This window comes from Exiguobacterium sp. s89 (assembly GCF_018617735.1).
In the GTDB taxonomy this organism is placed as follows: domain Bacteria; phylum Bacillota; class Bacilli; order Exiguobacteriales; family Exiguobacteriaceae; genus Exiguobacterium; species Exiguobacterium marinum.
The window spans coordinates 230,687-288,357 of sequence record NZ_JACSKS010000001.1; the positions used below are offsets into that span (position 1 = coordinate 230,687).

The following is a 57,671-nucleotide window of genomic DNA, read 5'->3' on the forward strand; positions in this document are numbered from 1 at the left end:
CATCACGGATCAAGGACGAGAAGAGTTGATCAATTGGCTGCGTCAACCGACGTCTTTCCAGCCGAAAATGAAGGATGAGAATTTGTTACGAGTCAGTTTGCTTCAATTGTTGCCAGTCGAGGAAGCGGTCCGGTATATCGAAGAAACGAAAGCTCATCACGAACAAGTCGCGCAACAGATCCGGATGTTTCAGGAGGAACATCAATCAGACGAAGATACGCTCGGCTACTTATTGACGAGTGAATATGCCATTCGAATGATGGAAAACTATGCCGGATGGGCAGACTGGGCAATCGAACAGATAAAAGCACGCAGTGAAAAACACGTGACCTGAATGAATCAGGTCACGTGTTTTGTATAAGGATGAATCGGTAAACGGGCGAGTAATCGGCCAAGTACGTCCTCATCAATTTCAGTCTCGAATGCACGGATCGTCTGTTGCAACTGTTCGACTGAAGATGCGCCAGGTAAGACGACGTCGCAAAACCGCTTTGCGGCTCCGAGTGCATATGCCTGAATCGGTTTAGGCATCATGGCAAGCTCGCTTGCAAGGTCCTCTTTTCGCCATGCCTCGAAACCTTTGTCACCAAGGCGTGCCTCCCATTCATCTGTCAAAAGTCCTTTGGCGAGCACGCCACGACCGACAATCGATATGGAGTAGTCAAGCGTTTCCGGACGCCGATCGAGAAGCGAGTATGGGGTCATGAGCATATCTAGAGCATTTGACTCGACCCATCGTTTGATGACGTTCGGCCGAATCGAGGAGAGGCCGATTTGGCGGATCACACCGTCTCGCTTTTGTTTTTGTGCCCATTCAATCGTGGCGTCGAGGTCATCCTCGAGCGTACCACCGTGAATATAGTACAAATCGAGATAATCTGTACGCAATCGCTCAAGCGACCCGTGGAGTGCTACGTCTAAGTAGGATGGATTTGGATTCCAGCGCATCCCCTCCTCAGTCAGCTCATTCCCCCCTTTACTCGTCAAAAAGAGGTGCTTTCGTTCGTGACCTAACGTTTCGCCAATAACGCGTTCGACATCTTGTCGTGCATAGACATCTGCTGTGTCGATATGGCGAATCCCTGATTGAATGGCCGTCTCGAGGATTCGCTTCGCCTCGTTCTCACCATGTTTTAAAATCGTCATCGTCCCGAGCCCGAGTTCGCTCATCTAGATTCCTCCTTGTTCGAAATGTAGGTTTGACTCATAATCAGAGTATATCGAAAAGTGAGGAGTAATCATATGGAAGAAACAACGATTGAGCGGGAAGTCATCTATCAAGGCAAAATCTTCGACGTAGAAAAACATGTCGTCTCCCTTCCGAATGGAAACACATCTGTGCGAGAACTCGTCTATCATAACGGGGCGGTCGCCGTCCTCGTCGTCGATGAATCAGAAAAAATCGTCATGGTGGAACAATATCGAAAGGCGTTCGAATCGATGTCACTCGAAATTCCTGCCGGTAAATTGGAAAAAGGAGAGGAACCTCTAGCGAGTGCCAAGCGAGAATTAGAAGAAGAGACGGGTTATACCGCCGAGTCGCTTGAAAAAATCTTTTCGTTCTACGGGGCACCGGGATTTTGTAGTGAACGAGTTGACGTGTTTGTCGCAAAAGGACTATCTGCGGGTGAGATGAACTTGGACGAAGATGAATTTTTAAATGTGAAACGATACACCTTTGACGAAGCTGTCGATTTGCTTGACCGAGGCATCATTACCGACGCGAAGACAATCATGGCGATTCAATGGTGGCAATTGTCCAGATTGAAATAATTCTAATCTGTAATTTTATATGGTAAACTTACATAGTAATGATTTTAAATTGAAAATTGCCTAAAACTTCGGTATGCTTTGAGTAGTGAACTATGTAAAGAGGGGGCGCCTTATGGAAACGCGAATTGAACGAATTAAACAGCAATTGAGCGCCAAAGGATATAAACTGACACCACAGCGTGAATCGACGGTACGCATCTTACTCGAGAATGAGAGCGACCATTTGAGTGCGGAGAACGTGTTCATGCTCGTCAAGAGCATCGCGCCAGAGATCGGACTTGCTACTGTGTATCGGACACTTGAGTTGTTAACTGAGCTTGGTGTCGTCGATAAAGTCAACTTCGGTGACGGGGTCGCGCGTTTTGACCTGAGACCGGAAGGGGCGAACCATTCGCACCATCATCTCGTCTGTGTCGAATGCGGCTCGGTTGAAGAAATCATGGAAGACTTGCTTGTCGACGTTGAGAAGAAAGTCGAGAGCAAATATGAATTTTTGATTAAAGACCATCGCTTGACGTTTCATGGCATTTGTAAAGTATGCCAAGCAAAAGGCGTCACGCTTGAAGGTCATAAAGCAGTCATCAACGGTTAACCTTACATGCAAACCATCCTTGAATGAGGATGGTTTTTTATTGTCATCATAAGAAAAAATAGTCACTGTTATTTTGTCACAAAAAAGTGATAAAAAAATGAGGTCAGACATCTTCACAACGGTTTACATAAGTGATATGCTGTAAGCGTATTCAGGTGAAACGAGGAAGGAGGAGGGTATGATGCGTTCGCATATCGAGTCATTTCTTCAATATATGACTGTTGAAAAGCGGATGTCCGCAAACACGAGACAGGCGTATGCGAGCGATTTAACGCAATACGCATCGACTTTGACCCAACTCGGGGTGGAAGATTGGAATGAAGTGACGCGTTCGCATATCGTCAAACATATCGAAGAATTGTCTCAAGCCGGACGTGCTTCCTCGTCTTTGAGACGGGCTGTCAGTTCAATCCGCATGTTCCATCATCATTTAAAGATGACCGGGATCACGACGACCGATCCGTCCCTCTATCTAGAGACGCCAAAAGCAGAGAAACAACTTCCGGATACTTGGTCACAAGCGGAAGTCGAACGTCTATTGGATAGTGTCCCGACATCCGACCCGCTCTCGTTACGAGACCGGGCGATGCTTGAACTCTTGTATGGGACCGGGATGCGGGTCAGTGAACTTTTAGGTCTTGATTTGGATGATTTACAGTTCGAATTGGGGTATCTACAATGTGAAGGGAAAGGCGAGCGCGCACGAATCATTCCGGTTTCTTCGGTCGCCCAAGGGTTTGTCGAGCGCTATATTCAACAAGCTCGTAACGGACTCGGCGGCAGAGAGACAGAGGCGCTCTTTTTAAATGGCAGAGGAGGCCGGCTCAGTCGTCAAGGATTTTGGAAGATAATCAAACGACGTGCCAAACTTGCTGGAATTGACAAAGAGATCACACCTCATGTACTCCGTCATTCCTTTGCGACACACCTGCTCGAGAATGGAGCGGACTTACGTGCCATTCAACAGATGCTCGGTCATGCGGACCTGGCGACGACACAAGTGTATACACACGTCAACAAGTCGCGCTTGCATGATGTGTATCGCAAGCATCACCCTCGTGCCTAGACATCGAAAAGGAGGAATTTTTTGTGAAGAAGTTTAAACGTATTTTCTTAGTAGTCATGGACTCGGTCGGCATCGGTGAAGCACCGGATGCTGAACAGTTCGGTGACAAAGGAGCCGACACGCTCGGACATATTGCACGTGAGCATAACGGATTGAATATGCCGAATATGGGTAAACTCGGACTCTCAAACATCAAACCGATTCAAGGGATCGATGTATCTGATGCACCAAGTGCATATGGTCGTATGGAAGAAATTTCAGCTGGTAAAGATACGATGACGGGTCACTGGGAGATCATGGGCCTTCATATCGAGACACCGTTCCGTGTCTTTGAAAAGTTCCCGGACGATTTGATTCATCGCCTAGAAGAGTTCAGTGGCCGTAAAGTAATCGGGAATAAACCGGCATCAGGTACAGAGATTCTTGACGAGCTCGGTGAAGAGCACGTCAATACGGGAGCTCTGATCGTTTATACATCTGCAGACTCGGTCCTTCAAATCGCTGCACATGAAGACATCGTGCCAATTGATGAGTTGTATCGAATCTGTGAATACGCGCGTGAAATCACGCGTGAAGACCCGTACATGCTCGGCCGCATCATCGCCCGTCCGTTCATCGGGACGCCTGGAGCGTGGGTCCGTACGGCAAATCGTCATGACTATGCACTCAAACCTTTCGGGAAGACGGTCATGAACACACTTGAAGAGGATGGTAAAGACGTCATCGCCCTCGGGAAGATCAGTGACATTTATGATGGGGAAGGCGTAACGAAGGCCATTCGTACGAAATCGAACATGGACGGAATGGACAAATTGGTCGATTCGCTCGAAGAAGACTTCGAAGGACTTTGCTTCTTGAACTTGGTCGACTTTGACGCCTTGTTCGGTCATCGTCGTGACCCAGAAGGCTATGCGGTCGCACTTGAAGAATATGATGCTCGACTTCCTGAAGTGATGGAGCGTCTTCGGGAAGATGACTTACTCATCATCACAGCGGACCACGGGAATGACCCGGTTCATGCTGGGACAGACCACACGCGTGAATACGTGCCGCTCATCGTTCACCATAACGGGGCGAAATCAGCGGACTTAGGCATTCGTGGTACGTTCGCAGACATCGGCGCGACCGTTGCTGAAAACTTTGACGTCGCGGCACCATCAAACGGAAAGAGTTTCTTAAACGAAATTTGAGGAGGCAATATTCATGGTAAATTGGAATGAAACAAAAGCGTATTTGCAAGAGCGTATGGGCGATACACCAGAAATCGGACTCATTCTCGGGTCGGGGCTTGGAGTCCTCGCGGACGAAATCGAGAACCCGGTCGCAATTCCATATGAGGAAATCCCGCACTTCCCAGTATCGACTGTCGAAGGACATGCAGGACAACTCGTGTTCGGAGAGCTTGAAGGAAAGCGCGTCGTCGCGATGCAAGGACGATTCCACTTCTATGAAGGATACTCGATGGAACAGGTGACGTTCCCGGTCCGTGTCCTCAAATTGATCGGAGTCGAAACACTCATCGTCACGAACGCAGCAGGTGCATGTAACGAAACGTTCAACCCAGGAGACTTGATGATTATCACAGATCACATCAACTTCTTTGGGACTAGCCCGCTCATCGGGAAGAACGCGAGCGAATTCGGGACACGCTTCCCGGATATGTCAGAAGCGTATGATAAGGAACTTGTGAAATTGACGGAACGCGTGGCATCAGACCTTGGGCTCTCTGTACAAAAAGGTGTTTACTTCGGTAATACGGGTCCAACATACGAAACGCCAGCGGAAGTCAAAATGGCACGTCATCTCGGTGGAGACGTCGTCGGAATGTCGACGGTCCCGGAAGTGATCGTCGCGCGTCACTCGGATATGCGTGTCCTCGGGATTTCATGTGTTTCGAACATGGCTGCGGGAATTTTAGATCAACCACTCAATCATGAAGAAGTCATCGAGACAACAGAACGTGTTCGTCAAGACTTCCTGTCACTCGTTCGTGGCACGATTAAAAACATGTAAGTAACTTTATTTTAGGAGGACGACAGTTATGCGTATGGTCGATTTGATTTTGAAAAAACGTAACGGTGGAGAATTAAACGAAGAGGAGATTCGCTTTGTGGTCGAAGGATTCACGAACGAGTCGATTCCTGACTATCAAATGTCTGCATTGTCAATGGCCATCTACTTCAATGGGATGACTGAAAATGAGACGGCAGCTTTGACGATGGAAATGGTCAAGTCAGGGGACACGATTGACCTTTCGAATATCGAAGGGAAGAAAGTCGACAAACACTCAACAGGCGGAGTCGGGGATAAAATCAGCTTGATTGTGGCACCACTCGTCGCATCAATCGGTATCCCGGTCGCGAAGATGAGCGGTCGTGGACTCGGCCACACTGGCGGAACGATTGATAAGCTCGAATCATTCCCGGGGTTTGACGTTGAATTGACAGAAAAACAATTCACGAAACAAGTGAACGATATCAAGATGTCAATCATCGGTCAGACTGGAAACTTGACGCCAGCGGACAAGCGTCTCTATGCGCTTCGTGATGTAACGGCTACAGTCGAGTCGATTCCACTCATTGCAAGCTCAATTATGTCGAAGAAAATCGCAGCGGGTGCAGACAGTATCGTCCTTGATGTCAAGACAGGTTCTGGTGCATTCATGAAGTCGTTTGATGATGCGAAAGCACTCGCAGAAGAGATGGTCGCGATTGGGAAGAACGTAGGCCGTAAGACGGTCGCTGTCATCACGGATATGGACCAACCACTCGGGTTTGAAATCGGCAATGCGAACGAAGTGAAAGAAGCGATTGAAGTTCTGTCTGGTAAAGAAGTTGAAGACTTGAAAACAATCGCTCTCACAATCGCAGGACATATGGCAGTACTGGGTGATTTCTATCCAACTTTTGAAGAAGCGTATGCGGACCTCGAGAAACGGATTGCGGACGGTCATGCCCTCGAGGTGTTCCGCAAATTTATCGAAGCCCAAGGTGGAGACGCGTCACTCGTCGATGACGTGACCAAATTGCCACAAGCTTCGTACGAGGCGACATTCGTTGCGAAAGAGGCTGGATACGTCGAGTCGATCATCGCAGACGAAGTGGGTGTCGCGGCGATGCTCCTCGGTGCAGGACGCGCGACGAAAGAAGATAAAATCGACTTTGCGGCAGGCATCACGCTTGAGAAGAAAGTCGGTGACCGTGTCGAGGCGGGAGACGTAATTGCAGTACTTCGCTCGAACATCGAAGACATGTCTTCAGCTGTCGAACGTTTAGACCATGCGTATACGATTGGTGCGACGAAACCAGAAGCCCGTCCACTCGTTCACGCTGTCATCCAATAAGACAGAACGTCTGTTTCCACAAAAAAAGTGGAGACAGACGTGTTTTTTTGATAAGATGGGTAATGTGAATGAAGAACAGCAGGATACATATACGAAAAAGGGGTTGCTTGACACATGAAAAAAGGCTCAATGAAACTTGAAAATGGCGAAATGATTGAATTTGATTTATTCCACAATGAAGCACCGATCACGGTTGAAAACTTCGAAAAACTTGCGAACAGCGGCTTTTATAACGGATTGACGTTCCACCGTGTCATCCCTGGGTTCGTCAGCCAAGGCGGTTGCCCACAAGGGACAGGAATGGGCGGCGCTGGCTACACGATTCCATGCGAGACATCGACATCGTTCCCTCACAAACACGAAGCAGGGTCACTGTCGATGGCACACGCAGGACGTGACACAGGATCTTCACAATTCTTCATCGTCCATGAGCCACAGCCACACTTGGATGGGGTTCACACCGTATTCGGTAAAGTGACATCTGGACTTGAGCACGCAGTCAAGCTTCGTCAAGGAACGAAGATGGCTGAAGTGAAAGTTTGGGACGAGAATTGATTTTTGCCTGAAGGTTATGGCACAATGAACCATGTCTCTCACGTGTTCACGTCGTGAAACTTGAATGACTAAAGGTGGTGAACCCAGCGATGCTGGTAAAATATAAACGTTCTCATGAAAAGACGGCGATGGGTCTACTCGCATTCTCATGTAGTGACAAATCTCCGCTCAGCTTGCTTGAACTCGTCCGATTGTACGACGAGGAGGAGTCGAAGTTCCTCTACTTGTGGAAAGTCGGTGAAGACTTCGTTGGCATCATTGGTATGGAGCAAAAAGGCACGACGATGGTCATCGACCATATCGCCTTGTCGCCATCATTCCGTGGCGAGAAACGTTCTTACGAGCTTCTAGACGAGGTAAGAAACGTCCTTCCACTTGATTTGACGTTAACCGGTACAGGCAAGACGGGCGATTTATTGGACAAATGGAATCAATTGGTCGTCTGATGACAAAAAGCCCCCGCAATCACATCCGTGACTGCGGGGGTTTTACACGTCGTTATAAGTTAATCGAAGCAATCTGGAGAGCTGGTTGATTGAGTTCGAGCTTTTGAAAAAACACAACGTATGATTTGTCAAAGGCTCAGGATCATCCTCTCGCGCGTTGCCGTTCTAAAAGCGCTAACTCCCGTTCCGTGATGACGTCACTGCGGTCACGATGAAGATGCTTGTGCACGAGCTCCTCGAACGACAGCTCCGTTGTCGGGAACGACGGTTTCAGTGATTCGACCGTCTTACGAACTTCTTGTTGCAAGGGAAGTGTCGTTATTAACGGCCATTCATCAAGCTGTGAGATAAATGCTTCGACATCTAGACCGAGCTCATTCAAATAGGGAGAAGCGACGTCCACTTTTTGACGTAAGAGACGCAAGCTCTTTTTCGCACCGATGAGATTATCGCGCCGAAGATGATAGTGAATGACGGCGTATTGAATGAGTGCCGCATAGCCGTGATGTTGTCGTCCACCTTCCTGCCATGCCTCTTCTAATACCTCATGACATTCGAAATAATCGGCATGACATTCAAAAAGCAACGTATAATGAATAAAAGGGGTCATGAATCAATTTTCTCCTTTCGTGTCCACGGTGTTATAAAACATGTTATACTAAAGCGCAAAAATGTAAAATGGCAGGTGTCTCTATGGAAGCCTATAACGTTAAAATTGATACGTTCGAAGGTCCACTCGACCTGTTGCTCCATTTGATCGGAAAAATGGAGATTGATATCGTCGACATTTCCGTGGCAGAAGTCACTGACCAGTATGTCGGCTATATTCGCACGATGCAAAAATTTGAACTCGACGTGGCCAGTGAATACTTGGTCATGGCGGCAACGTTGCTCCAATTGAAGAGTAAGCAGTTGCTACCGCCCGTTCCGGTCGAGGATGACGAGGATGTTCCAGATTTCAGTGATGAACCGACGCGTGAAGGACTCATTCGTCAATTGATCGAATACAAAGCTTATAAAGAAGCAGTCGTTTTTATGCGCGAACAAGAAGAAAACCGTCTTGAACTGTATACGCGACCAGGTGAAGATTTGACGACGTACATGTCAGACGAGGTGTCGAAGTATGACGGCCCCCTCAACTTTTCGGATCTTCTCCACGCCTATTCAAAGATGATTGAACGTAAACGTTGGAAAGAGCGACGCAAAAAGACGATCAAACGTGAAGAGCGAACTCTTGAAGAACAGATGATACGACTTCATGACCACGTGTCCTCGACGCGACAAACATCGTTTTTCGCCTTCTTTGTAGAACGACCGAACATCTCGGATCTCGTGGTGACGTTTATGGCGCTCCTTGAGTTGATTAAGCTCAGGGTCGTCGAGACGAAACAACTCGACCAAGACATTCAAATTTCGTTCATCGAATCATCAAAGAAAGGGGATGAAGCGGTTGTTGTCTTATGAAACGATTATCGAAGGATTGCTATTCGTCGTCGGTGATGAGGGAATGGAAGTGCGTGCTCTCGCCGAGACACTCGATATCTCAGAAGCCGCGGCACGCGAACAGCTCAGTAAGCTAGAGATCTCATTCAACAAATCGAATCGACCGTTTCAACTAATGGAGTCGGCAGGAGTCTACAAGCTCGTGACCATTCCTGACGTTGCTCCCTACATTCAAAAGTATGTCGGGACGATGGCTGAGCAGGCGCTCTCGCGTGCGGCGATGGAGACTTTGGTCATCATCGCTTACAAACAGCCGGTCACACGGGCAGATATCGAAGAAATTCGTGGTGTCAAAGTGGAGCGTGTCATTCATACGCTACTGTCGAAAGGGTTAATTGAATCGGCAGGACGTGCAAAAACGATCGGCCGTGCCAAGTTATATCGCACGACTGAGCACTTCCTCGATCACTTCGGATTTAATTCACTCGAGGAATTACCACCATTAACATTTGAAGATGAACTGACGGACGAAGGAGATTTGTTCTTCGGTCAGGAATCATCGAAGCAAGAAGAGAGATTGGAGAAGGATTAATGATATGGAACGTTTACAAAAAGTAATCGCACAAGCGGGGATCGCCTCACGCCGGAAAGCAGAAGAAATGATTTTAGATGGTCGCGTCCGCGTCAATGGGAAAGTTGTCCGGGAACTCGGGACAAAAGTTGGGCCGAAAACGGAGATTGAGGTCGATGGTGTCAAAATCGAACAAGAAGAACATGTCTATTACTTACTATACAAACCGAGCGGCTATGTATCGACGGTAGAAGATGACAAAGGGCGCAAAGTCATCACAGACCTCGTACCACCAGGGGCACGTGTTTTCCCTGTCGGACGTCTTGACTACAATACGACAGGTCTCATCATCTTGACGAACGATGGAGAGTTCTCAAACATGATGACGCACCCGAAATATAAAATCCAAAAGCGCTATGTGGCGAAAGTGAAGAATGTCCCGTCATACTTGGCCATTAAACAACTTGAGTCAGGCGTGGAGCTCGATGATGGCTTTAAGACAGGAAGCGCGAAAGTGAAGATGAAGTCTGTGGACCACAAGAAGAACACGGCGATTCTTGAAATCGTCATCTCAGAAGGGCATAATCGTCAAATTCGTCGCATGGTCGAGGCAGTCGGTTCCGAGGTCATTAAACTCAAACGTGAACAGTTCGGTTTCTTGACACTGGACGGTCTCAACACAGGTGACTGGCGTGAGCTCTCACACAAAGAAATCAGTAAGCTTCGTGAACTCGCGAACCCGACTGTTCCGCCGAATCCACGAGGCAAAAAGAAGAAAAAATAACAATAAAAAATCGTCCTGAAATGGGATGATTTTTTTGATTGTGTAAATTGTGTGACAAAAAAATGAAAAAAGTCTGTTAATGTGCGTTTTTAATGTTTTTTCAGTACAATAGCAACTGAAGGATGGTGTGAAAACGATGACAAAAGATCAAAACAAAGACGACCGGATGGAACAAGCGGTCGCAAAAAAGAAAAAGAGGTCATTTTGGCGATTAATGATCATGACGGTCGTTCTCTTTGCGGGAGCCATTACCGTCATGCAACTGTTCGACCAGGCCGGTAACGACGGACGCATCGAGGCGGGAGACGAGGCACCGAACTTCAAACTCGTCACACTCGACGGCTCGACCCTTTACGAACGAAATAACTACGAAGGAAAGGGTATGTTGTTGAATTTCTGGGGCACATTCTGTGAACCATGCAAGAAAGAGATGCCTGTCGTTCAAGAGAATTATGCGACACTTCAGGATATGGGCGTCGATTTTTGGGCTGTGAACGTGGGCGAAACGCCACTTCGCGTCGACAACTTCATCAACGACCTCGGTGTAGGTCTCGATTATCCGATTTTGATGGATACGAAGAGTGAAGTCGAGGGAGCCTATGGCATTTATAATTTACCCGTCACATTCGTCATCGATGGTGAAGGGATTGTAATTGAAAAGTATGAAGGTGAACTCTCGAAAGAAAAATTGATGGAGCTAGCCGAGAAGTCATTGTAAGCGAACGGGGGACGCACTGATGCTAGATATGAAATATGAAGGCGCCGATTTACGATCGAAACGTCGTCCGAAATCGATCATTGACCGCGTGTGGAATTTTTTTGCATCGGTCAAAGTGGGGTTGTGGTTGATTGGTTTGATTATTGTCGGTTCGGCAATCGGAACAATCTTTCCTCAAGAAATGTATATTCCGCAACAGTTACCTGCTGAACAATACTATGCGCAGGAATACGGGACACCGGGATCCATTTATCATGCGCTCGGATTCCATAATTTATATACGTCATGGTGGTATATCAGCTTAATCGTCATGCTGACACTCTCGCTCATCGTTGTGTCGATTGACCGTGGTATCCCACTTTATAAGGCGCTCAAGAAACAACCGGTCAGACGGACAGAACGCTTCATGAAAGGTCAACGTCTCTTCGGTCAAGGTAAAGGGACAGAAGCTCAAATTGACGAAGTCACAACTTTACTCAAAAAGAAACGATATACCGTCAAACGTGACGGCGATGCCCTGTTAGCGGAGAAACACCGCTTCGGTCGTTGGGGTCCGTATGTCAACCACGTCGGACTTGTCATCTTCTTCCTCGGGGCGATGCTCCGAGTATTCCCTGCTTTTCATACAGACACACTCGAGTGGGTGCGTGAAGGAGATACGGTCTCACTAGAAGCGACTGATGGGGAGTATTATTTACGGAACGATCAGTTCATTCTTGAGATGTACGACCCGGAGAACAATGAGGAGGATGCGAAGTTCGCAGCCGCCATTGAAAAAGCGGGGGCCGTTCCGAAAAACTATGAGACAGAACTGACGTTATTCAAAAAAACGGGAACGAACGAGGACGGATCGCCGCAACTAGAACAAGTCGATGTCGGTTCGACGAAAGTCAACCACCCGTTTAAATTTGATCAATTTGAAGTGTATCAGGAACAATATTCGAGCCGTCCGGAATTCTTATCGATGTCGTTCATGTTGGCAGATAAAGAAACCGGCGACGAATATGGTCCGTTCAAAGTCGATTTGGAGAATCCAGAGAAATCCTATGAGGTTGATGGGGTCACTGTCACCTTGAAAGATTTGTATCCGGACTTTGAAGTGAAAGATGGGCAACCGAACACGAAATCACCTCGTGCTCTGAACCCTGCCTTCTTCTTCAATATCGAATCACCTGAAGGAGAGACGGAATCAAACTTGGTCGGTATTCGTCTCAACGTCGCCGATGAAGAGAACCGTTATGATGTCCAGTTTGCAGGTACAGAAATGGCGAGCACGAGCGGACTCCGTGTGAAGAGTGATTCCACGTATCCAATCTTAATTGTCGGTGCCACCATCTTCATGATTGGGATTGTGATGGGCATGTACTGGCCGCATCGACGCGTATGGGTTCGCCGTCACGAAGACAGCGTGCTCGTTGCAGGCTTTACGAACAAAAACCCGTCTTCGCTCCGCCGGGAAGTTTCGCCGTTATTAGAACAGACAGGCTTACCGATGTGGGAGGACCAGGCGAGATTCACATCGGAATCGGAGAATGAGTCAACAGATGAAAGAGGGGAATCTTGATGGAATGGATTGAATGGAGCAGCCGGATGCTGTTTATCGCGTTCTTCCTTTATGCAATCTCAACGGTGCTCTTTACGATCGCCGTGAGTGGAATGCGTAAAGATCGGAACGTCAACCGAGTCGCCTATGGGAAATATGCATTCAGTTTGGCGGTGATCGGCTTTGTTGCTCAATTGACGTATTTCTTTATGCGTTGGGCAGGTGTCGGTTATGCGCCTGTATCAAACCTGTATGAATATACGACATTCTTTGGAATGATGATGGTGCTAGGGTTTCTTGTCGTATACGGTATTTATAGAAATGATGTACTTGGATTGTTCGCGATGCCGGTGGCGTTACTCGTCATCGCCTTCGCCTCGATGTTCTCGAGCGAGGTCGCACCGCTAATCCCTGCACTCAACAGTGTTTGGCTGAAAATCCACGTTACGACGGCCGCACTCGGTCAAGGCATTTTGGCGATCAGCTTTGCATCGGGTCTTATTTTCTTGTTAAATGAGACGTCGATGAAAGAACAGTCAAAATCGCGGACGTGGCTTGAAGTGACAATGTTCGTCCTCATGTGTACGCTTGGCTTCATCATCGTATCGATGCTCTTTAAGGGAATTGGTGCCGGTGGGGTCGTCGAATTTACGAATGACCGTGGTCAAGTAGAAACGTATGAATATTTCATGCCAATCTTGTTCGCCCCAGAAGGAGCACAACTGTTGTCTGGCGCAAGCGGATTGTCGCTTGAACTTCCAAACTGGATCAACACACTCAAGTTGAACACACTTCTTTGGTCGGTCATCGGCGGTGTCGTGATTTATGCGTTGCTTCGCTTCGTCATTTTGCGGAAACGTGTCGCAGAAGCGCTTCAACCGCTTGCGAAAAAAGTCGACCTCGACCTTGCTGATGAAATCAGTTATCGCTCGGTTGCGATTGGATTACCTGTCTTCATTCTCGGCGGCCTCATCTTCGCGATGATTTGGGCACAGATCGCCTGGAACCGTTTTTGGGGCTGGGACCCTAAAGAAGTGTGGGCCCTCATTACGATGCTCATTTATATATATTACTTGCATATGCGTATTCAGCGCGGCTGGACAGGAACGAAAGCAGCATGGTTATGTGTCGGTGGATTTGCCATCATCATGTTCAACCTCGTCTTCGTCAACTTGGTCATTGCGGGCCTACATTCGTATGCTTGACTTAAAAGAAGTCACGATTGTGACTTCTTTTTCATTTGGTCCATCAAATCATCGTTGTGAAGCGAAATAATAGAGTGGTATAGTTATGGCAGAGAGTAGAATGTTCACAAATGTGCAACATTCTCTACAACTCGTAATGGGTCTTAGGAGGGTTTCAGGAATGGCTGAGAAAACGAAAATTTTAGTAGTCGACGACGAAGAAAGAATTCGCCGACTTTTGAAGATGTACTTAGAACGCGAACAATATGTGATTGAAGAGGCAGTCAATGGCGAAGAGGCACTCGCAATCGCCCTTGAAAACGAATACGATGTCATCTTGCTCGATTTGATGATGCCGAAGATGGATGGTGTTGAAGTGTGTACAGAGCTTCGAAAAACAAAAGCGACACCCGTCATTATGCTCACGGCGAAAGGTGAAGAAATCGATCGTGTTCAAGGATTTGAGGTCGGAGCGGACGATTACATCGTCAAACCGTTTAGCCCACGTGAAGTTGTGCTTCGCGTCAAGGCGCTCCTTCGTCGTTCAGGCTCAACAAAATTCATGCAGACGAGCGAAAAGTCAAAAGATTTGATCGTCTTTCCACACCTGACAATCGATAACGATGCTCACCGCGTCACGGTAGATGGGGAAGAGATCGCACTCACACCGAAAGAGTACGAATTATTATTCTTCCTCGCAAAACAGGTGGACAAAGTCTTTTCGCGTGAACAGTTATTGAAAGAAGTATGGAACTACGAATTTTTCGGAGACCTTCGGACCGTCGATACACATGTGAAACGTCTTCGTGAGAAATTGAATCGGGTCTCTCCAGACGCCGCTCATATGATCACGACTGTATGGGGTGTCGGGTACAAGTTCGAAGCTGCCAGTGAATGATGATTCGTCGAAATAGTATCGTCACGAAACTGTGGCTGACGATTCTCGTTTTGGTCAGCGTAATCTTATTCATTGTCTCGGTATTGATGCTTGAATTTTTTAATTCCTTTCACATCGACCAAGAACGAGGGCATCTCGCCAAACTCGGAGGTCAGGTTCAATCGGTATTGTTGAATGAAGGGGATACGTCACAGACGATTGATCAAATCATCGAAGTTTATGGTGCGAATTATATTCTCGAAAACGGTTCGGTTCGATCCAACTTTGGCAATCAAGTGGACGGTTTGATGGTTGAACTTGAGCGACAAGATTGGGAAACGTACCAGGCGGTCGGGGAAACGGCCATCGGGAACTTCTCATCGTTTAACGATCAAGCGGCCCTTGCTTACCGAACGACATTCTCGTTATCAAACGGTCAATATACGCTGTACTTACTAGAACCCCTTGATGCAATCTCGAGTGCGAATACGGGTGCGCGGACCATCATCTTGTGGACCGTCGCCTCGGCAATCATCGTCACGACCGTGTTCGCGTTCTTCTTATCGACACGGATCACGGCGCCTCTTCGAGAAATGCGGGACGCGGTCAACAAGACAGGTGAAGGGCAATTCGATTTACGTCTCGAGACGAAGACGCGAGATGAGATCGGTGAACTCGCCGCTTCCTTCAATGCGATGAGTAGCCAGTTGGCGAAGTATGTCGATGCCCTTGACCGCGAACGATTGCAACTTGCATCGATTCTACGTTCGATGGCGGACGGCGTCATTACGCTCGACCGTCATGCGAACATCATTGTCACGAATCCGCAAGCGAGTCCGTTGCTTCAAGACGGGCAGCCCCATGAAGTCGTGCTCTCTCTTTATGAGGAAGTGATGGATGGGACATCTGAAAAGACGATTGAAGTGAAACAGGATGACCGCTACTACACTTTGACGGTCACACCGCTCGTCGGTGAGGATGATTTTGAAGGGGCCGTCGTCGTCATTCGGGACACGTCTGAGAGTCATCGACTCGATAAGATGCGGACCGATTTTGTGGCGAATGTCAGTCATGAACTCAGGACACCGCTCGTGACGCTTCAAGGGTATTCAGAGGCGATTATCGACGGCATGACAGAGAGTGACGAGGCAACGAAGGAGTTCGCCTCAATCATCTACGATGAATCACTACGCTTGGCCCGACTCGTCAACGATTTGCTGGATTTGGCACGCATCGAATCGGGTAAAGAGACGATGCAGTTCAGCTCGTTCGATATCGGGGAGTTCTTGCCGCGCGTCATGCGGAAGTTTAACCAAATGGCGTCTGAGAAGGGAATTCAATTACAGACAGACGTACCGCATCGACTCATCGAAGCGGACGGCGACCGACTCGAACAAGTGTTCACGAACTTGATCGGCAACGCCATCGCCCATACCGACTCCGGAGAGATTCGAATTGAGGCGACCGAAATGTCCGACGGGATACAGATTCAATTGACCGATACGGGTCACGGGATTCCGAAAGAAGACTTACCGTTCGTGTTCGAGCGATTCTACAAAGCCGATAAGGCGCGGACGAGTGGTTCGAAAACAGGGACCGGGATTGGTCTTGCCATCGTGAAGAATGTGGTCGACGCCCATCATGGGACGGTCAACGTATCGAGTACAGCTGGTGTCGGTACGACATTTGAGATTTACTTACCATTTGAACAACCACACATCTCGTAATGGTGACTCGTTTGAGTCACCATTTGTGGCATTTTAAGGGGGGAGTCGTATGAAAAGATATACACGAACTGGCGACACGGGTGAAACTTCTTTAATCGGTAGCCGTGTCGACAAACATCATCCTCAAATCGAAGCGATGGGTCATCTAGATGAGTTGAATAGTCACATTGGTTTGGCGATTGCCCATCAAGAGGACGAGTCACTTCGTGGACAGCTGACGAAGGTTCAACACGACCTATTCGATCTCGGGTCGGAACTGATGTACACTGGAGAACCTCCAAAAAAGGTCGATCTGTCAATCGTGACGGAGCTTGAAAACTGGATAGATGAGTGGGAGACGTCATGCCCGGAGCTCATACGTTTCATCCTTCCGGGTGGCAGTGTTGCCGCAGCGAGCCTGCATGTGGCCCGTTCTGTCTGCCGACGGGTCGAGCGTGACTTGACCGCACTCGGTGTCGCCGACCGGCAGCTTCCGTACTTTAATCGATTGAGTGATTATTTATTCACGGTTGCACGTTACGCGAATGTCGTGGCAGGCATACCGGACCAAGAATATGCACGCGGCGCTGCCGTGTTCCAACCAAAACGAAAAAAGGAGTGATCGGCTGATGAAAGGAATCGAGCAGTTCGAGCATCAATTGCACTACTCGGTCTATCCGACCAAGAAATTTAAGACGACGACTTGTATCGTCTCATTCGCTGCACCACTTTCTACAGATACGGTAGCAGATCGAGCCCTACTTCCATTCATTATGGAAAAATCGACGGAGACCTATCCTTCGATTGAGTTATTTCACACACCGCTAGAAGATTTGTATGACACAAACTTGTATGCAGGCGCTTCAAAAATTGGAAAAGAGCATGTCATCCAATTCCAACTTGAAGTCGTCAACGACAACCTTGTCGGGGAAAACGTCCTGAGCCAAGCAATCAAATTGCTTGAAGACGTACTGCTTCGTCCAAACGCCTATGACGGTGCATTCCAACCGCTCATTGTGGAGCAAGAGCGCCGTCTACAACGCCAGCGCATCGAATCGGTCTATGATGACAAGATGCGATTCGCCCAACAGCGTCTACAAGAGATGCTCGGAGGAGAACTCGCAATCCCGTCACTCGGTACGCTTGAACAACTCGACCATGTCACGCCAAAATCGTTGTACGATGCCTATCAATCGATGATTCAAGACGACCGTGTCGACATTTATGTCGTCGGGGATGTCAGTCGTGAACAAGTCGAACAGGCCTTTAACCCATTGGAATCTCTTGGGACACGTCAACCACGCCTGTTACCTGAAGCGAGTCGAGGTGAGTTTAAGCGGTTAGAGGAGCATCAAGACATCAAACAAAGCAAGCTTCATCTCGCCTATGCGCTCGATGTCGACCCACGTACAAAAGACGCGATACGTATGCAAATTGTAAACGGGTTATTCGGTGGATTTCCTCATTCGAAACTGTTTATGAACGTCCGTGAAAAAGAAAGTTTGGCATATTATGCTGCTTCACAATATAGTTCACTCAGCCGAAAGTTATTCGTATACGCAGGAATTGATGCGACGAATCAGCAGAAGACTGAACAAATCATCGAAGAGCAATTGAAGGCTTTACAAGCGGGCGAGTTTGAAGATGAAACGCTACAACAGACGAAAGAACTCTTGTTCCACCAACGTCGTCAACTCGGAGATAGTCCGCGTCAGTTGATTGCTTGGATGAGCGGAGCGGACGTTCGTCCATTCTCGCTAGACGAAGAGATTGCGATTATCGAAAACACGACACGCGATCATGTCATCGCCCTTGCGAATGAGATAGAGCTTGAAGCTGTCTATTGTTTGAAAGGAGGAGAAGCATGAAACTAGACTTTCCAAACGTCGGAGAGACATTACATCACCACGTGCTCGACAATGGCCTCTCCGTTTACTTGTTGAAAAAGACTGGATATGAAAAAACATTCGCGACGTTCACGACCAAATATGGATCGATTGACCGACGCTTTAAACTAGAAGACTGGATCGAGGTTCCCGATGGTATTGCGCATTTCTTAGAACATAAGATGTTCGAAAAAGAAGATGGCGACGTCTTCCAACAGTTCGGACGTCAAGGCGCTTCGGCGAACGCTTTCACCTCTTTCACACGGACGGCGTACTTGTTCGGTGCGACGTCGAACATTCAGAAAAATGTTCAAACGTTGCTCGACTTCGTTCAAACTCCATATTTCACGGAAGAATCGGTGGAGAAAGAGAAGGGCATCATCGGTCAAGAGATCCAAATGTATCAAGACAATCCGGGATGGCGTCTTTATTTCGGTTTGATTGAAGCAATGTATGAGACACATCCCGTTAAAATCGATATTGCGGGCACTATCGAATCGATTTCGAAGATTACTGCAGAAGATTTATACGTTTGTCATCAAGCGTTCTACCATCCGAGCAATATGACGTTGTTCGTCGTTGGAAACATTGAACCGGATGAGATGCTCGAATTGATTCGAAACAATCAGTCGACCAAATCATTCGATGCACCGAAGCTGAGTGCCCGTGAAACGGTTGAAGAGCCGATCGCGGTTCGTTTGTCGGAACGAGTCATCGAGATGGATGTCTCTGTCCCGAAAGTGATGATTGGCTATAAAGATGCCCCGCAAGCTGGCGAAGCGGGTCTGAAGCAAGAGTTGACGGTAGAATTGCTTATGCATGCACTGTTTGATACGACAGCCCCTCTCTATACTGAACTGTATGCTGAAGGACTGATTGACGATGCCTTTTCGTTTGACTATACGTCAGAAGAAACATTCGCCTTTGCTGCGTTGTCGATGGAGACGTCGGAAGTCGATGCGTTTGTCGGTCGTGTGACGGAGGCACTGGAACGTCCACTTCAACTCAATCAGGAAACGCTTGACCGTAAGAAACGCATGATGCAAGGACAATTTTTAAAAGCACTGAATTCACCGGAATTCATCGCCAATCAGTTTTCTCGTTATGCGCTCAATGACGGAAACTTGTTCGAGATTCCGAATTTGATTGATGACATCACATTAGATGAACTATACGAAGCGTACGAGCGGTTGTTCCGTCAAGAGCAACGGACCGTATGCATCGTCAAAAAGCCATGAAGACGTTGATTGTTGGAGCGAGCGGTGCCATCGGACGTGCCGTCTCGCTCGCTTTTCGTGAAGATGAATTGATTTTGCATGCGAACGAGGGTCACGAAAGACTACGTCATTTGATTGATGAAGAAAATCTTTCGGCAGAACTTTTCCCTTGTGACCTAACAGACCGAGGTGCCGTTGAGTCGTGGGTACAAGAAATGCCGAACGTCGACCGAATCGTCTACGTGGCCGGACACGCTCTTCATGGTCTCGTCGTCGACCAAGCAATCGATGAGCTCGACCGTCTCTATGAAATTCATGTCCGTGCGATGATTCGATTGGTCCAGTCCGTTGTAGCTAAGAAGCCGTATGATCATCAACTCGATATTGTCATTGTCTCAAGCATCTGGGGTGAGGTCGGTGCGGCCGCCGAGGTATTTTACTCCACAGTCAAGGCAGCCCAGCTCGGCTTCGTCAAAGCGTTTGCCAGAGAAGTGGGACCGTTCAATGTTCGAATCAATGCGGTGACACCAGGGTGGATTGATACGCCAATGAATGATACGGTAGAAGAGTCGAAGGAATCCGTGATGAACGACATTCCACTTGGACGACTCGGGAATACTGAAGATGTTGCTAAAACCATTCGTTTTTTATGCTCAACGGACGCCTCCTATATGACAGGAACGGTGTTACGCATCGACGGTGGCTGGCAATGATCTAGTCACTGTACATAAACGAGTTCTTTTCAATTCTTCTAAAATAATTTAAAATAGGCTAGGTAGTGAACTCGCTCGAAAGGATGGTTGGGGATGGAACATAAATTCGAAGAGTGGTATCTCGAGTATGAACTGTGTCAAAATCGACCGGGTATCCTCGGAGATATCGCGTCTCTCATGGGAATGCTTCAAATATCCATCGTCACCATCAATGGAGTCGATCTACAGCGCCGTGGGATGTTGTTAAAAGCCCCGGCTGCTGATCATGTCCATCGGCTCGAACATATTTTGAAGCGAATGGAAGCTATCGCTGTCATCAAGTTACGGCGTCCCAAATTAAGGGATCGAATAGCGATTCGACATGGTCGATACATCGACCATGACAGTGATGATAAAAAGACGTTCCGTTTCGTGCGAGAAGACTTAGGGATTCTCGTCGACTTTGTCGCAGAGTTGATGAAGGAAGAGCGTCATTTATTGATTGGCGTACGCGGTAATCCTCGCGTCGGAAAGACGGAATCTATCGTCGCGGCGAGTGTGTGTGCAAACAAACGATGGCTGTTTTTGTCATCAACACTGATGAAACAGACCGTTCGAACCTCATTATTTGAAGAAGAACGGGAAGGCGATCACGTATACATAATTGATGGAGCCGTCTCCACTCGTACAATGGATGAACGACATCGACAGCTCATCCGTGAAGTCATGCGATTGCCTGCAGTGAAGGTTATTGAACATCCTGACTTATATGTCCGAAACACCGATTGCGTGTATGAAGACTTTGATTATATTATTGAATTGAGAAACAACCCGGATGAAACGATCATCATCCCACAAGAAACACATCGTGAGTCAGAATGGTTTGAATAATAATGTGAATGGAAGGTGTGGACCCCTGTGACAGAACTAGGGACTTTTTTGAAACAAAAGCGTGAGGAGAGCGGATTGACGCTCGACCAAATCCAACAGACGACGAAAATCCAAAAGCGCTATATCATCGCGATCGAGGAAGGTGATTACAAAAATCTCCCTGGCTCTTTCTATGCACGGGCGTTCATTAAAACGTATGCGGAGTCACTCGGTCTAGATGTAGATGAACTGTACGGAACATATGCAAAAGACTTACCAAAAATCGAGGCACAGCCGACCGCTCAGTTATCTCGGAAGAAAACGTATTCCAAGGCTTCGGAGTCTACGAGCCGGGTTTCAAGGTGGGTTCCAAAAGTACTGCTTGTCCTCACTGTCTTTTTGCTCATCACTGCGGTTTATTTTGCGGTGAGAAGCATCGACTTCGGTGGGCAGGATGCGAGTCCTACTGAACCGCCAAGTTCTAGCGTTACGGTCGACCAAAACGAGGATGTTCCGGCAGATGAGCCTGTCGAGGAAGAACCGTCTGAAGAGAATCCGGCTGAGGAAGAACCGCCTGCAGAATCCGGTCCGGTTACGGTGACAGAATCGAACGGTGCGGATATCACATATGAACTTATGACGAGTGAAAAATTATCAACTGAGATTTATGTAAAAGAGTCCCCGGCCTCATATGTTGGCGTACGTGATACATCACTTGAAGGAGCATTCCTAGCGCCTGAATATCCAAATCAATCGAAACAAAACCCGATTGTCATTGAAGACGCTGAGACGGACACGCTACGTATTCGAATCGGGCTCATCGCAGGTGTTGAGAAAATCGTCGTCAACGGTCGCGAGCTCGAGCTTCAAGAGTCTCCGGTCACACAAAATATTTTTGTAAAGAGAGTTGACACTGAATAAGTCGACTCTCCTTCTAAGAGGAGGCGTTCTACATGAACCTACCTAACCGATTGACGATGTTACGCGTGGTACTCATTCCCGTATTCGTCGTCTTACTCGCTATTGATTTTGATTGGGGCAACATCGCCTTTTTAGGTGCTGACATCCCACTTCACCAATTTATTGCTGGTGTGATTTTTACGATTGCGGCCATTACGGACTGGCTGGATGGTCACTTGGCCCGCAAACACAATTTGGTCACGAACTTTGGTAAGTTTATGGACCCGCTCGCAGACAAACTTCTCGTTACGGCGGCACTCGTGCTCCTCGTCGAGATGGACCTCGTTGCGGCTTGGGTCGTCGTCGTGATTCTTTCACGCGAATTCGCTGTCACTGGCCTTCGCCTTGTCGCTGCTGACGAAGGGATTGTCGTCGCGGCCGGAAAATCTGGGAAGGCGAAGACGTGGGTGCAACTCTTTGCCATCATCTTCTTGCTATTCGGTAATCCGATTTTCAGCTATGTCGGAATCCCATTTGGCGAATGGGCGATGTGGTTGGCACTCGCGCTGACGATTTATTCAGGTGCTGAGTACTTCGCACAAAACTACAAGATAATTGTGAAGTCGATGTAAGTCGACAGAGACGAGTTGGTTGATCTAGCTCGTCTTTTTTTTTGAAGTCGAGGAGGAATTAAGATGAAACGAGCCGAAATCATTGCGGTAGGAAGCGAGTTGCTCTTAGGAGAAATCATCAATACGAATGCCAGTTACATATCAGAACAACTGTCGAAGTACGGCGTGCCGGTCTTGTATCATCAAGTTGTCGGGGACAACGCGGCACGAATGCGAGAGACTTTTGAGATCGCCCGTCGTCGTTCTGACTTGGTCATCGTCACAGGTGGGCTAGGTCCAACAGCGGATGACGTCACGAAAGAGGTCCTTTCTGAACTGCTCGAACGTCCGATCGTACGGGATGAGGAAGCGTTTGAGACGATTCAACGATTCCTTCGCTCGCGTAATCGCCCGATGAATGAGGGGGATGCACGCCAAGCCGATGTGTTGAGCGGAGCAGACGTGCTACAAAATCCAGTAGGGCTTGCTCCGGGTATGTGGATTCCTGGTGATACGACATGGATGCTACTCCCAGGTGTACCGCGTGAGATGCGAGCGCTCGTCGATGAGACGTTTCCGAAAAAGTTTTCAGGTGCGACGCTCGTCTCGGAATCGCTACGATTTTATGAGATTGGTGAATCCGCCCTCGACGATGCAGTGAAAGACTTGTTGAACGGTGCAAATCCAACCGTCGCGCCATATGCCGAGACTGGAGAGGCAAGACTCCGAATCAGCGCTCGTGCTGTCGATGAGATGACGGCGAGAGCGATGATTCAAGAAGTGAAGTCTAAAATTTTAGAACGGGTCGGTTCATATTATTTCGGATCGGATGAAGAAACGATTGCCTCGCATCTTGTTCAATTGCTGACTCGCATGAATCGAACGCTCGCTGTTGCCGAGTCATTGACCGGTGGTGAGGTCCAGTCGATGATCACATCGACACCGGGTTCGTCAGCTGTTTTTTTAGGAGGGATGGTGACGTATTCGGATGAGCTAAAAAATAGGTATTTGGGGGTCGCCCTTGATACAATTGAACAGCACTCAGTCGTCTCAAAAGAAGTTGCCTATGAGATGGTCGTGGGGTTGGCTCATGAATCGAAAGCCGATTATGCCCTTTCATTCACAGGTGAAGCTGGACCGACATCAAATTCGGGTCGTCCGGTCGGAACGGTCTATATCGGCGTGAAAACGCCAGGGGGAACCGAGGTCATCGAGCGAACGTATCCACATCAGGAACGTAATATGATTCGTATGAGAGCTGCAAAAGACGGGTTGTGGGCCCTCATCCAGCGAATTGAAAAAGGCGAATAAATGTTCGTAAAAAACTTGTGTATCGCCAACTGTTCACGTATAATGAAAGTATCAATTAAAGGAGGCTCATTTATCTATGAGTGATCGTAAACAAGCGTTAGAAATGGCATTGCGCCAGATTGAAAAACAATTCGGTAAAGGCTCGATTATGCGCCTTGGTGAAAATACAGACCAACAAGTGTCGGTCATCCCTTCAGGGTCAATCGCTCTCGATGTCGCGCTCGGAGCAGGTGGATATCCACGTGGTCGTGTCATTGAAGTATACGGACCAGAATCTTCAGGTAAGACGACTGTCGCCCTTCATGCGATTGCGGAAGTTCAAAAACGCGGAGGTCAAGCTGCATTCGTCGATGCCGAGCACGCGCTCGATCCGAAGTATGCTAAAAACCTTGGTGTCAACATCGATGAGTTGCTTCTCTCTCAACCGGATACAGGGGAGCAGGCGCTTGAGATCGCTGAAGCGCTCGTTCGCTCTGGTGCGGTTGATATCCTTGTTGTCGACTCGGTTGCGGCACTCGTACCAAAAGCCGAAATCGAAGGGGAAATGGGAGATTCACACGTTGGTCTTCAAGCCCGCTTGATGTCTCAGGCACTTCGTAAGCTGTCTGGTGCGACGAACAAGTCGAAGACGATTGTGATCTTCATCAACCAAATCCGTGAGAAGATCGGTATCATGTTCGGTAACCCGGAAACGACTCCAGGTGGTCGCGCCTTGAAGTTCTACTCTTCGGTGCGTCTTGAAGTTCGTCGTGCAGAAACACTCAAACAAGGTCAAGATATGGTCGGGAACCGTACGAAGATCAAGATTGTTAAAAACAAGATTGCGCCACCATTCAAAACGGCAGAAGTCGATATCATGTATGGAGAAGGAATCTCACGTGAAGGGGAGCTCATCGACATCGGTGCAGACCTCGATATCGTTCAAAAGAGTGGAGCTTGGTATTCATTCAATGAGGAACGTCTCGGTCAAGGCCGTGAGAACGCGAAGCAGTACATGAAAGAAAACCCAGCAATCGCTGCCGAAGTGGAACGACAAATTCGCGACCACTACGGCTTGAACGGAGAAAAAACGGTCACAGTCGAAGGAGAAGACGACGAAGTTATTTCACTTCTCGATGACGAATAAGCAGATTGTCTCACTTGGAATCATCCGAGTGAGATTTTTTTAGTATAATTTTTAGACAATTGGTAGTTCTATCCTGTCCGTGCATTGCATTCTCACTCTTAAATAAGTACAATAAAGTTATGCGCGGGCTTGCCCGTGCTACTCACTTATTAAAAAAATAAAATAACCTTGCGAAAGGGAGGTGAACATGATGGAATGGCTATACTGGCTTATTCTGATCCTCCTTTTGCCGATAGCTTTTGTTGCAGGTTTTTTTGTGCGTAAATCGATCGCCGAAGCGAAGATTCAAGGTGCCGAGACGGAAGCGACTAAGATTGTGGAGCAAGCCAAACAACAATCGGAAGCGATGCAAAAAGAAGCACGGCTTGAAGTAAAAGAAGAGATGATTCAACTTCGTAATGAGACGGAACAGGAATTACGTGAACGTCGCGAAGAACAGAAAGTAAAAGAGAATCGCCTCGTTCAAAAAGAAGAGCTTCTCGACCGCAAAGCAGACATGCTCGAGCGGAAAGAAGACTCACTTGATGAACAGGAACGAGGACTCGAAAAGCGCAAGCGTGAAGCAGAAATGCTTGAAAGCAAAGTGGAGGACTTATACGCAGAGGCACGCCAAGAACTTGTACGCGTGGCATCCCTCTCGAAAGATGAAGCACGTACCATCATCATGGACGAAGCGAAGCAGGAAGCGCTTCACGATGCTGCTCTCCTTCAAAAAGAAATCGAGCAAAAAGCAAAACAAGAAGCGGATAAAAAAGCGAAACACCTCTTATCTCTCACGATGCAACGATACGCTGCTGAACATGTCGCTGAGACGACGGTATCCGTTGTTAACTTACCGAGTGATGAGATGAAAGGTCGCATCATCGGGCGTGAGGGTCGTAACATCCGGACGCTCGAGACGTTGACTGGGATTGACCTCATCATTGATGACACACCAGAAGCCGTCATTTTGTCAGGATTCGACCCGGTTCGCCGTGAAATCGCCAAAATGACGCTTGAAAAACTCGTTCAAGACGGTCGGATTCACCCGGCTCGAATTGAAGAGATGGTCGAGAAATCGCGTCGGGAAGTGGATGAGCGCATTCGTGAGTACGGAGAAGAAGCAACGTTCGAAGCCGGGATTCATGGACTCCATCCAGACCTCGTCAAAACACTAGGTCGCATGCGCTATCGTACGAGTTATGGTCAGAACGTCTTGTCTCACTCGGTCGAGGTGGCACACCTTGCCGGGATGATGGCAGCCGAACTCGGGGAAGACGTCACGCTCGCGAAACGGGCAGGGCTCTTACACGATATCGGTAAAGCGATCGATCACGAAGTCGAAGGTAGTCACGTCGAGATCGGTGTGGAACTTGCGACGAAGTACAAAGAACATCCGGTCGTCATCAACTCGATTGCTTCCCACCACGGGGACGTCGAGGCGACATCGACGATTGCGGTACTTGTGGCAGCGGCCGACGCCTTGTCAGCAGCTCGTCCTGGAGCTCGCCAAGAGACACTTGAAAGCTACATTCGCCGTCTCGAACGACTCGAGTCAATCTGTGAGTCGTTTGAAGGTGTCGAAAAATCGTATGCGATTCAAGCGGGACGTGAAGTCCGAATCATCGTTCGTCCTGATGTCGTCGACGATGTCGTCGCCGGCAAGATGGCACGCGATATTTGTAAGCGAATCGAGGATGAACTCGATTATCCTGGACAAATTAAAGTGACGGTCATTCGTGAAACACGTTCCGTCGATTATGCGAAGTAAACGAAGCGGAGAATTTCTCCGCTTTTTCTGTTTGAGGGAGGATTTTATATGAAAATTTTATTTATCGGTGACGTGGTCGGTAAACCAGGTCGAGATATTTTAAGCAATCAGATTGGTCGGTTGAAAGATAAATACAACCCGACGTTCATGCTCGTCAACGGGGAGAATGCGGCGAACGGACGCGGTCTCACGAAAAAGATTTATCAACAGTTTTTGGAGCTCGGCTTTCATGGGGTGACGATGGGGAACCACACGTGGGACAACCGCGACATCTTTGATTGGATCGACGATGCCGACCGGATCGTTCGTCCGGCCAACTATCCGGATGGGACACCGGGTGTCGGGATGATGAAGCTAAAGCAGAATGGGAAGAAATTGGCCGTCATCAACGTCATGGGAAATGTCTTCTTGCCATCTCTTGACTGCCCGTTCCGGACTGTCAACCGTCTCATTGAAGAAGTGCGGGACGAGGTCGATGCGATCTTCGTCGATGTCCACGCCGAGGCGACAAGTGAAAAGATTGCGATGGGGTATCATCTTGACGGCCGCGCTCAAGCCGTTGTTGGGACACATACACACGTGCAGACAGCGGACGAGCGTGTCCTACCGAACGGAACGGCCTACATTACAGACGTCGGCATGACCGGCCCACTAGACGGGGTGCTCGGGATGGATGCATCGGTCGTCTTAAAAAAATTTATGACACAACTCCCAGTTCGGTTTGAAGTTGCCGAGGGACGGGAACAACTTAATGGAGTTTTCATTACAATCGATGATCAGACGAAACGAGCGACAAAAATCGAACGAATACACCTAGATGATCAGACCGTCTGGTTTGATTGAACAACCTACCCGAGGGGGAAACAAGAATGGACGTACTCAAAGTTTCGGCAAAATCGAACCCTAACTCCGTTGCGGGTGCTTTAGCGGGTGTGCTACGTGAAAAAGGAACGTGTGAGATACAGGCGGTTGGGGCAGGTGCGCTGAATCAGTCCGTCAAAGCCGTCGCAATCGCCCGAGGCTTTGTCGCGCCAAGCGGTCTCGATTTGATTTGCATTCCAGCCTTTACGGATATTATGATAGACGGTGAGGAACGTACTGCCATCAAGCTCATCATCGAGCCACGATGAGCAGTAGGGACATAGGTCCTATTCTTGTTAAGAGGAGCCATCGGCGCGGATGGCTCCTCTTTTTTTATGAAAATCGGACGTTCCATCTTCTCAGTTTCGTCATTTTATGACAAGATGATAAAGAACGTATCGTTCGATCATAAGAGACAAGAGGGGGACGTTTTCAATGGAACAACTCGTGTCAACCACAGAGAAGGAAACAACGACACCAGTAATGAAAGCGATTCAAAAACACACGGCCGGTTTTGGGGCAAAACTGGTCGACGTACCAGTTCCGACACCAGGGCCTGGAGAAGTGCTCATTCAAGTAAAAGCGACATCGATTTGCGGGACCGATGTCCACATCTATGAGTGGGATGAGTGGTCACAGAGTCGCGTCAAACCACCGTACGTATTTGGTCATGAATTTTCGGGAGAAGTCGTGGCGCTCGGGGAAGGGACGAAGCGTATCCAGATCGGACAAACCGTGTCTGCAGAGACGCATATCGTCTGTCATCAGTGTAAACAATGTTTGCGCGGACAGTATCACATCTGTAAGAACACAAAAATCATCGGCGTGGACACGCAAGGCTGCTTCGCAGAATACGTCGTCATGCCTGAAGAGAACTTATGGGTGAATCCGGAATCGATGCCGGCAAAACTCGCCTCGATTCAAGAACCACTCGGCAATGCGGTCCATACGGTGTTAGCGAGTGACGTGTCTGCCAAATCGGTCGCCATCGTCGGTTGTGGACCGATCGGACTCATGGCGGTCGGCGTCGCCAAAGCAGCAGGTGCAAGCCGAGTATACGCGGTCGACGTCAATCCGTATCGCTTAAAACTCGCTGAAGAGATGGGGGCGGATGTCGTCATCAACAGTTTAGAAGAGAATCCGCTCGAATTGATCGAGCGTGAGACAAACGGAGACGGGATTGATGTCGTCTGCGAGATGAGCGGACACCCGATTGCGATTGATCAGGCGTTCAAGATGGTCACGGCAGGTGGAGACGTCAACGTCTTGTCACTCCCGGCTCGTCCGGTCGCCATCGACCTCACGCGGGACGTCGTCTTTAAAGGGGTCCGTGTCCAAGGGATCACAGGACGAAAAATGTATGAGACGTGGAGCCAAGTCTCGACGATGCTTGCGACGGGTCAGTTGAACGTCGAACCGATCATCACGCACGTCTTTAAGCTCGAGGAGTTCGAGAAAGGGTTCGAACTCATGCGGGCAGGGAAATGTGGAAAGGTCGTCTTAATACCTTAAAGGGGGAAACAACATGGCATTTGAACATATTACACAAGCAATCAATGAGATGAAAGAAGAGGGGACGTTCCGTAAGCTCGTCCCACTCGAATCGGCACAAGGGAATGAAGTGACAATCGATGGGAAATCACTCGTCCAGTTGTCCTCGAACAACTACCTCGGACTCGCGAACCATCCGCGATTAAAACAAGCGGCGATTGAAGCGGTCGAGCAATATGGGGCAGGAACGGGATCGGTCCGGACGATTGCCGGGACGTTCGAGATGCACGAAGCGTTTGAGCGCGAGCTCGCCGAGTTCAAACATACGGAGGCCTCACTCGTCTTCCAATCAGGATTTGCGACGAACCTCGGGGTGTTGTCTGCACTGCTCGGACCGGAGGATGTCGTCATTAGTGACGCCCTCAACCATGCGTCCATCATTGATGGGATTCGTCTCACGAAAGCGGCGCGTCGTATTTATAAGCACGTCGACCTTGAAGACTTGGAGAAGGCGTTGAAAGAGACACAAGATTATCGCACGCGTCTCGTCGTGACGGACGGTGTATTTTCGATGGATGGGAACATCGCACCGCTCCCAGCCATCGTCGAACTCGCAGAGAAGTATGACGCTGCGGTCATGGTCGATGATGCGCACGCATCAGGTGTCCTTGGGAAAAATGGTCGTGGGACGGTCAATCACTTCGGTCTGGACGGTCGTGTCGCGCTACAGGTCGGGACGCTTTCAAAAGCAATCGGGGTACTTGGTGGTTACGTAGCCTGTTCACAAGACGTTCGCGATTACTTGATCCATAAAGGTCGCCCGTTCCTCTTCTCGACATCACATCCACCGGCAGTCGTGGCGGCGAACCGTGAAGCGATCCGTGTCATGAAAGAAGAAGAGGAGTTGTTTGACAAGCTGTGGGTGAACACCGAATTCTTCAAGAACGGCTTACGTGATCTCGGTTTCGATATCGGACATGCGACGACACCAATCACACCGGTCATGCTCGGCGAAGAGACGCTTGCGCATACGTTCTCGGACAAGTTGAAGGAGCATGGTGTATTCGCACAAAGTATCGCCTTCCCGACGGTCGAGCGTGGAAAAGCCCGTATCCGGACCATCGTCACAGCGGAACATACGCGAGATGACCTCGAACGGGCACTCGAAGCGTTCAAAACGGTCGCGGAAGAGTTGAATGTGACACTTCACGCATAAACGAGGACTGCAGACAGATTGTCTGCAGTTTTTTGATGGAAATGTATGTGAAATCTAATCAAGCTGAGAGACTAGTTATTATTATTTCAATTACCGTATTTGAAAAAATTATATGAATCCTAAAAGTTAAGAAATTATATTCTTCACCCTTCGATTTTTTCAAGTGAGTCGAGTGTTAAAAGCTGACTTTTACCATCATGACAAGTTTTTCTTAATGTGTCTGCTCTTTCTACAATAAACAAGATATAACGCCTTGCTTAAATCATGAACATCCCTCTGAATCCTCGAGCGGCATAATAAGAATCTGCACCATTATGGTAGACGAATATGTGTCCATAGCGACGGTCGCAAAACAGCGCACCGCCTTTTTGACGGATTGTGTCCGGTGTCTGAATCCAACTCGATGTCTTCGAATCAAAAGTTCCGAGCGTTTGTAAGTGTCGGTATGCTTCTTCATCGAGAAGGGTGATACCCATCTGGTCAGACATAGCGATTGCACTTCTAGCAGGCTTGTTCTTCTTTCGCGCTTCGAGTGCGGTGTCGTCATAACAGAGCCTGCGACGACCGCTTGGACTCTCCGCTGAACAGTCGCAAAAAGCAAGGCCACCACTAGGTAGACAAATCACGTCCGGTTCTCCTCCGGTTTGTTCCATTTGAAATAAGGACAGAAGTTTTTCTTCCGCAGCTTCAATTTTTGTTGAAATGTCAGACCATGACACATGTTTATGCCGCTCTGGATGGTCATCAAAACGCAATTTCAGCGTGCTTAGTAGATCAAGAACTTGTTCTTTTGAAGGGTTAGGCATAAGGCATCGCTCCTTATTAATTGTTTCTTTTAGTATAAGCTATGTATATGATTAATACTTCTTGATTCAAAACCTTTGAAACTAGTAATGAATAGAATCCGGTTGAATGTCATTGCGAGTGTCTGCTCTGGAGGTGGAACATGTTTTGATTGAAGCAATAGCGATCTCGATTAGCATCGATGTAGAACTTTCTTAGTTTGATAAATTGATTTAACTGATTCGATTTTTCACTACCTTGGAAAGTGGTAAATGAGAAGATGCGGCTACGCTCAATACTTGGCGATCGGTTGATTTCTTTTTATGGACTACAAACGCATAGTGTTTGTTCTGCAGAGAAAGCGTTTCAGGGTCTGCTAAAAGTTGCAGTGACCTATTAAAAGTGAATACATAATTTGATGATTGAGAAGGAAGGGTCTATATGCTTGAATACAAAATAAATGACGATCTCACGCTAAGAATGTTTAATGTAGACGACGCTGAAGCATTATTTCAACTGACGATGACATCGAAGCCTTATCTGCGAGAGTGGCTCGGGTGGCTCGATTATATCGATTCAGTGGAAGACTCAAAGCAGAACATTGAGGGACGGATTAAAGGATTGATTGAAACGGGCGGGCGCCCAAAATCGTTCGCTTTGATGTATAAGGGTACACTAGCGGGGACAATCGGATTTAACGAAATCAATCGTGGAATCCAATGTGGCACGATCGGGTATTGGCTCGGACAAGATTTTCAGGGAAAGGGCATCATGACTCAATCACTCGGGACCATCATCGAGTATGGGTTCGGAGACCTTAAACTAAATAAAATTGAGATTCGAGTCGCGACAGAGAATGTAAAGAGTCGGGCACTTCCGGAACGATTTGGCTTTAAAGAAGAAGGGTTCATTCGAGATGCGGAATGGTTATATGACCGTTATGTCGACCATGTCGTCTACGGGTTGTTGCGGGATGAATGGGTAAGATAACGATAGAAAGGACATTCTCTCATGATGGGAGAATGTCCTTTCTGCAAATCAATAATCGATTTGGATGATAATCTCTAATGATTTTTTTAAAATTTCCACATCTCGATCCGATAAACTTTCGAAAACTTTTTCATTCAGCTCGACTGTCGCAGCTTCGATTCCACTTCGCAATTCTTCAGCTTTTTGAGTAGGTACAACCAATACGTTTCTACGATTATCAGGATCAATCGAACGCTCGATCAGTCCTGATTTTTGCATTTTATCAAGTATTCCTGAAATCGTAGGAGCTTCAAGATACAACTTTTCTCCAATCTGTTTCGGGGAAAGCTGTCCGTCTCTCCACAAACAGTTTAATACACCATATTGAGCTGGAGTCACTTCATACTCTTCTAGTAGCTTGCTGAAATATTTAAAAACCTTATTCTGGCTAGCGCTTAGTAAAAAGTTAATACAATCTTTCAATTCCATATCGTTCTCCCCTTATCTTGACACTGTTCATCATAGCATGTTAAATTTCGTGGTGAAACAGTTTTGTTACAAAACAATTTTGGTTACGAATTCTAGCTTAAGGTTTTAATGAAAGAAACCAACGCTTAAATGCAATCTAAAATGAGGAGGAGAACAAAAAAATGAGCAATGAAAAACAATTTTCAAACATCAAAGTAAAAGTAGAAAATCATGTGGCTTATTTATTCTTAAATAATCCACCGGCAAACGTAATCAGTTCAGAAACGGTTAACGGATTGTCAGAATGCGTTGATTATGTCGCGAATGATTCAGAGATAAAGGTAGTCGTGATTACAGGGGAAGGGAAATTCTTCATTGTAGGTGCTGATATCAAAGAATTTGTATCTGCGTTCGATAGTGAAGAACAAGGGAAGTCACTATCTGTAAATGCACAGACTGTCTTAAACAAGATTGAACAATTACACAAACCTGTCATTGCTGCGATTAATGGGGCTTGCTTAGGTGGAGGTTTGGAACTTGCGATGAGTTGTCACATGCGGATTGCTGCAGACGAAGCCAAACTTGGGCAACCCGAACTGAACTTGGGATTGATCCCGGGCTTTGGAGGTACGCAGCGTTTGGCACGTCTTACGAATAAGTCAAAGGCTCTTGAAATGATTTTGACTAGTAAAATCATTGGGGGGAAAGAAGCGGAATCAATTAGATTAGTGAACAAATCAGTGCCTCTTGCTGAATTAATGGATGAAGCGAAACAACTTGCCGAAACTATTGCTCTTAAAAAGAGTCGATCATCGATTGCGGCAACGATGGAGGCGGTAAATAAAGGTTTGGAAACAACATTAGAAGAAGGTCTGGCGATTGAAGCAAACCTTTGGGCAGGGTTGTTTACAACGGAAGACATGAAAGAAGGGGTCAATGCTTTTATCGAAAAGCGTGAGGCGGAATTCCAAGATAAATAATGATTGGATCATTTCAACCTGTTCTCAGTAAGTGTACTTTGCGTTTAAGTCATAGCAACTTATACAATCATCAAGGCGGTGATCGATAGTGGACGCTCGAGAAAGTGTCGTCACAGAAGTTCAAAATGGAATTGGGTGGATCAAGCTGAATCGCCCCCGTGCGTTAAACTCTTTAAACGTTGATATGGTAGATACGATGAATGAACAGCTAAAAAAATGGAAGCAAGATGACAGTGTATCATTCGTATGTATTTACGGAGAAGGCGAAAAGGGTCTGTGCGCAGGTGGAGATATGCGCGCCTTATATGATTTAAAAGAAGATGATATAGAAGCATACGCCAAACAATTCTTTTCGATCGAGTACGAATTGGACTATGAGATTCATCATTATCCAAAACCAGTCGTCGTATTCATGAACGGTATAGTCATGGGTGGTGGCGTCGGACTATCAATAGGTGCCTCACACAGGATTGTAACTGAATCGTCCAAATGGGCAATGCCAGAAATGAACATCGGTTTTTTCCCTGATGTCGGGGCAAGTTATTTTTTAAATCAGATGCCTGGTTCAGTAGGAAGATATCTTGCTTTAACCGCGACCGGTATCCATGCACAAGATGCGCTCTATATCGGAGCAGCTGACCATTTCATTGAGAGCAAGGATTGGCCCAAATTAAAAGAAGGCATGATGGAAAAACGTTGGACGCCTGATTCAGTTGAAACGGACCTCAATCAGCTATTGGATTCGTTCCGGAGACCTGTTTCTCTTCCTTCGTCAATATCATCCGTACAAGACAAAATCGATCAGTACTTTCGGTTTGAAACAATTGAAGAGATTATTTCATCGCTTAAACAAGGTGCGAGAACAGGCGATGAGTGGGCAGAGAAAACGATAGAGACACTCCGATCTATGTCACCCACGTCATTGAAAGTGACCCTTCGTCAAATGCAGAAAGGGAAAGAGCAATCTCTTCAAGCGTGTTTTGATATGGAACAAAACCTCGCATTGCATTTTATGAAATGTCATGATTTCTATGAAGGGGTTCGTTCAGTTCTTGTTGATAAAGATCGTACTCCGATATGGAATCCTTCTACACTTAGCGAAGTGACAGAACGGCAAGTTGATTCTTTTTTTGAAACGGTATAGCGATGGATTGTTTACGTTTAATAACAGTACTAGACCCGCCCTTTACGAGAGGGCGGGTCTTTCGTCTGAATCGAATAATTCGGTTCCGAACTCCTCATACGCCTGCTCGTACCGGCGAAGGGAAGACTCTTTATGCATACACGTGATGTTCATCCGCTCGATTGGCGTCATGTCGGTCGCATATGTCTTTAACACGTGGGCGTTCCTGAGCATCGACGGGGTGACGGAACGTGCGAATCCGCTCCGTTCATTTAATTGACGCATCATCTTCGTGATCATGACGATCGTCAATTGCTTCGGTTGATTTTTCGCGTACACCCAGCGGAACGTCATCCGTGCGAAATCGAATGAAACGAAGACGGGGTCTTCTGAATACCAGCGTGGTCTTACTGGCGTCGGGATATCGGCCAAGTAGTTCATGAGTAACGATTGGTCTTCTTGGGACAGCTTCAACGTGAACTGGTTGCCAAGCCGGTCATACACATCAAAGGTCTGGTCGGCCAAATGTAAGTCGCTCATTCGCAAACGAATGATGTGATGGACACGTAATCCATATTTATAGAAGAGTGTCACAATCAGTTCGTTCCGATTGACAAGATAGGGATGAGCTTGGAGCTGATTCTCACTCAATCCTCTCGTCGATCGAATCGTTTGAACGAGCCGGTCGAATTCAGACTCGAGTGCGATTTGATCGATTGTCAGCGTATGCGCCGGCTGTGAATAGGCAAGCATCTTTTTCCGAAGCGGATTTAAAAAGTGGGTCAGGCTATTGATGACCGTGACGATGCGGGCGACGGTCGCCTGTTGATAATGCTTCTCTTCGATTAAGAAGTCGTTCACGAACGTCTTCCACGATTCGATTGGGACGTCTAGCCAGTCCGTCGGTTCGTTTAGTTCGACATTGTGGTCGTGAAAGTATTTATGCACGTCAATCAAGTCGTAGCGATATCGTTTGAGCGTCGAGGGTTGACGACCGCTTGCACCGAGATGATACAAGTAAGTTTCGATAAACTCGGGAAGCGGATAGTCTTTTCTACGTTTCGTCATGGTCAAGCCTCCTTCTTCTTTTATCCTACCACAAACGGACGTTCTCTATGCGCTGATTCGTGGTAAGATGAAAGGTGAGACTTTATGGAATGAGGGATTACATGATTGAACGTGAAAAAGTTATTATCGTCGGCTGTCAGTTACCGAATGTCGATGATTGGACATATGAACAGTCGATGAGCGAGCTCGTCGAACTCGTGGACACGGCGCAAGGTGACGTCGTTGCCCGGCTCGACCAAAAACGCCAACAAATCGACCGTCGTACCTTTATCGGGAAAGGGAAAATAGAAGAACTTGCGATGCTCGTCGAGCAGTTCGAGCCGGACCTGTTGATTTTCAACGCCGAGTTGACGCCTGCGCAGTCGAAGAACATTCGCATCGCCCTGAACGACCCGGACGAGATGAAGCTGATCGACCGTACGCAACTCATCTTAGACATCTTTGCAAGTCGTGCCCAGTCACGTGAAGGGAAGCTACAAGTCGAACTCGCGCAGATGAACTATTTGCTTCCCCGTCTAATCGGACAAGGGACACAGCTCTCACGGCTCGGTGGAGGGATCGGGACACGTGGTCCTGGTGAGACGAAGCTTGAGTCGGATCGTCGCCATATCAAGCGTCGCATTGATGAGATCACAAAACAACTCGAAGGAACAGTCGCGCACCGTGATCGTTACCGAGAACGCCGGAAAGAAAATCGTGTGTTCCAAGTCGCTCTTGTCGGGTATACGAACGCTGGGAAGTCGACAATCTTCAACCGGTTGACGGATGCGGACACGTATGAGCAGGATGAATTGTTCGCGACGCTCGACCCGTTGACGCGTGAGCTCGAACTCCCGCGTGGTGGGAAAGTGCTCATCACGGATACGGTCGGATTTATTCGCGACCTACCGACTAAGCTTGTCGCTGCGTTCCGTTCGACATTAGAAGAGGTGGTCGGTGCCGACCTGATTCTCCATGTGATTGACGCATCGAATCCACATTACTTGAACCAAATCGATACGACCAATGCGGTACTTGAAGAACTCGGTGCGAGTGAGGTGCCCCAACTCGAGGTGTATAATAAAAAAGACCGTCTCACGACAGACTTTGTCGGCGGACCGTTGTTAATCTCGGCAATCGCACCAGAAGATATCGAGACGTTGACAGGTGCGCTCGAGGATAAGATTGCGGACATTTTGACAAAAGTTCATGTCATCCTACCGGTGACGGCTTTTGAACATTATCATCCAGCCAAAGAGGTGATGTATCGTCTTCAAGAAAACTTCTTAGAGGATGGCTCTGTCGAATTGGTCGGTTATATGAGAGAAGACACGCGTCTATACGCGACGCTAAAACAATTTGAGGTGTAAGTATGTGGCAAGAAAAGATTGAACATTATGATACGCTCGCGCCGTTCGTGAAAAAAGCGGAGGCGCGGGTCAAACCATTTTTTGAGAAGATTGACGAGACGGCCGAATACAACCAGTATCGCATCCTTGAATCTTTTAAGAAACACAAGGTGTCTGATTTCCACTTCAATCCGACGACGGGGTACGGGTATGATGATATCGGTCGAGACACGCTCGAGTCGATTTATGCGGATGTGTTCGGAGCCGAGCTCGCGCTATGTCGACCACAGATTATCTCTGGTACCCACGCGATTGGGATTGCCTTGTTCGGTGTCCTTCTACCAGGTGATGAACTGCTCTATATCACAGGGAAGCCGTATGACACGCTCGAGGAGATTGTCGGGATCCGAGGCGATGGTCGCGGCTCGTTGAAAGAGCTCGGTGTCTTGTATGACACAGTGGAATTAAAAGAAGGTCGTGAAATCGATGTCGATTGCGTCATCGAACGGATTCGTCCCGAAACGAAACTTGTCGGGATTCAGCGTTCGAAAGGATACGCGAACCGTCGCAGTATCCCGGTCGAAGAGATCAAAGTTGCCATCGAGCGCATCAAAGCGGCGCATCCGCATGTGTATGTGTTCGTTGACAACTGTTACGGTGAATTCGTCGAAACGATGGAGCCGACACATGTCGGGGCAGACTTGATGGCCGGCTCCCTCATCAAAAACCCGGGAGGTGGATTGGCGAAGACGGGTGGATATATCGCCGGTACGAAAGAGTTGATTGAACGCTGTTCGTTCCGGATGACGACCCCAGGTATCGGAAGTGAAGCCGGACCGTCACTCTACTCGCTCCAGGAGATGTATCAAGGCTTCTATATGGCTCCTCATACGGTTGCGCAAGCGCTGAAAGGGGCACACTTGACGGCCAGTCTCTTGTCACTAGTGGGGTTTGAGACCGATCCGCACTATACGACTGAACGAACGGATTTGATTCAGTCGGTGACGTTCCGTGACCGTGACAAAATGATTGCGTTCTGTCAAAGCATCCAAATGGCATCTCCTGTAAATGCACATGCATTACCTGTGCCGGCCTATATGCCGGGTTATGAAGATGATGTCATCATGGCGGCGGGGACATTCATTCAAGGCTCGTCCATCGAACTTTCGGCTGATGGACCACTTCGAGCACCATACACAGCGTACGTCCAAGGTGGTCTGACGTATGCTCACGTAAAGGTCGCTTTGATGTTGGCGTTGAGCCAATTACACGGCAAGGGCTTAGTAGCATTCGACGAGCAAAATCAGTCAACGCTTTTGTAACTGTTCTGTCATGTTAACTTTGTTAACATCTATTGACAGGATTGTTGTCATGTATTATTCTCACATTGTGAGACAGAAAAGGAGGGGTAAGGATGGCCGATCAATTTCGTCGCTCCAACCCGTTGTTTCCGATTGGAATCGTCCAAGATTTGACGCAGCTGACTGGTAGGCAGATTCGGTATTATGAAGAACAGGGTCTGGTTTCTCCTAGTCGGACAGAATCGAAACGACGACTTTATTCCTTTAATGATGTCGAACGTCTACTCGCAATCAAGGATTACATTGACCAAGGTTTTAACTTGGCAGCGATTCGCCATATGTTAGAGCAAGAAGGTGGAAAAGGAGCAGAAACGTCCGCTCCGGCTACACCGGTTGATGAAACTCCGAAGATTTCAGAAAAAGAGTTACATCATTTGTTGAAAACACAGCTTCAAGAAGCCGGTCGCTTCAATAAGACGTCGCTCATTCAAGGCGAGCTTTCTCGTTTTTATCGATAACGCCGCACACATCAACCATTACGCAATGTGAGAGGGGACATTTTACCATGGCCAGAAAAACGTTCACAAAAGAAGACATCAAACGCATCGCACAAGAGGAAGACGTACGCTTTATTCGTCTTCAATTCACGGACATCCTCGGAACAATCAAAAACGTCGAGGTGCCGATCAGCCAATTGGACAAAGCACTTGATAACAAAATGATGTTCGACGGATCGTCAATCGAAGGATTCGTCCGCATCGAGGAATCAGACATGTACTTGTATCCAGACCTCAACACATGGGTTGTCTTCCCGTGGACAGATGGCAGCGGAAAAGTCGCTCGCTTAATTTGCGATATTTATAACCCAGACGGTACACCATTCAGCGGTGACCCGCGCGGTACACTCAAACGTAACCTTGAGAAGATGCAAAAACTTGGATTCACAGCGTTCAACGTTGGTCCAGAGCCAGAGTTCTTCTTGTTCAAGAAAGATGCATCAGGCCGTCCGACACTTGAACTCAACGACCAAGGTGGATACTTCGACTTGGCGCCAGTTGACCTCGGTGAGAACTGCCGTAAAGAGATCGTCATCGAACTTGAAAACATGGGCTTCGAAATCGAAGCGTCACACCATGAAGTCGCACCAGGACAACACGAAATCGACTTCAAATACGCAGATGCTGTCACGACGGCAGATAACATCCAAACGTTCAAGCTCGTCGTCAAAACGATCGCTGCAAAGTATGGTCTTCACGCGACATTCATGCCAAAGCCACTCTTTGGGGTGAACGGTTCAGGAATGCACGCGAACATGTCACTCTTCAAAGGCGACACGAACGTCTTCTACGATCCGAATGGCGACATGGAACTTTCAGACACAGCTCGTGCATTCACGGCTGGTATCTTGGAGCACGCTCGTGCCTTCACTGCAGTATGTAACCCGACTGTGAACTCATACAAGCGTCTCGTACCAGGCTACGAAGCACCTTGCTACGTTGCATGGAGCGCACGTAACCGTTCACCACTCGTACGTGTACCGGCAGCACGTGGTCTCTCGACTCGTATCGAAGTACGTTCGGTTGACCCGGCAGCGAACCCGTACCTCGCACTTGCTGCGCTCTTGGCTTCAGGTCTTGACGGAATTGAAAAAGATTTGAATGCTCCAAAACCAATCGACAGCAACATCTACGTGATGGACAAGCCTGAGCGTGTAGCGAACGGAATCGACGATCTCCCGGCGACACTCTTTGACGCACTCGAAGTCCTTCGTGCAGACAAGGTCGTCATGGAATCGCTCGGTGAACACATTGGGGAGCATTTCCTCGAGTTAAAAGAAATCGAGTGGGATATGTTCCGTATGCAAGTAACAGAGTGGGAACGCGATCAGTACTTGACGCTCTACTAATAGAAGAAATATGCTAAAGAGCAATGAATGACCTTCTTCAGAAGTATCGTTCATTGCTCTTTTTTGCTGAGTTTCAGATGAAGCAGAAATGCAAAAGGATCACCTCCACGAGCGTGGAAGTGATCCTTTGTTAGTTAAAACGCTTTTTTAAAAAACGTTGATGTATAGTCGAGTGTCGTATGGAGTGTCGTCGCGAAGACGAGTCCTAGAAAGAAAGACATGCCATGAACGTCCACCCATGAGCGAATTTCCGTTTCGTATGCCGTGAATGGTAAGAGAAGTACCAGTGGGAAACCGATATATACAATCCGAATCACATCGCTCAAACCAGGAAAATGTGATAGTAGAGAGCGATGCGGCATAAGTTTCACATATGGGAGCCAAATCAATTTGAGTGGTCCCCATCGATAATACGCATCTGATTTTAAATCGAGGTCCGGGGAGAGCCAGAGCGTTCCAATAATCGCACCGATTATGAATGCGAGCGGGACGTCTAAATCAATAAAAGGCGTGGCAACCGCAAGTGCGCCGGTTGCCACGAGATTCGTACGGGTATGGGTCTTACCGCTAGCCATTAGTGAATTGTCCGGTATACGCCGATAACTTTCCCTAAAATTGAGACGTTGTCAAAATACATCGCTTCTAACTCGTCGTTTTCCGGTTGAAGACGGACTTTTGAAGCTTCCTTATAAATACGCTTCACAGTCGCCTCGCCCTCTTCTGTCATGGCGACGACAATCTCTCCATTGTCGGCAGTGCTCTGTTGGCGGACGAGCACACGGTCTCCGTCCAAAATCCCTGCATTGATCATTGAATCTCCAGAAACGGACAGCATATAGACGTTATCTGAACCAACGATATGTGCCGGAAGAGGGAAGTGCTCTTCCACGTTTTCGATGGCGGTGATCGGTGTCCCCGCGGTGACTTTCCCGATGACCGGAACGTACATGACGGACTCTTGCTCATCCATTGTGGATGCATCTTCACTCAGAATTTCAATTGCACGGGGCTTCGTCTTATCCCGACGAATCAAACCGCGTTTCTCTAGGCGATCTAGATGACCATGTACGGTCGAACTAGAGGCAAGACCGACTGCTTCTCCAATCTCACGAACAGAAGGTGGATAGCCTTTTGCCCGAACTTCGTCTTTGATGAAATCAAGAATCTGTTGTTGTCGCGCTGACATTTTTTTCATTATGTTCACCTCGATATAATCGAATAAACTGCAATCGCATCCTATTCTTTATGTATTTAGTGTAACACAAGAACACATGAGCGTACAAACATTCGTTCGTTATTTTCCCTTGACCGAACACGAGTTCTTGTTTTATGATAAGAACAGATAAACGAACAAATGTTCTAACGAACATATATTCTTATACAGGAGGTAAGGGAATCATGAAAGATACACTCAACGGAATCATTTTAGTCGGAATGCTCTTAGTCGGGATGTTCGCCTTTTATTTATCTGGGGAGGTGCGTGGGGGAACGACACCAGTTGAACCGATCATGACATCGGAACGTACGATTGAAGAAGAGGTCGCCAATGTCGAGGCAGAGTCGATTGAAGCGCAAATCATGGCAGAGCGAGAAGAACATAATGAACGAAAAACAAAATGGTATGCCGCTGAGTGATCGTTCAGCATTGCGAACCGTTCTCAAACTGTGTATCGTAAGGAATGAATGCGATGAAAGGGAGTGATGCGATGCGAGTCGTCATCTATTGTCGGGTATCGACGAACAAGTCTACCCAAGAGACATCACTCAGTCGGCAAGTCGAAGAATTACAAGAACTAGCTTCGCGTTTAGGGGCCGACATTATAGATGTCATCACAGAACAAGAGAGCGGTTATGAAGTTAATCGACAGGGGCTGCTCAATTTACTTGACCACGTATCGACATCTCAGTTGGATGCCGTGCTCGTCACCGATGACAGTCGTTTAGGACGAGGAAATGCCAAAATTGCGATACTACACACATTAATGAAGCATGATGTGCGATTGTTGACGATGCAGTCGACTTCGGATTACGTTGTTTCTGATGCTGAGAAGATGGTGTTAGAGATTGTTAGTGTCGTCGAAGAGTATCAACGGAAAATTCATAACGCGAAGATTTCCCGCGGAATGCGTCGTGCGGTCGCCAACGGTTTCAATCCACAACGTAATATTGAGAACAATGATCAAGGTGGCCGACATCGGATTGAAGTTCCGATTGAAGAGATTATTCAATTGCGCGAGCGGGGGTTGACGTTTGCCGAGATTGCGGCGACACTTCGCGGATTCGGATACGAAGTATCAAAAGCAACGGTCAACCGACGCTATCTCGAACACCGGTCAGTTGCTGAAACTTGATTCTTCCTCTCTGATTTTGTAAAGTAGAAGAACAAATTCACGAGAGAGGGGGCGAGTCATATGTTAGCACCCGGACAATTGGAGCGAATCAATTTCCTCGCCAACAAAGCGAAGACGGAAGGACTATCTCAAGAAGAGATGAACGAACAACAAGACTTGCGTCAAGAATATTTGAAGGCGTTCCGTCAATCTTTCAAGTCTCAAATGATGGGCATGAAAGTCGTTGACCCAGAAGGAAACGACGTCACGCCAGAGAAATTGAAAGAAGAACAAAAACGCCATCGTGGTGAGTGATGCTGAATGCACATCCTATTTCGCATAGGATGTGCATTTTTGTTATACACGAACAATCATCAGACGAACGGATTGCGTTCTTTTTCATGCAATTGAAGGAAACGATTTCATGTAATGTGTTATACTAATTAATTAGTTGTGACACACGAATGAGTATGATAGAATATGACGGGTAGAAAACCTTCTTAACACAGAGAGGATGAAATTAGTGGAAACAACTACTAAAGAATTATTAGCGATTAACTCGATTCGGACGCTCTCAATCGATGCGGTCCAAAAAGCAAACTCTGGTCACCCAGGAATGCCGATGGGTGCTGCACCGATGGCGTTTACACTTTGGACAGACAAAATGCGTCACAACCCGAAAAACCCGAACTGGTTCAACCGCGACCGTTTCGTGCTTTCTGCGGGTCATGGATCGATGCTCTTGTACTCGCTCCTTCACTTGTCTGGATATGATTTGTCAATGGACGACCTTAAATCATTCCGTCAAATGGACTCGAAGACACCAGGTCACCCAGAGTATCGTCACACGGCTGGGGTAGATGCGACAACGGGACCACTTGGACAAGGGATCGCGATGGCTGTCGGGATGGCCATGGCAGAGAAGCACTTAGAAGCGACTTACAACCGCGACAAGTTCAACGTCGTTGACCACTACACATTTGGAATTTGCGGAGACGGGGACTTAATGGAAGGTGTCTCGGCGGAAGCGGCATCACTCGCTGGTCACTTGAAACTTGGTAAACTCGTTGTCCTTTATGATTCAAACGACATCTCACTCGATGGTGACCTTCACAAGTCATTCTCTGAGAGCGTTGAAGACCGTTTCAACGCCTATGGATGGCAAGTCATTCGTGTCGAAGATGGAACAGATATCGATTCAATCGCAAAAGCAATTGATGCAGCGAAAGCTGAGACGTCGAAACCGACATTGATTGAAGTCAAGACGGTGATCGGATTTGGTTCACCGAACAAGTCAGGGAAGTCGGCTTCGCACGGGGCACCACTTGGAGATGCTGAAATCGAATTGACGAAACAGTTCTACAAATGGGAAGGCGAGTCGTTCTACGTTCCAAACGAAGTATACGACTTGTTCAATGAGAAAGTGGTCGAGCCCGGCGCGAAGTACGAGTCAGACTGGAACGAGCTCGTTGAAGCATACAAAGCGGCCCATCCAGAGCTTGGTGCACAGTTCGAACTTGCGATGAACAATGAGCTTCCTGAAGGTTGGGACAGCGAGTTGCCGACATTTGAAATCGGTTCGAAAAAAGCAACACGTCAAACGAGTGGCGAAGTGTTGAACGCAATCGCGAAAGCAGTACCGACACTCTTCGGTGGATCGGCTGACCTTGCAGGTTCAAACAACTCGATGATCAAAGGTGCAGTGGACTTCGATGAAGACCCGGCCGGTCGTAACATCTGGTTCGGTGTACGTGAATTTGCGATGGCGGCAGCTGTAAACGGTATGGCGCTTCACGGTGGAGTACTTCCATACGGTGCGACATTCTTCGTCTTCTCAGATTACCTTCGCCCTGCAGTTCGTCTTGCTGCGCTCATGGGACTCCCATCGACGTTCATCTTGACACACGACTCAATCGCAGTTGGTGAAGATGGTCCAACACACGAGCCGGTCGAACATTTGATGAGCTTCCGCGCGATGCCAAACCTTTCTGTTCTTCGTCCGGCAGATGGTAAAGAAACGATTGCTGCTTGGAAACAAGCTGTGACATCGAAGACGGCACCATCGCTTCTCGTCTTGACTCGTCAAGCATTGCCTGAACTCGAAGGCACATCGATTGAAACCGCAGCAAAAGGTGCTTACGTCGTTGCAGGTGAATCGAAAGATGCAGACGTTCTCTTGCTCGGTACAGGTTCTGAAGTACACGTCCTCGTTGAAGCGCGTGAACAGCTCGCATCAGAAGGTGTGAAAGCGGCAGTCGTCTCGATGCCATCATGGGAACTCTTCGAAGCGCAATCTGCTGAGTATAAAGAATCTGTCCTTCCGTCTTCAATCACAAAGCGTGTGTCACTTGAAGCGGGTGCGACACTTGGTTGGTACAAGTATGTCGGATTTGGTGGGAAAGTACTCGGAATCGATAAGTTCGGAGCTTCAGCGCCTGGAGATCTCCTCATGAAAGAATACGGCATGTCAGTCGACAACGTCGTCGATGCAGTAAAATCACTTTAATCTTAAATTGATTATTTATGACGGCCATTCATTTGGCCGTCACTTTTTTTCTAGACGACTAGCGAAGTTGTTCGATTTAGTGTATAGTAAAAAACGATGTTTCATATGGTAGAGGAGGTAAAGCCTTGAGTACATTATTTTGGATTCTTCTTGTCGTGGCAGCACTCATCGGGGGTATCGCGATTGGATTCTTCATCGCGCGTAAATACATGATGAACTACCTTGAACAAAACCCGCCAATCAATGAAGATATGATTCGTACGTTGATGATGCAGATGGGTCAAAAGCCATCACAGAAGAAAGTCAACCAAGTGATGCGCGCCATGAACGTGCAGATGAAAGATGAAAAGAAGTCATAATGAGTCGTGAAAGCACTTCGGTCCTCGAAGTGCTTTTTTTGTCTCCTCATTTTGTTAGACAATCGAACAAACTTTCGCTACGATTAAGAAATAATCTTCATTTGAACTACCTCCACCTACGCTTCGCTTAGAGGTGGAGGATTCCTGAGTCATCCTCTCTAACGAGAGAAACGTGATCAGGCTAACCCCGTCGTCCCGACGGTTGAAGAAGCTAACATGCGTTCAGCTTCTAATTTCAAGTTCATACCTGCGTTCACATCACGGTCATGATGGAGTCCGCAGTTCGGGCATGTCCATTCACGCAAGCCAAGATGCTTCACGTCTTTGTGTCGATGGCCGCAACTCGAACAGAGCTGGCTCGAGGCGAAGGTCTTCCCGACCCTCACGACGGTCTTCCCGTACCAGTCGGCCTTATACTCGAGCATGCGAAAGAACTCCGACCAGCTGACCTCGGAGATCGACTTGCTCAACTTGCGGTTCTTACGCATGTCCTTCACCTGCAGGGTCTCGATGCCGATGACGTCGTGGTTTTTGACGATCTCGGTCGACACCTTGTGCAGGAAGTCGGTGCGTCTGTTGGCGATCTTCTCATGGATGCGTGCGACCTTCCGCTTCTGCTTCTGGTAGTTCTTCGCCTCGGAAAGTCTCACCTTCTTGTTCAGGGCGATGAGCTGACGACGGGACAACTTGCGTTGCTCCCGCGCCAGTTTCTTCTCGAGCGTACGGAAATAACGGTCGTTCTTGTATAATGTGCCGTCCGATAGAATGGCAAAATTCTTCAGCCCGACGTCGACGCCGACCGATGAACCGGTCTTCGGCAGTTCACCGATCTCCTGCTCTGCGAGAAGGGAGACGAAATATTTACCCGAAGCTGTTCGTCGGATCGTGGCGTTCAGGATGCGACCCTCGACGTGTCTCGAGTTGGCGAAACGCACCCATTTCAGCTTGGGGAGTTTGAGCTTGTTCCCGACGATCGAGACCTCGGGGAGCTGGGACTTCCCCTGGATGTTCGCCGTATAGGATTGGACGGGGTTTCGCTTCGACTTGAAACGGGGATGATTTCCCTCCTTCTTGAAGAACTTCTTATACGCGTCAGCCAGGTGTTTGACACTGTTCTGGACGGCCGTACTGTCCACTTCCGTCAACCAAATGAATTCTTGCTTGAGTATGGGAAGTTCTTTCGAGCAGGCATCATACGACAGTCCCTTGCCGGTCGCTTCATGGGCCGCGTCCCATTTCGACAGGAAATGGTTGAACACGAACCGGGAACAGCGGATCGTGTTGGCGATCAGAATTTCCTGTTCCTTCGTAGGATAGATCTGGAATTTATAGCCCTTGTGCTTCACCATGTGACGTTCACTCCTTTTGAAGATATTTTACCCGAAAGAGAGGTTGGCGATTCATCGCCCACTTTCACGCAAGTCCTGTCCTTAACGTTTAGAAGTGGGAGTATTCTCGCATAATTTTGATAAAGATAGAAGGGGGCGTTTCTCATTCGTGTATTTAAACAATTATCTTGGTTTTTGCGTCTCGAGTGGAAGACGTATGCAATCGGTATCGTCTTACTCATATTCGTGGCAGGGTTAGAGTTGATTCCTCCACGCATCATCGGACGAGTCGTCGATGAAATCAACAGTGATTCACTCGCATCGAACACGCTTTGGATGTTACTCGGAGGACTAGCTGCGGTCGGGATTGGGAATTATGTTGCCCGCTTCTTTTGGCGCTATTTCATCTTTGGTGCTTCGATTCGTCTAGGTAGAAAGCTTCGCAGTCAATTGTATCGGCACTTTACGGACCTCGACCAGCGATTTTACAAAAAATCACGTGTCGGTGACTTAATGGCACATGCGACAAATGATGTACAGGCCGTATCGATGACGGCCGGAGCGGGGATTTTGACGCTTGTTGATAGCGTGACGCTCGGAACGTTCGTGATCATCACGATGATTACGACAATCAGTTGGAAACTGACGCTCGTCGCCTTACTGCCACTCCCAATCATGGTCGCTTTGACGACACGATATGGAAAGATGTTACATAGTCGATTCGGGGTCGCTCAAGCGGCATTTTCAGAATTGAATGACAAAGTGCAGGAAAGTGTCAGTGGGGTTCGTGTCTTAAAGTCGACCGGGGAAGTCGAGCGGGATGTGGATTCATTTGAAAACTTATCGAGTGAGGTCATGGCGAAAAACGTCCGTGTCGCTAAAATCGATGCCTTATATGATCCGACAATCTTCGGAATTGTCGGCCTTTCCTATATCCTTTCTGTCGGATACGGGGCAGTCTTAATCGAGCAGGGCGAATTGACAATTGGACAGATTGTCAGCTTCACTGCCTATTTGGCACTCTTGACGTGGCCGATGTTAGCATTCGGTTGGCTGTTTAACATTGTGGAACGGGGGCGTGCCTCATACGACCGCATCGAGCGAATGCTTGCCGTCAAGCCTGAGATTCAAGACGATCGTATGGCTGCGACGACTCTGGCGCACTCAGAGGTGGAAGTTGCCGTTCGAAAGTTCGCTTATGATGAAACTATCGTACTCGATGACGTTCATTTCCGAATCGAGCGTGGGAAAACGATTGGGATCGTCGGAAGGACGGGGGCAGGCAAGACGACAATTGTACGCTTGTTGACCCGTGAGTATGATGTGAAAGATGGCAAAATCAAAATCGGTGGAATCAATATCCGCCAAGTGAAAAAGTCACTTCTCATGGATAAAATTGCAGTCGTGCCGCAAGACCACTTCTTATTCTCTGATTCTATCGCAAACAATATCGCATTCGGAAGACCCGATGCCAGCATGGAGGAAATCATCGAAGCGGCTAAGGTCGCAGAGGTACATGATGATATCGTCCGCCTCCCTGAAGGGTACGCGACGCTCGTCGGTGAGCGCGGTGTGACATTATCAGGAGGACAGAAGCAGCGTATCTCCATTGCGCGGGCGCTCATGACAGAGGCTGATGTGTTGATTTTAGATGATGCGCTATCTGCCGTTGATGCGAAAACCGAAGAATCGATTATCGAGCATTTTCGTGTCGGCAATCCGGAACAGGCACGAGTCATCGTCGCACATCGACTTTCCGCAGTCGAACATGCCGATGAGATTCTCGTCATCGAAGACGGTAAAATTGTACAACGTGGACGGCATGAGTTACTCCTTCAAGAGATAGGCTGGTATCGAGAAACATATGACCGTCAACAGCTTGAGGCGATCGTAGAAGGGGGTGGGCACGATGAAGCATGATATTCAAGAATGGCAAGTCATCAAACGATTGCTGAGTTACGCGAAACGGTACGGTAAACCTCTCGGTATCGCCTTCGTTTTTCTATTGATTGCGACAGGTGCCAAGTTGGCCGGTCCATTTCTCATTAAAGTGTTCATCGATGAGTTTGTCACGCCAGGTGTCTATCCGACGAACTGGGTGATTGCCCTCTTCACTGTTTATATGATTCTGCACTTGTCAGCTATTCTGTTTGACTATCTGCAGTCCATCTCCTTCCAAAAGATTGCATTGAAGATTGTCCAGAACATTCGAATGGATATTTTTCGTCACGTCATGGGGATGCGTCTCGCTTATTTTGATCGTACCCCAGCCGGTGTCCTCGTATCCCGCATCACGAATGATACCGAGGCCGTAAAAGAGCTATACGTCGGTGTCATGAGTACGTTCGTTCAGTCGGCTGTCCAATTGATTGGGACGTATATATTCCTATACATACTAGAGCCGCAACTTGCGACGATGGGACTTGTCCTACTGCCACTCTTTTGGCTCATCATCTGGGCGTATCGTCGTTTCTCGACGAAGTATTTTGCTCAAGTTCGAGACCTGTTGTCTCAACTCAATGCCCAGTTGAACGAATCCATCAATGGAATGGGAATCATTCAACAATTCCGCCAAGAAGAACGACTCATCCGTCAGTTTGAAGAAACGAATGAGGCGCACCAAGAGGCACGATATCGGAACTTAAAGCTCGATAGTATGTTACTCCGTCCAATTATTGAGTTGTTGCTCGCATTCTCCATCATTGGACTTCTCGGGTATTATGGAGTCCTCTCGATGACTGAGCAAGTTCAAGTCGGGGTCGTCTACGCGTTCATCAGTTATATCGAGCGTATTTTCCGACCGGTGCTTGACATCATGCAACGACTGAGCGAATTTCAACAAGCTGTCGTATCTGCGGACCGCGTCTTTAAAATTTTAGATACAAATGAGCCATCTCCAGGAAAACAGTTGCCAGGAGAAGCTCGTGTTTCGGAAGGGGAGGTGCGATTCGAGGATGTGACGTTCAGTTATGACGGTGAAGTCGATGTGTTGAAACATATCTCGTTCGTCGCCAAGCCAGGAGAAACGGTCGCGCTCGTCGGTCATACCGGTAGCGGGAAAAGTTCGATCATTAATTTATTGACACGTTTTTACCCATATGGATCTGGCAAAATCACGATCGATGGACAGCCACTCGAACAATTTGAAGAACAAGAACTTCGTCAGCAAGTTGGACTGGTACTTCAAGACCCGTTCTTGTTTACGGGAACGATTGAAGAAAATTTAAAACTGTTCAATCCGAACATCGATTCAGAACGGACGCGTGAGGCCGCTGAATTTGTTCAGGCACATACGTTCATCGAGAAGTTGGATGCCGGATATGGACATATCGTCGGGGAGCGTGGGGCTACCTTCTCGAGTGGAGAACGGCAATTGCTTGCATTTGCACGCACGGTCGCGCGAAATCCAAAAATACTCATTCTCGATGAGGCGACGAGTTCAATCGATACCGAGACGGAAGAACGTGTTCAAATTGCACTCGATCGGATGCGCCGTGGTCGTACGACAATTGCGATTGCCCATCGCCTGTCGACGATTCAAGATGCCGATTTGATATTGGTTTTGCATCGAGGGGAAATCGTGGAGAGGGGAAATCATCAGGAGTTGTTGAAACAGGATGGTCTTTATAAAAAAATGTATGAACTTCAGTCTGGTCAACGTCTGATGTCTTGAATTGGAAAGGATACCTACCTAGGTGTCCTTTTTCCATGGAAAAAAAGCTCGCCACCCAAGGTGACGAGCCAATAAAATTAAGTATTGAGCTGTTCTTTTTTATATTTTGGTAGGACGTGATGAGTAATCAGCGAGTCAAGTTCTTGACTGACCAAAATGACTTCTGGCGAGGTCCAAGATTGCTCTGACGCGATTTCATACAGTTCATCACGTTTTTGTTCAATGGCTTGGTGTAGTGTATCTGCTGCGGTGACTGCCACGTTCGTTCCCCCATCATGTAAGTTAGAATTTTGTGAACTAGAATATCCAAATCTTAGCACCTTCGTTTACAGATGACAAGTTTCATTTCCATTTCAAAAATTACAAAATGATATTGAGATGCGAAGGAAAAGATGCGAGCAATTTAAATAGGTTTTCGCTATAATGGTCGTGAAAGGTGGAAATCGTCATGGAAGTCACATTATGGCTCGCATTTGGGGCGGGCGTCTTATCGTTTTTATCACCATGTACGCTCCCGTTGTATCCGGTTTTTCTATCGTATATTACCGGGGTTTCCGTATCTGAATTAAAAAATGAAGGATTGAAACAGCGTACAGCTTGGTTCCACACATTTTCGTTCTTATTCGGCTTTTCGATTGTCTTTCTCGTACTTGGATTATCGACATCGTTGATTGCAGACGTCTTCATCCAGTATAAAGATAGTCTACGGATGTTCGGAGCCATCTTGATTTTCGTATTCGGCGTTTTTTTGGCGGGCCTTTGGCAACCGCAATTTATGATGCGCGAAAAGAAAATGGATATCGGCGAACGAAAGAGTGGGTATTTTGGAACCGTATTAATCGGAATTGGGTTTGCAGCTGGTTGGACGCCTTGTACGGGTCCGATTTTAGCGGGCGTGATTGCACTTGCCGCAACGAATCCGAGCCAAGGTCTCGGCTACATGTTGGCGTATGTCATCGGTTTTGCGATTCCGTTTTTAGTGATGGTCGCTTTCGTAGGCAAAATTAAGTACTTAGCACGAAACAGCGCGAAAGTTGCAAAAGTTGGAGGCTATTTGATGATGGCGTTCGGCGTACTATTATATTTTGACGGGATGAATCGATTCGCGGCCTGGATGAGCGAACTTGTCGGATTCACCGGATTTTAAGGGGTTGATTGAGATGTCAATGTTATGGGGATCGACTCTTATTGCATTATTGATGGGGATCGTGGCAAGCTTCGTTCGTGTGAAAGCATCGGCGAAACCGACGAATGCAAAAAAAATCTTGATTCCACCGCTTGCGATGACAACAGGGATGATTCAGTTTTTAATTCCTGCGTTTCGCTTGTCATGGATTGAAGTACTTGAAGCGCTAGCGGTCGGACTGATCTTTAGCCTTTTCTTAATCAAAACATCAAACTTTGAAAAACGGGATGGGGAAGTGTATCTGTCCCGCTCGAAAGCATTTTTTATCGTGGTTTTTGCACTACTTGCGATTCGCACGGCGATGAAAGTTTGGGTCGGGCATGAAGTTGATATTTTCTCCACTGGAGGATTGTTCTATTTAATTGCGTGGGGGATGATTGTTCCGTGGCGAATTGCGATGTATCAGAAGTATAAACGAATCGCAATCACATGAAAATGGAGTGGCTCAAAGCCGCTCCATTTTTGTTTACCTCTCTTTTAGGATGGCGACTTCTGTCTCCGTATCGATTCTTATATTTGTTAAGTTTTGTTGCATCCTCTATTGATGATGTGTTCAAAAAAGTCATGAGTGGATGAGGAAGCGGCTGAGAAGACGAGTCCGGCAACGATAGTTACGAGCGTTCTCAATACTGTCTGGGAATTGAACGATGGGCTTAGGTCATATAATTCGGGAGAAAAGTTACTATTTCCAAATAGTCAAATCGCCCAATTTGATAAACAAAAAAACTCTAGCCGAATCGGATAGAGTCTACTGCTGAAAATAATGTTCGTAAGGTGTCCAGTCAATTTTTTCTTCGGCCAGTGCTTTCTTTAGAAACTTGTGATCGCGTTTTGGCGTTGCAGCGATATATCCTTTTACAACGAGTTCGGTCGTCATCTTTTTAGCCCGGGATTCAAGTGCGAACTGCCCAATCTTCCCGGCGATTTTTCGGATGGCGACGTCGCGGAACAACTCGGGAACCGGTGAGACGAGCCGGTCTAGTAGCGTCCGAGTTTCCGGGGTCCATAGGTGAAGCGTTCTCTCTATATAATCATCTTCAATATCAAGTAGGGAACGTCCATCTTCTTTCGGCATTCGTTTTAAAAACTTGCGGAACATGAAGTACCCGCCAATCGTCATGAGACCAATCATGACGAATCCCCAGAATATAATGAAATACATCATCAAGTTTTCTGGCATCGTCTTTCCCCCGTTCTATTCATTCACTTACTTTCATCGTAAGTATACAAAAAAGAATCAAATTGCAAAAGGCGCACGTCCTGTTAGGATAGACGAACTGAATCGATTTCGTTAGAATAGAGAGCGTTGCTACGAGAATAAGCATGATCTGAGTCGAGAAAGGAAGGGTCTATAGTATATGAGCCAATTGAAACAGGAAGTTGAGAGACGTCGAATATTCGGCATCATCTCTCACCCGGATGCGGGGAAGACGACATTAACAGAAAAGTTACTTTTGCACGGTGGTGCGATTCGTGAGGCGGGTACGGTCAAAGCACGAAAAAATTCAAAACACGCCAAATCTGACTGGATGGAAATCGAGAAACAACGTGGAATTTCGGTTACATCGTCCGTCATGCAATTCATTTATCAAGATAAAGTCGTGTCGATTATGGATACACCTGGACACAATGACTTCGGTGAGGATACATACCGCGTGTTGACATCGGTCGACAGCGCGGTCATGGTCATCGATGCAGCGAAAGGTATTGAGGCACAGACGAAAAAACTATTCCAAGTTTGTCGTATGCGTGGGATTCCGATCTTTACATTTATGAACAAGTTGGACCGTCAGGCAAAAGATCCGCTTGAATTGATGGAGGAACTTGAAGAAGTGCTCGGCATGCCTTCTGTTGCCATCACATGGCCGATCGGGAGTGGGATGCAGTTCGAAGGTGTGTATGATCGAATGAAAAATGAAGTTCATTTGTTCCGTGGTGAGAAGTCGACGCTTCAACTGGGCGAGGATGGGGTGAACGACCCGGTGCTCGCTGATCATCTATCAGAAGAGAACTTGACAAATCTTCGCGACGAGATTGACCTTCTCGACGGAGCCGGGAACGAGATTGATGTGAATGAGATTCAAAGTGGTAAATTGACCCCAGTATTCTTCGGGACAGCACTTGTCGACTTTGGCGTGACTGCATTCTTGAATCATTATTTAAAGATGTCACCAGCCCCAGAGGCACGTAAGTCGAACGTTGGTCCAATCAATCCGACGTCAGAAGACTTCAGTGGATTCGTCTTTAAAATTCAAGCGAACATGAACCCGGCACACCGCGACCGGATCGCATTCGTCCGCATCTGTTCTGGCGTTTTTGAGCGTGGAATGGACGTGACGCTCACACGGACTGGAAAGAAAATTAAATTGAGCCAGTCGACACAGTTGATGGCGAACGACCGTGAGACAGTCGATCAGGCATTTGCCGGTGATGTCATCGGGATCTATGACTCGGGGACGTATCAAATCGGGGATACGATTACGACATCGAAACAAAAGATTGCGTTCGAAGCGTTGCCGACTTTCCCGCCTGAATTATTCATGCGCGTATCGCCGGTCAACTCACTCAAGTCAAAACACTTCCACAAAGGTGTGGAGCAGCTCGCACAAGAAGGGGCAATCCAAGTCTATCGTAACGAGTACAACGAGATTTATCTCGGTGCTGTCGGACAACTTCAATTCGAAGTGTTCGAATATCGCTTAAACAACGAGTACGGCGTAGATATCCGAATGGAGCCGGTGTCATACAGTGTTGCACGTTGGGTGAAAGACAAGGAATTGAAAGCACTGAAACCGTTCCAAGACTCACGGAATATGCTCGTCACTGACCGTTGGGAACGTCCGGTCTTCCTATTCGCGAACGAGTTCACGTTTGAGCGTTTTGCAGAACGTCATGCCGATGACTTGACTCTCGTCGAGGCACTTGACGTCAATGAAGAGATTGGTACAGAAGAATAAGTTGTAAACACCTCGTTTTTGAGGTGTTTTTTTGTGTTTAACTCCTAACGAATAACGTAATAAGTTTTACTTATGACTAATTTGTGACGGAATGTATTTTACGTCACGCTATACTTGTATTATGATAAATATGTGAAAAGTAAGCGATTACGCATTGTCGTGTGGTCGGCGCTTTCAAAAAGGGGGAAATTGCAATGGAACAGACGAATGTTTTAGACGCCTTCTCATCTCGGACTAAATTCGAGGTGAACGGGCAATCGTATGATTTTTATCGATTGAAAAAGTTAGAAGAAGAGGGATTAACGGACATCAGCCGTCTTCCTTATTCGATTCGTGTTCTGCTCGAATCGGTACTCCGTCAACAAGACGGTCGTGCCATCACGAAAGAACATGTCGAGAACTTGGCAAAATGGGGTACTGCCGACGTCTCGAAAGATATTGACGTACCGTTCAAGCCGGCACGTGTCGTACTTCAAGACTTCACTGGTGTTCCGACGGTTGTAGACCTCGCTTCACTTCGCAAAGCGATGGCAGACCTTGGCGGGGACCCAAACAAAATCAACCCAGAAATTCCTGTCGACCTCGTCGTTGACCATTCTGTTCAAGTAGATGCGTACGGCTTTGCTGGTGCATTGATGAAAAACATGGATATCGAGTTCGAACGTAACGAAGAACGTTACAAGTTCTTACGTTGGGCACAGACAGCATTCGATAACTATCGTGCCGTTCCACCAGCTACAGGAATCGTTCACCAAGTAAACTTGGAGTACTTGGCATCAGTCGTGCTTGAGAAGAGCGATACGGAAGGTACAGTAGCTTACCCAGATTCACTCGTTGGAACTGACTCTCATACAACGATGATCAACGGTCTCGGTGTTCTCGGATGGGGTGTTGGAGGAATCGAAGCAGAAGCGAGCATGCTCGGTCAACCTTCATACTTCCCAGTACCAGACGTCGTCGGTGTCAAAATCATCGGTGAAGTCAACCCAGGTGTGACGGCAACCGATGTTGCGCTCGTCGTGACAGAGATGCTTCGTCATGAAAAAGTTGTCGGGAAATTTGTTGAATTCTTCGGTCCATCACTTCACACGATGCCACTTTCAGACCGTGCAACAATTGCAAACATGGCACCTGAATACGGTGCGACATGTGGGTTCTTCCCAGTGGATACGGAAACACTGAACTACATGCGTACGACAGGCCGTTCTGAAGAGTTGATCACACTCGTTGAAGAATATTCAAAAGCGAACGACCTCTTCTATACGCCAGATCAAGCGGATCCAACGTTCACGAAAGTGTTGACGCTCGACTTGTCAAAAGTTGAACCTTCACTTGCGGGTCCCAAACGTCCACAAGACCGAATCAACCTTTCAGACGTTCATACATCCTTCATCGATAGCTTGAGCGCTCCTGCAGGAAATAGCGGTTTCGGTCTCGACCGTTCAGAACTCGACAAAAAGGCGACAGTTAACTACGAAGACGGCGCAGTCGACATGAGCACAGGAGATGTCGCGATTGCTGCCATCACAAGTTGTACGAACACATCAAACCCATACGTCATGGTTGGTGCCGGACTCGTGGCGAAGAAGGCTGTCGAGCGTGGATTGACTGTTCCGAAGTATGTGAAGACGTCACTCGCACCAGGCTCGAAAGTCGTAACGGACTATCTCGATAAGGCCGGCTTGACTTCTTACTTGGACGAGCTTGGCTTCAATACGGTCGGATACGGCTGTACAACATGTATCGGAAACTCCGGGCCACTCGACCGTGAAGTGGAAGAGGCGATCACAGACAACGACTTGCTCGTCTCATCAGTCCTCTCAGGGAACCGTAACTTCGAAGGACGCGTTCACCCACTTGTGAAAGCGAACTTCTTGGCATCGCCACCGCTCGTCGTCGCCTATGCTCTTGCGGGAACTGTTAACTTTGACGTCATGAATGATTCATTCGGTACGGATAAAGATGGAAATGAAGTCTACTTCAAAGACATTTGGCCATCGAATGATGAAATCAAGATGGTCGTTCAAGACGTTGTTTCCCCTGAAGCGTTCCGTAAAGAATACGAAACCGTCTTTACTGGAAACGAACGTTGGAACGCGCTAGAAGTGCCAGAAGGAAACTTGTATGATTTCTCTGATGAGTCGACATACATTCAAAACCCACCGTTCTTTGAACAACTCGAACCGGAAGCGGGTGAGGTGCACGCGTTGAATGGTTTACGCGTTATCGGGAAGTTCGCTGATTCGGTCACGACGGACCATATCTCACCAGCAGGGTCGTTCTCGAAGACGACACCAGCAGGTCAATATCTCCTTTCAAAAGGAGTGGAGCCAATCGATTTCAACTCGTACGGTTCGCGACGTGGTAACCACGAAGTGATGATGCGCGGTACGTTCGCGAACATCCGAATCCGTAACCAAGTCGCTCCGGGTACAGAAGGTGGATTCACGACTTACTGGCCAACTGGAGAAATCATGCCGATGTACGATGCGGCGATGAAGTATAAAGAGCAAGGTACTGGTCTCATCGTTCTTGCTGGAAACGACTACGGAATGGGGTCGTCCCGTGACTGGGCAGCAAAAGGAACGAACCTTCTTGGAATTCGTGCGGTGGTCGCGCAAAGTTTCGAGCGGATTCACCGTTCAAACCTTGTCATGATGGGTGTACTTCCACTTCAGTTCTTAGATGGGGAATCTTCAGAATCACTCGGTTTGACTGGTGAGGAAGCGATTGATATCCAAGTCGATGAGTCTGTTCGTCCGCGTGACATCTTAAACGCTAAAGCAACACACGAGAACGGAACGGTGACAGAATTCAAAGTCATCGCTCGTTTCGACTCGGAAGTTGAAATCGATTACTATCGTCACGGTGGAA

The 57,671-nt window shown here is 47.7% G+C and carries 59 protein-coding genes (2 of these 59 running past the window's edge); 49 read left to right on the forward strand and 10 right to left on the reverse strand.

The window, feature by feature from the left end; all coding sequences use genetic code 11:
• A protein-coding gene (locus tag KNO96_RS01180) for a PadR family transcriptional regulator (RefSeq protein WP_026825807.1) crosses the window boundary here: on the forward strand, positions 1-334 show its 3' portion. Its footprint begins 209 nt before the window's first position; 334 of the gene's 543 nt are visible here — the last part of the coding sequence; its start codon lies beyond the left edge, outside the window; the stop codon is at positions 332-334.
• A 5-nt stretch (positions 335-339) separates the two neighbouring features.
• Here KNO96_RS01180 and KNO96_RS01185 read toward each other — a convergent pair whose 3' ends face one another.
• Positions 340-1,170: an aldo/keto reductase gene (locus KNO96_RS01185; RefSeq protein ID WP_214701909.1), complete on the reverse strand. Its 831-nt coding sequence runs from the start codon at positions 1,168-1,170 to the stop codon at positions 340-342.
• Positions 1,171-1,242: 72 nt separating this feature from the next.
• Here KNO96_RS01185 and KNO96_RS01190 point away from each other — a divergent pair, with 72 nt between their 5' ends.
• The 8 genes from KNO96_RS01190 to KNO96_RS01225 all read left to right on the forward strand — a co-directional run bounded on the left by KNO96_RS01190 (position 1,243) and on the right by KNO96_RS01225 (position 7,775).
• Positions 1,243-1,773, forward strand: a complete 531-nt coding sequence (locus tag KNO96_RS01190) for an NUDIX hydrolase (RefSeq protein WP_026825809.1) — start codon at positions 1,243-1,245, stop codon at positions 1,771-1,773.
• 112 nt (positions 1,774-1,885) lie between these two features.
• Positions 1,886-2,365: a ferric iron uptake transcriptional regulator gene (fur, locus tag KNO96_RS01195; protein ID WP_012726507.1), complete on the forward strand. Its 480-nt coding sequence runs from the start codon at positions 1,886-1,888 to the stop codon at positions 2,363-2,365.
• A 181-nt stretch (positions 2,366-2,546) separates the two neighbouring features.
• Positions 2,547-3,431 (forward strand): site-specific tyrosine recombinase XerD, encoded by an 885-nt coding sequence (gene xerD / locus KNO96_RS01200; protein WP_026825810.1) that lies wholly within the window; start codon positions 2,547-2,549, stop codon positions 3,429-3,431.
• A gap of 23 nt (positions 3,432-3,454) precedes the next feature.
• Positions 3,455-4,621: a phosphopentomutase gene (gene deoB, locus KNO96_RS01205; RefSeq protein ID WP_026825811.1), complete on the forward strand. Its 1,167-nt coding sequence runs from the start codon at positions 3,455-3,457 to the stop codon at positions 4,619-4,621.
• A 13-nt stretch (positions 4,622-4,634) separates the two neighbouring features.
• The gene (locus KNO96_RS01210) at positions 4,635-5,444 is read left to right on the forward strand and encodes a purine-nucleoside phosphorylase (RefSeq protein ID WP_026825812.1); all 810 of its coding nucleotides are present in this window, start codon (positions 4,635-4,637) and stop codon (positions 5,442-5,444) included.
• A gap of 28 nt (positions 5,445-5,472) precedes the next feature.
• Positions 5,473-6,774, forward strand: coding sequence for a pyrimidine-nucleoside phosphorylase (locus tag KNO96_RS01215; protein ID WP_214698869.1), 1,302 nt, complete (start codon positions 5,473-5,475; stop codon positions 6,772-6,774).
• A 114-nt stretch (positions 6,775-6,888) separates the two neighbouring features.
• The gene (locus KNO96_RS01220) at positions 6,889-7,329 is read left to right on the forward strand and encodes a peptidylprolyl isomerase (RefSeq protein WP_026825814.1); all 441 of its coding nucleotides are present in this window, start codon (positions 6,889-6,891) and stop codon (positions 7,327-7,329) included.
• Positions 7,330-7,418: 89 nt separating this feature from the next.
• Positions 7,419-7,775 (forward strand): GCN5 family acetyltransferase, encoded by a 357-nt coding sequence (locus KNO96_RS01225; RefSeq protein ID WP_026825815.1) that lies wholly within the window; start codon positions 7,419-7,421, stop codon positions 7,773-7,775.
• 142 nt (positions 7,776-7,917) lie between these two features.
• Here KNO96_RS01225 and KNO96_RS01230 read toward each other — a convergent pair whose 3' ends face one another.
• On the reverse strand, positions 7,918-8,385 hold the full coding sequence (locus KNO96_RS01230) for a DUF309 domain-containing protein (protein WP_214701911.1): 468 nt from the start codon (positions 8,383-8,385) through the stop codon (positions 7,918-7,920).
• A gap of 83 nt (positions 8,386-8,468) precedes the next feature.
• Between KNO96_RS01230 and KNO96_RS01235 the strand changes: the two genes are divergently transcribed.
• The 22 genes from KNO96_RS01235 to KNO96_RS01340 all read left to right on the forward strand — a co-directional run bounded on the left by KNO96_RS01235 (position 8,469) and on the right by KNO96_RS01340 (position 30,532).
• The gene (locus KNO96_RS01235) at positions 8,469-9,239 is read left to right on the forward strand and encodes a segregation and condensation protein A (protein ID WP_026825817.1); all 771 of its coding nucleotides are present in this window, start codon (positions 8,469-8,471) and stop codon (positions 9,237-9,239) included.
• Positions 9,217-9,810, forward strand: a complete 594-nt coding sequence (scpB, locus tag KNO96_RS01240) for an SMC-Scp complex subunit ScpB (protein ID WP_026825818.1) — start codon at positions 9,217-9,219, stop codon at positions 9,808-9,810. The genes KNO96_RS01235 and scpB overlap by 23 nt, the downstream gene beginning before the upstream one ends.
• Positions 9,811-9,814: 4 nt before the next feature.
• Complete coding sequence (locus tag KNO96_RS01245) at positions 9,815-10,573, forward strand: pseudouridine synthase (RefSeq protein WP_034771018.1); 759 nt, start codon at positions 9,815-9,817, stop codon at positions 10,571-10,573.
• Positions 10,574-10,709: 136 nt separating this feature from the next.
• The gene (locus KNO96_RS01250) at positions 10,710-11,291 is read left to right on the forward strand and encodes a redoxin domain-containing protein (RefSeq protein WP_214701912.1); all 582 of its coding nucleotides are present in this window, start codon (positions 10,710-10,712) and stop codon (positions 11,289-11,291) included.
• A 19-nt stretch (positions 11,292-11,310) separates the two neighbouring features.
• Positions 11,311-12,855 carry a cytochrome c biogenesis protein ResB gene (gene resB, locus KNO96_RS01255; RefSeq protein WP_214701913.1) on the forward strand — a complete coding sequence of 515 codons (1,545 nt, stop codon included), beginning with the start codon at positions 11,311-11,313 and terminating at the stop codon, positions 12,853-12,855.
• The gene (gene ccsB / locus KNO96_RS01260) at positions 12,855-14,039 is read left to right on the forward strand and encodes a c-type cytochrome biogenesis protein CcsB (protein WP_026825820.1); all 1,185 of its coding nucleotides are present in this window, start codon (positions 12,855-12,857) and stop codon (positions 14,037-14,039) included. The genes resB and ccsB overlap by 1 nt, the downstream gene beginning before the upstream one ends.
• 160 nt (positions 14,040-14,199) lie before the next feature.
• Positions 14,200-14,916 (forward strand): response regulator transcription factor, encoded by a 717-nt coding sequence (locus tag KNO96_RS01265; protein ID WP_214701914.1) that lies wholly within the window; start codon positions 14,200-14,202, stop codon positions 14,914-14,916.
• Entirely contained in the window at positions 14,916-16,622 is a 1,707-nt protein-coding gene (locus KNO96_RS01270) for a sensor histidine kinase (RefSeq protein ID WP_251125025.1), read from the forward strand. The genes KNO96_RS01265 and KNO96_RS01270 overlap by 1 nt, the downstream gene beginning before the upstream one ends.
• A gap of 49 nt (positions 16,623-16,671) precedes the next feature.
• Positions 16,672-17,223 (forward strand): cob(I)yrinic acid a,c-diamide adenosyltransferase, encoded by a 552-nt coding sequence (locus KNO96_RS01275; RefSeq protein ID WP_026825823.1) that lies wholly within the window; start codon positions 16,672-16,674, stop codon positions 17,221-17,223.
• A gap of 7 nt (positions 17,224-17,230) precedes the next feature.
• Positions 17,231-18,469, forward strand: a complete 1,239-nt coding sequence (yfmF, locus tag KNO96_RS01280; RefSeq protein WP_214701916.1) for an EF-P 5-aminopentanol modification-associated protein YfmF — start codon at positions 17,231-17,233, stop codon at positions 18,467-18,469.
• Positions 18,466-19,725, forward strand: coding sequence for an EF-P 5-aminopentanol modification-associated protein YfmH (gene yfmH / locus KNO96_RS01285; protein ID WP_026825825.1), 1,260 nt, complete (start codon positions 18,466-18,468; stop codon positions 19,723-19,725). The genes yfmF and yfmH overlap by 4 nt, the downstream gene beginning before the upstream one ends.
• Positions 19,704-20,417 (forward strand): elongation factor P 5-aminopentanone reductase, encoded by a 714-nt coding sequence (ymfI, locus tag KNO96_RS01290; RefSeq protein ID WP_235181838.1) that lies wholly within the window; start codon positions 19,704-19,706, stop codon positions 20,415-20,417. The genes yfmH and ymfI overlap by 22 nt, the downstream gene beginning before the upstream one ends.
• A gap of 93 nt (positions 20,418-20,510) precedes the next feature.
• Positions 20,511-21,287, forward strand: a complete 777-nt coding sequence (locus KNO96_RS01295; RefSeq protein ID WP_012726484.1) for a YmfK family protein — start codon at positions 20,511-20,513, stop codon at positions 21,285-21,287.
• A gap of 27 nt (positions 21,288-21,314) precedes the next feature.
• On the forward strand, positions 21,315-22,187 hold the full coding sequence (locus KNO96_RS01300) for a helix-turn-helix domain-containing protein (protein ID WP_214698850.1): 873 nt from the start codon (positions 21,315-21,317) through the stop codon (positions 22,185-22,187).
• Positions 22,188-22,219: 32 nt separating this feature from the next.
• The gene (gene pgsA / locus KNO96_RS01305; RefSeq protein ID WP_026825828.1) at positions 22,220-22,798 is read left to right on the forward strand and encodes a CDP-diacylglycerol--glycerol-3-phosphate 3-phosphatidyltransferase; all 579 of its coding nucleotides are present in this window, start codon (positions 22,220-22,222) and stop codon (positions 22,796-22,798) included.
• Between the two features lie 63 nt (positions 22,799-22,861).
• Positions 22,862-24,088 (forward strand): competence/damage-inducible protein A, encoded by a 1,227-nt coding sequence (locus KNO96_RS01310; protein WP_214701918.1) that lies wholly within the window; start codon positions 22,862-22,864, stop codon positions 24,086-24,088.
• A gap of 76 nt (positions 24,089-24,164) precedes the next feature.
• The gene (gene recA / locus KNO96_RS01315; protein ID WP_026825830.1) at positions 24,165-25,214 is read left to right on the forward strand and encodes a recombinase RecA; all 1,050 of its coding nucleotides are present in this window, start codon (positions 24,165-24,167) and stop codon (positions 25,212-25,214) included.
• A 187-nt stretch (positions 25,215-25,401) separates the two neighbouring features.
• Positions 25,402-26,964: a ribonuclease Y gene (gene rny, locus KNO96_RS01320; RefSeq protein WP_214701920.1), complete on the forward strand. Its 1,563-nt coding sequence runs from the start codon at positions 25,402-25,404 to the stop codon at positions 26,962-26,964.
• 48 nt (positions 26,965-27,012) lie between these two features.
• Positions 27,013-27,807, forward strand: a complete 795-nt coding sequence (locus KNO96_RS01325; protein ID WP_214698846.1) for a TIGR00282 family metallophosphoesterase — start codon at positions 27,013-27,015, stop codon at positions 27,805-27,807.
• Positions 27,808-27,833: 26 nt separating this feature from the next.
• Positions 27,834-28,094 carry a stage V sporulation protein S gene (locus tag KNO96_RS01330; RefSeq protein ID WP_026825833.1) on the forward strand — a complete coding sequence of 87 codons (261 nt, stop codon included), beginning with the start codon at positions 27,834-27,836 and terminating at the stop codon, positions 28,092-28,094.
• 166 nt (positions 28,095-28,260) lie between these two features.
• Positions 28,261-29,337, forward strand: coding sequence for an L-threonine 3-dehydrogenase (gene tdh / locus KNO96_RS01335; protein ID WP_214701921.1), 1,077 nt, complete (start codon positions 28,261-28,263; stop codon positions 29,335-29,337).
• Between the two features lie 13 nt (positions 29,338-29,350).
• The gene (locus tag KNO96_RS01340) at positions 29,351-30,532 is read left to right on the forward strand and encodes a glycine C-acetyltransferase (protein WP_214701922.1); all 1,182 of its coding nucleotides are present in this window, start codon (positions 29,351-29,353) and stop codon (positions 30,530-30,532) included.
• A 257-nt stretch (positions 30,533-30,789) separates the two neighbouring features.
• On the opposite strand, the gene KNO96_RS01345 is transcribed toward KNO96_RS01340, so the two are convergent.
• Complete coding sequence (locus tag KNO96_RS01345) at positions 30,790-31,338, reverse strand: DUF4256 domain-containing protein (protein WP_214701923.1); 549 nt, start codon at positions 31,336-31,338, stop codon at positions 30,790-30,792.
• Between the two features lie 418 nt (positions 31,339-31,756).
• Here KNO96_RS01345 and KNO96_RS01350 point away from each other — a divergent pair, with 418 nt between their 5' ends.
• On the forward strand, positions 31,757-32,305 hold the full coding sequence (locus KNO96_RS01350) for a GNAT family N-acetyltransferase (protein WP_214701924.1): 549 nt from the start codon (positions 31,757-31,759) through the stop codon (positions 32,303-32,305).
• A gap of 48 nt (positions 32,306-32,353) precedes the next feature.
• Here the strand turns inward: KNO96_RS01350 and KNO96_RS01355 are convergent, their stop codons facing one another.
• On the reverse strand, positions 32,354-32,773 hold the full coding sequence (locus KNO96_RS01355) for a MarR family winged helix-turn-helix transcriptional regulator (RefSeq protein WP_214701925.1): 420 nt from the start codon (positions 32,771-32,773) through the stop codon (positions 32,354-32,356).
• A gap of 161 nt (positions 32,774-32,934) precedes the next feature.
• Here KNO96_RS01355 and KNO96_RS01360 point away from each other — a divergent pair, with 161 nt between their 5' ends.
• Positions 32,935-33,732 (forward strand): enoyl-CoA hydratase, encoded by a 798-nt coding sequence (locus tag KNO96_RS01360; protein ID WP_214701927.1) that lies wholly within the window; start codon positions 32,935-32,937, stop codon positions 33,730-33,732.
• Between the two features lie 88 nt (positions 33,733-33,820).
• On the forward strand, positions 33,821-34,876 hold the full coding sequence (locus tag KNO96_RS01365; protein ID WP_214701928.1) for an enoyl-CoA hydratase/isomerase family protein: 1,056 nt from the start codon (positions 33,821-33,823) through the stop codon (positions 34,874-34,876).
• Between the two features lie 42 nt (positions 34,877-34,918).
• Here KNO96_RS01365 and KNO96_RS01370 read toward each other — a convergent pair whose 3' ends face one another.
• A complete protein-coding gene (locus KNO96_RS01370; protein WP_214701929.1) occupies positions 34,919-35,923 on the reverse strand; it encodes a tyrosine-type recombinase/integrase in 1,005 nt (334 codons plus the stop codon).
• Positions 35,924-36,024: 101 nt separating this feature from the next.
• On the opposite strand from KNO96_RS01370, the gene hflX reads away from it, so the two are divergent.
• The 4 genes from hflX to glnA all read left to right on the forward strand — a co-directional run bounded on the left by hflX (position 36,025) and on the right by glnA (position 40,458).
• Complete coding sequence (hflX, locus tag KNO96_RS01375) at positions 36,025-37,272, forward strand: GTPase HflX (RefSeq protein ID WP_214701930.1); 1,248 nt, start codon at positions 36,025-36,027, stop codon at positions 37,270-37,272.
• Between the two features lie 2 nt (positions 37,273-37,274).
• Entirely contained in the window at positions 37,275-38,573 is a 1,299-nt protein-coding gene (locus KNO96_RS01380) for a methionine gamma-lyase family protein (protein WP_214701931.1), read from the forward strand.
• Between the two features lie 92 nt (positions 38,574-38,665).
• Complete coding sequence (locus tag KNO96_RS01385; protein WP_026825846.1) at positions 38,666-39,070, forward strand: MerR family transcriptional regulator; 405 nt, start codon at positions 38,666-38,668, stop codon at positions 39,068-39,070.
• A 47-nt stretch (positions 39,071-39,117) separates the two neighbouring features.
• Positions 39,118-40,458, forward strand: coding sequence for a type I glutamate--ammonia ligase (glnA, locus tag KNO96_RS01390; RefSeq protein ID WP_214701932.1), 1,341 nt, complete (start codon positions 39,118-39,120; stop codon positions 40,456-40,458).
• Between the two features lie 134 nt (positions 40,459-40,592).
• On the opposite strand, the gene KNO96_RS01395 is transcribed toward glnA, so the two are convergent.
• On the reverse strand, positions 40,593-41,033 hold the full coding sequence (locus KNO96_RS01395) for a metal-binding protein (protein WP_214701933.1): 441 nt from the start codon (positions 41,031-41,033) through the stop codon (positions 40,593-40,595).
• Complete coding sequence (lexA, locus tag KNO96_RS01400; RefSeq protein ID WP_026825849.1) at positions 41,033-41,653, reverse strand: transcriptional repressor LexA; 621 nt, start codon at positions 41,651-41,653, stop codon at positions 41,033-41,035. Before lexA ends, KNO96_RS01395 begins: the two co-directional genes overlap by 1 nt.
• A gap of 203 nt (positions 41,654-41,856) precedes the next feature.
• Here lexA and KNO96_RS01405 point away from each other — a divergent pair, with 203 nt between their 5' ends.
• The 5 genes from KNO96_RS01405 (at position 41,857) to KNO96_RS01425 (ending at position 45,653) form a co-directional block, all read left to right on the forward strand.
• The gene (locus KNO96_RS01405) at positions 41,857-42,093 is read left to right on the forward strand and encodes a hypothetical protein (protein ID WP_214701934.1); all 237 of its coding nucleotides are present in this window, start codon (positions 41,857-41,859) and stop codon (positions 42,091-42,093) included.
• 71 nt (positions 42,094-42,164) lie between these two features.
• Positions 42,165-42,809, forward strand: a complete 645-nt coding sequence (locus tag KNO96_RS01410) for a YneB family resolvase-like protein (protein ID WP_214699933.1) — start codon at positions 42,165-42,167, stop codon at positions 42,807-42,809.
• A gap of 60 nt (positions 42,810-42,869) precedes the next feature.
• Positions 42,870-43,103 carry a DUF896 domain-containing protein gene (locus tag KNO96_RS01415; protein WP_026825852.1) on the forward strand — a complete coding sequence of 78 codons (234 nt, stop codon included), beginning with the start codon at positions 42,870-42,872 and terminating at the stop codon, positions 43,101-43,103.
• A 199-nt stretch (positions 43,104-43,302) separates the two neighbouring features.
• A complete protein-coding gene (gene tkt / locus KNO96_RS01420; protein ID WP_214701935.1) occupies positions 43,303-45,294 on the forward strand; it encodes a transketolase in 1,992 nt (663 codons plus the stop codon).
• A 125-nt stretch (positions 45,295-45,419) separates the two neighbouring features.
• Entirely contained in the window at positions 45,420-45,653 is a 234-nt protein-coding gene (locus KNO96_RS01425) for a YneF family protein (RefSeq protein ID WP_026825854.1), read from the forward strand.
• Between the two features lie 176 nt (positions 45,654-45,829).
• Here the strand turns inward: KNO96_RS01425 and tnpB are convergent, their stop codons facing one another.
• Positions 45,830-47,002, reverse strand: a complete 1,173-nt coding sequence (tnpB, locus tag KNO96_RS01430; protein WP_214701936.1) for an IS200/IS605 family element RNA-guided endonuclease TnpB — start codon at positions 47,000-47,002, stop codon at positions 45,830-45,832.
• A 144-nt stretch (positions 47,003-47,146) separates the two neighbouring features.
• Between tnpB and KNO96_RS01435 the strand changes: the two genes are divergently transcribed.
• A complete protein-coding gene (locus KNO96_RS01435) occupies positions 47,147-48,901 on the forward strand; it encodes an ABC transporter transmembrane domain-containing protein (RefSeq protein WP_214702830.1) in 1,755 nt (584 codons plus the stop codon).
• Entirely contained in the window at positions 48,891-50,654 is a 1,764-nt protein-coding gene (locus KNO96_RS01440; protein WP_214701937.1) for an ABC transporter ATP-binding protein, read from the forward strand. The genes KNO96_RS01435 and KNO96_RS01440 overlap by 11 nt, the downstream gene beginning before the upstream one ends.
• A gap of 77 nt (positions 50,655-50,731) precedes the next feature.
• Here the strand turns inward: KNO96_RS01440 and KNO96_RS01445 are convergent, their stop codons facing one another.
• A complete protein-coding gene (locus tag KNO96_RS01445) occupies positions 50,732-50,914 on the reverse strand; it encodes an aspartyl-phosphate phosphatase Spo0E family protein (protein WP_214701938.1) in 183 nt (60 codons plus the stop codon).
• A 188-nt stretch (positions 50,915-51,102) separates the two neighbouring features.
• Between KNO96_RS01445 and KNO96_RS01450 the strand changes: the two genes are divergently transcribed.
• Positions 51,103-51,801, forward strand: coding sequence for a cytochrome c biogenesis CcdA family protein (locus tag KNO96_RS01450; protein WP_012726450.1), 699 nt, complete (start codon positions 51,103-51,105; stop codon positions 51,799-51,801).
• Positions 51,802-51,820: 19 nt separating this feature from the next.
• Positions 51,821-52,273 carry a CcdC family protein gene (locus KNO96_RS01455; RefSeq protein ID WP_026825860.1) on the forward strand — a complete coding sequence of 151 codons (453 nt, stop codon included), beginning with the start codon at positions 51,821-51,823 and terminating at the stop codon, positions 52,271-52,273.
• Positions 52,274-52,588: 315 nt separating this feature from the next.
• On the opposite strand, the gene KNO96_RS01460 is transcribed toward KNO96_RS01455, so the two are convergent.
• A complete protein-coding gene (locus KNO96_RS01460; RefSeq protein WP_026825861.1) occupies positions 52,589-53,020 on the reverse strand; it encodes a DUF2621 domain-containing protein in 432 nt (143 codons plus the stop codon).
• Between the two features lie 178 nt (positions 53,021-53,198).
• Between KNO96_RS01460 and KNO96_RS01465 the strand changes: the two genes are divergently transcribed.
• Together KNO96_RS01465 and acnA are read left to right on the forward strand one after the other, a co-directional pair.
• Positions 53,199-54,797 carry a peptide chain release factor 3 gene (locus KNO96_RS01465; RefSeq protein ID WP_026825862.1) on the forward strand — a complete coding sequence of 533 codons (1,599 nt, stop codon included), beginning with the start codon at positions 53,199-53,201 and terminating at the stop codon, positions 54,795-54,797.
• A 194-nt stretch (positions 54,798-54,991) separates the two neighbouring features.
• Positions 54,992-57,671 carry the 5' portion of an aconitate hydratase AcnA gene (acnA, locus tag KNO96_RS01470; RefSeq protein WP_214698820.1) on the forward strand. 35 nt of this gene lie beyond the right edge of the window, so only the first 2,680 of its 2,715 coding nucleotides appear in the window; its start codon is at positions 54,992-54,994; its stop codon lies beyond the right edge, outside the window.

Coding starts and splice junctions, on each gene's coding strand:
- KNO96_RS01185 (WP_214701909.1), bottom strand. CDS start 1,170: ATGAGCGAACTCGGGCTCGGGACGATGACGATTTTAAAACATGGTGAG.
- KNO96_RS01190 (WP_026825809.1), top strand. CDS start 1,243: ATGGAAGAAACAACGATTGAGCGGGAAGTCATCTATCAAGGCAAAATC.
- fur (WP_012726507.1), top strand. CDS start 1,886: ATGGAAACGCGAATTGAACGAATTAAACAGCAATTGAGCGCCAAAGGA.
- xerD (WP_026825810.1), top strand. CDS start 2,547: ATGCGTTCGCATATCGAGTCATTTCTTCAATATATGACTGTTGAAAAG.
- KNO96_RS01210 (WP_026825812.1), top strand. CDS start 4,635: ATGGTAAATTGGAATGAAACAAAAGCGTATTTGCAAGAGCGTATGGGC.
- KNO96_RS01215 (WP_214698869.1), top strand. CDS start 5,473: ATGCGTATGGTCGATTTGATTTTGAAAAAACGTAACGGTGGAGAATTA.
- KNO96_RS01220 (WP_026825814.1), top strand. CDS start 6,889: ATGAAAAAAGGCTCAATGAAACTTGAAAATGGCGAAATGATTGAATTT.
- KNO96_RS01225 (WP_026825815.1), top strand. CDS start 7,419: ATGCTGGTAAAATATAAACGTTCTCATGAAAAGACGGCGATGGGTCTA.
- KNO96_RS01230 (WP_214701911.1), bottom strand. CDS start 8,385: ATGACCCCTTTTATTCATTATACGTTGCTTTTTGAATGTCATGCCGAT.
- KNO96_RS01235 (WP_026825817.1), top strand. CDS start 8,469: ATGGAAGCCTATAACGTTAAAATTGATACGTTCGAAGGTCCACTCGAC.
- scpB (WP_026825818.1), top strand. CDS start 9,217: ATGAAGCGGTTGTTGTCTTATGAAACGATTATCGAAGGATTGCTATTC.
- KNO96_RS01245 (WP_034771018.1), top strand. CDS start 9,815: ATGGAACGTTTACAAAAAGTAATCGCACAAGCGGGGATCGCCTCACGC.
- KNO96_RS01250 (WP_214701912.1), top strand. CDS start 10,710: ATGACAAAAGATCAAAACAAAGACGACCGGATGGAACAAGCGGTCGCA.
- resB (WP_214701913.1), top strand. CDS start 11,311: ATGCTAGATATGAAATATGAAGGCGCCGATTTACGATCGAAACGTCGT.
- ccsB (WP_026825820.1), top strand. CDS start 12,855: ATGGAATGGATTGAATGGAGCAGCCGGATGCTGTTTATCGCGTTCTTC.
- KNO96_RS01265 (WP_214701914.1), top strand. CDS start 14,200: ATGGCTGAGAAAACGAAAATTTTAGTAGTCGACGACGAAGAAAGAATT.
- KNO96_RS01270 (WP_251125025.1), top strand. CDS start 14,916: ATGATTCGTCGAAATAGTATCGTCACGAAACTGTGGCTGACGATTCTC.
- KNO96_RS01275 (WP_026825823.1), top strand. CDS start 16,672: ATGAAAAGATATACACGAACTGGCGACACGGGTGAAACTTCTTTAATC.
- yfmF (WP_214701916.1), top strand. CDS start 17,231: ATGAAAGGAATCGAGCAGTTCGAGCATCAATTGCACTACTCGGTCTAT.
- yfmH (WP_026825825.1), top strand. CDS start 18,466: ATGAAACTAGACTTTCCAAACGTCGGAGAGACATTACATCACCACGTG.
- ymfI (WP_235181838.1), top strand. CDS start 19,704: ATGCATCGTCAAAAAGCCATGAAGACGTTGATTGTTGGAGCGAGCGGT.
- KNO96_RS01295 (WP_012726484.1), top strand. CDS start 20,511: ATGGAACATAAATTCGAAGAGTGGTATCTCGAGTATGAACTGTGTCAA.
- pgsA (WP_026825828.1), top strand. CDS start 22,220: ATGAACCTACCTAACCGATTGACGATGTTACGCGTGGTACTCATTCCC.
- KNO96_RS01310 (WP_214701918.1), top strand. CDS start 22,862: ATGAAACGAGCCGAAATCATTGCGGTAGGAAGCGAGTTGCTCTTAGGA.
- recA (WP_026825830.1), top strand. CDS start 24,165: ATGAGTGATCGTAAACAAGCGTTAGAAATGGCATTGCGCCAGATTGAA.
- rny (WP_214701920.1), top strand. CDS start 25,402: ATGATGGAATGGCTATACTGGCTTATTCTGATCCTCCTTTTGCCGATA.
- KNO96_RS01325 (WP_214698846.1), top strand. CDS start 27,013: ATGAAAATTTTATTTATCGGTGACGTGGTCGGTAAACCAGGTCGAGAT.
- KNO96_RS01330 (WP_026825833.1), top strand. CDS start 27,834: ATGGACGTACTCAAAGTTTCGGCAAAATCGAACCCTAACTCCGTTGCG.
- tdh (WP_214701921.1), top strand. CDS start 28,261: ATGGAACAACTCGTGTCAACCACAGAGAAGGAAACAACGACACCAGTA.
- KNO96_RS01340 (WP_214701922.1), top strand. CDS start 29,351: ATGGCATTTGAACATATTACACAAGCAATCAATGAGATGAAAGAAGAG.
- KNO96_RS01345 (WP_214701923.1), bottom strand. CDS start 31,338: ATGCCTAACCCTTCAAAAGAACAAGTTCTTGATCTACTAAGCACGCTG.
- KNO96_RS01350 (WP_214701924.1), top strand. CDS start 31,757: ATGCTTGAATACAAAATAAATGACGATCTCACGCTAAGAATGTTTAAT.
- KNO96_RS01355 (WP_214701925.1), bottom strand. CDS start 32,773: ATGGAATTGAAAGATTGTATTAACTTTTTACTAAGCGCTAGCCAGAAT.
- KNO96_RS01360 (WP_214701927.1), top strand. CDS start 32,935: ATGAGCAATGAAAAACAATTTTCAAACATCAAAGTAAAAGTAGAAAAT.
- KNO96_RS01370 (WP_214701929.1), bottom strand. CDS start 35,923: ATGACGAAACGTAGAAAAGACTATCCGCTTCCCGAGTTTATCGAAACT.
- hflX (WP_214701930.1), top strand. CDS start 36,025: ATGATTGAACGTGAAAAAGTTATTATCGTCGGCTGTCAGTTACCGAAT.
- KNO96_RS01380 (WP_214701931.1), top strand. CDS start 37,275: ATGTGGCAAGAAAAGATTGAACATTATGATACGCTCGCGCCGTTCGTG.
- KNO96_RS01385 (WP_026825846.1), top strand. CDS start 38,666: ATGGCCGATCAATTTCGTCGCTCCAACCCGTTGTTTCCGATTGGAATC.
- glnA (WP_214701932.1), top strand. CDS start 39,118: ATGGCCAGAAAAACGTTCACAAAAGAAGACATCAAACGCATCGCACAA.
- KNO96_RS01395 (WP_214701933.1), bottom strand. CDS start 41,033: ATGGCTAGCGGTAAGACCCATACCCGTACGAATCTCGTGGCAACCGGC.
- lexA (WP_026825849.1), bottom strand. CDS start 41,653: ATGAAAAAAATGTCAGCGCGACAACAACAGATTCTTGATTTCATCAAA.
- KNO96_RS01405 (WP_214701934.1), top strand. CDS start 41,857: ATGAAAGATACACTCAACGGAATCATTTTAGTCGGAATGCTCTTAGTC.
- KNO96_RS01410 (WP_214699933.1), top strand. CDS start 42,165: ATGCGAGTCGTCATCTATTGTCGGGTATCGACGAACAAGTCTACCCAA.
- KNO96_RS01415 (WP_026825852.1), top strand. CDS start 42,870: ATGTTAGCACCCGGACAATTGGAGCGAATCAATTTCCTCGCCAACAAA.
- tkt (WP_214701935.1), top strand. CDS start 43,303: ATGAAATTAGTGGAAACAACTACTAAAGAATTATTAGCGATTAACTCG.
- tnpB (WP_214701936.1), bottom strand. CDS start 47,002: ATGGTGAAGCACAAGGGCTATAAATTCCAGATCTATCCTACGAAGGAA.
- KNO96_RS01440 (WP_214701937.1), top strand. CDS start 48,891: ATGAAGCATGATATTCAAGAATGGCAAGTCATCAAACGATTGCTGAGT.
- KNO96_RS01450 (WP_012726450.1), top strand. CDS start 51,103: ATGGAAGTCACATTATGGCTCGCATTTGGGGCGGGCGTCTTATCGTTT.
- KNO96_RS01455 (WP_026825860.1), top strand. CDS start 51,821: ATGTTATGGGGATCGACTCTTATTGCATTATTGATGGGGATCGTGGCA.
- KNO96_RS01460 (WP_026825861.1), bottom strand. CDS start 53,020: ATGCCAGAAAACTTGATGATGTATTTCATTATATTCTGGGGATTCGTC.
- KNO96_RS01465 (WP_026825862.1), top strand. CDS start 53,199: ATGAGCCAATTGAAACAGGAAGTTGAGAGACGTCGAATATTCGGCATC.